This window comes from Segatella sinensis, from assembly GCF_040095255.1.
Classification (GTDB): Bacteria; Bacteroidota; Bacteroidia; order Bacteroidales; family Bacteroidaceae; genus Prevotella; species Prevotella sinensis.
Window position 1 is genome coordinate 1 of sequence record NZ_JBBNGE010000024.1, and the last position, 51,990, is coordinate 51,990.

General features: G+C 46.2%; 42 protein-coding genes, 3 tRNA genes and 1 pseudogene. 21 read left to right on the forward strand and 25 right to left on the reverse strand.

Annotated features, from left to right (window positions below; genetic code table 11):
* The first annotated feature begins 137 nt into the window (after positions 1–137).
* From AAAT87_RS08160 to AAAT87_RS08180, 5 genes are all read left to right on the forward strand, one after another.
* Positions 138–782, forward strand: coding sequence for a carboxypeptidase-like regulatory domain-containing protein (locus AAAT87_RS08160; protein WP_349226164.1), 645 nt, complete (start codon positions 138–140; stop codon positions 780–782).
* Positions 783–790: 8 nt separating this feature from the next.
* The gene (locus AAAT87_RS08165) at positions 791–1,966 is read left to right on the forward strand and encodes a TonB-dependent receptor plug domain-containing protein (protein ID WP_349226165.1); all 1,176 of its coding nucleotides are present in this window, start codon (positions 791–793) and stop codon (positions 1,964–1,966) included.
* A 99-nt stretch (positions 1,967–2,065) separates the two neighbouring features.
* Positions 2,066–2,881 carry a TonB-dependent receptor gene (locus AAAT87_RS08170; protein WP_349226166.1) on the forward strand — a complete coding sequence of 272 codons (816 nt, stop codon included), beginning with the start codon at positions 2,066–2,068 and terminating at the stop codon, positions 2,879–2,881.
* A gap of 57 nt (positions 2,882–2,938) precedes the next feature.
* Positions 2,939–3,940 (forward strand): DUF4249 domain-containing protein, encoded by a 1,002-nt coding sequence (locus AAAT87_RS08175; RefSeq protein WP_298531886.1) that lies wholly within the window; start codon positions 2,939–2,941, stop codon positions 3,938–3,940.
* 35 nt (positions 3,941–3,975) lie between these two features.
* A complete protein-coding gene (locus tag AAAT87_RS08180; RefSeq protein ID WP_349226167.1) occupies positions 3,976–4,818 on the forward strand; it encodes a FecR family protein in 843 nt (280 codons plus the stop codon).
* Positions 4,819–4,881: 63 nt separating this feature from the next.
* On the opposite strand, the gene AAAT87_RS08185 is transcribed toward AAAT87_RS08180, so the two are convergent.
* Positions 4,882–5,157, reverse strand: a complete 276-nt coding sequence (locus tag AAAT87_RS08185) for an HU family DNA-binding protein (RefSeq protein WP_254950854.1) — start codon at positions 5,155–5,157, stop codon at positions 4,882–4,884.
* A gap of 227 nt (positions 5,158–5,384) precedes the next feature.
* On the opposite strand from AAAT87_RS08185, the gene AAAT87_RS08190 reads away from it, so the two are divergent.
* From AAAT87_RS08190 to secDF, 3 genes are all read left to right on the forward strand, one after another.
* Positions 5,385–6,359 (forward strand): rhomboid family intramembrane serine protease, encoded by a 975-nt coding sequence (locus AAAT87_RS08190; RefSeq protein ID WP_089545317.1) that lies wholly within the window; start codon positions 5,385–5,387, stop codon positions 6,357–6,359.
* 4 nt (positions 6,360–6,363) lie between these two features.
* Positions 6,364–7,461 (forward strand): endonuclease/exonuclease/phosphatase family protein, encoded by a 1,098-nt coding sequence (locus AAAT87_RS08195; RefSeq protein WP_349226168.1) that lies wholly within the window; start codon positions 6,364–6,366, stop codon positions 7,459–7,461.
* Positions 7,462–7,571: 110 nt separating this feature from the next.
* Positions 7,572–10,595, forward strand: coding sequence for a protein translocase subunit SecDF (gene secDF / locus AAAT87_RS08200; protein WP_349226169.1), 3,024 nt, complete (start codon positions 7,572–7,574; stop codon positions 10,593–10,595).
* Between the two features lie 129 nt (positions 10,596–10,724).
* On the opposite strand, the gene AAAT87_RS08205 is transcribed toward secDF, so the two are convergent.
* Positions 10,725–10,796 (reverse strand) — tRNA-Arg (locus AAAT87_RS08205).
* 56 nt (positions 10,797–10,852) lie between these two features.
* Between AAAT87_RS08205 and AAAT87_RS08210 the strand changes: the two genes are divergently transcribed.
* From AAAT87_RS08210 to AAAT87_RS08230, 5 genes are all read left to right on the forward strand, one after another.
* Positions 10,853–11,809, forward strand: coding sequence for an endonuclease/exonuclease/phosphatase family protein (locus tag AAAT87_RS08210; RefSeq protein ID WP_427866238.1), 957 nt, complete (start codon positions 10,853–10,855; stop codon positions 11,807–11,809).
* Between the two features lie 129 nt (positions 11,810–11,938).
* Positions 11,939–12,796, forward strand: coding sequence for an enoyl-ACP reductase FabI (locus tag AAAT87_RS08215; protein ID WP_089545314.1), 858 nt, complete (start codon positions 11,939–11,941; stop codon positions 12,794–12,796).
* A gap of 319 nt (positions 12,797–13,115) precedes the next feature.
* Positions 13,116–13,628 (forward strand): hypothetical protein, encoded by a 513-nt coding sequence (locus tag AAAT87_RS08220; protein WP_349226170.1) that lies wholly within the window; start codon positions 13,116–13,118, stop codon positions 13,626–13,628.
* A gap of 709 nt (positions 13,629–14,337) precedes the next feature.
* Positions 14,338–15,630 carry an ATP-binding protein gene (locus AAAT87_RS08225; RefSeq protein ID WP_349226171.1) on the forward strand — a complete coding sequence of 431 codons (1,293 nt, stop codon included), beginning with the start codon at positions 14,338–14,340 and terminating at the stop codon, positions 15,628–15,630.
* Between the two features lie 382 nt (positions 15,631–16,012).
* Complete coding sequence (locus AAAT87_RS08230) at positions 16,013–16,744, forward strand: porin family protein (protein ID WP_349226172.1); 732 nt, start codon at positions 16,013–16,015, stop codon at positions 16,742–16,744.
* Between the two features lie 85 nt (positions 16,745–16,829).
* Here the strand turns inward: AAAT87_RS08230 and metG are convergent, their stop codons facing one another.
* The 12 genes from metG to prmC all read right to left on the reverse strand — a co-directional run bounded on the left by metG (position 16,830) and on the right by prmC (position 28,397).
* A complete protein-coding gene (gene metG / locus AAAT87_RS08235) occupies positions 16,830–18,896 on the reverse strand; it encodes a methionine--tRNA ligase (protein WP_295025157.1) in 2,067 nt (688 codons plus the stop codon).
* 669 nt (positions 18,897–19,565) lie between these two features.
* Positions 19,566–21,116 carry a YifB family Mg chelatase-like AAA ATPase gene (locus tag AAAT87_RS08240; protein WP_295025156.1) on the reverse strand — a complete coding sequence of 517 codons (1,551 nt, stop codon included), beginning with the start codon at positions 21,114–21,116 and terminating at the stop codon, positions 19,566–19,568.
* 33 nt (positions 21,117–21,149) lie between these two features.
* Positions 21,150–22,157, reverse strand: coding sequence for a DUF4369 domain-containing protein (locus AAAT87_RS08245; RefSeq protein WP_349226173.1), 1,008 nt, complete (start codon positions 22,155–22,157; stop codon positions 21,150–21,152).
* Positions 22,158–22,179: 22 nt separating this feature from the next.
* Positions 22,180–22,265, reverse strand: a tRNA-Leu gene (locus AAAT87_RS08250).
* Positions 22,266–22,282: 17 nt separating this feature from the next.
* Positions 22,283–22,358, reverse strand: a tRNA-Gly gene (locus tag AAAT87_RS08255).
* A gap of 119 nt (positions 22,359–22,477) precedes the next feature.
* Positions 22,478–23,092, reverse strand: a complete 615-nt coding sequence (locus AAAT87_RS08260) for a hypothetical protein (RefSeq protein WP_295025154.1) — start codon at positions 23,090–23,092, stop codon at positions 22,478–22,480.
* A gap of 144 nt (positions 23,093–23,236) precedes the next feature.
* Positions 23,237–24,574, reverse strand: a complete 1,338-nt coding sequence (gene argH / locus AAAT87_RS08265) for an argininosuccinate lyase (protein ID WP_349226174.1) — start codon at positions 24,572–24,574, stop codon at positions 23,237–23,239.
* A gap of 13 nt (positions 24,575–24,587) precedes the next feature.
* Entirely contained in the window at positions 24,588–25,049 is a 462-nt protein-coding gene (locus tag AAAT87_RS08270; RefSeq protein ID WP_089543321.1) for a polyketide cyclase, read from the reverse strand.
* 17 nt (positions 25,050–25,066) lie between these two features.
* The gene (gene pyrE / locus AAAT87_RS08275; protein WP_349226175.1) at positions 25,067–25,699 is read right to left on the reverse strand and encodes an orotate phosphoribosyltransferase; all 633 of its coding nucleotides are present in this window, start codon (positions 25,697–25,699) and stop codon (positions 25,067–25,069) included.
* Between the two features lie 184 nt (positions 25,700–25,883).
* Entirely contained in the window at positions 25,884–26,612 is a 729-nt protein-coding gene (locus tag AAAT87_RS08280; protein WP_349226176.1) for a ComF family protein, read from the reverse strand.
* Between the two features lie 129 nt (positions 26,613–26,741).
* Positions 26,742–27,272, reverse strand: a complete 531-nt coding sequence (locus AAAT87_RS08285; RefSeq protein WP_153091638.1) for a regulatory protein RecX — start codon at positions 27,270–27,272, stop codon at positions 26,742–26,744.
* Positions 27,273–27,413: 141 nt separating this feature from the next.
* A complete protein-coding gene (prmC, locus tag AAAT87_RS08290) occupies positions 27,414–28,397 on the reverse strand; it encodes a peptide chain release factor N(5)-glutamine methyltransferase (RefSeq protein ID WP_349226177.1) in 984 nt (327 codons plus the stop codon).
* Positions 28,398–28,484: 87 nt separating this feature from the next.
* On the opposite strand from prmC, the gene ribD reads away from it, so the two are divergent.
* Both ribD and AAAT87_RS08300 read left to right on the forward strand, forming a co-directional pair.
* Positions 28,485–29,522 (forward strand): bifunctional diaminohydroxyphosphoribosylaminopyrimidine deaminase/5-amino-6-(5-phosphoribosylamino)uracil reductase RibD, encoded by a 1,038-nt coding sequence (gene ribD, locus AAAT87_RS08295; RefSeq protein WP_349226178.1) that lies wholly within the window; start codon positions 28,485–28,487, stop codon positions 29,520–29,522.
* A 66-nt stretch (positions 29,523–29,588) separates the two neighbouring features.
* Positions 29,589–29,747 carry a hypothetical protein gene (locus AAAT87_RS08300; protein WP_187360455.1) on the forward strand — a complete coding sequence of 53 codons (159 nt, stop codon included), beginning with the start codon at positions 29,589–29,591 and terminating at the stop codon, positions 29,745–29,747.
* A gap of 96 nt (positions 29,748–29,843) precedes the next feature.
* Here AAAT87_RS08300 and AAAT87_RS08305 read toward each other — a convergent pair whose 3' ends face one another.
* The 7 genes from AAAT87_RS08305 to AAAT87_RS08335 form a co-directional block, all read right to left on the reverse strand.
* Positions 29,844–33,137, reverse strand: coding sequence for a glycoside hydrolase family 2 TIM barrel-domain containing protein (locus AAAT87_RS08305; protein WP_349226179.1), 3,294 nt, complete (start codon positions 33,135–33,137; stop codon positions 29,844–29,846).
* A 733-nt stretch (positions 33,138–33,870) separates the two neighbouring features.
* Entirely contained in the window at positions 33,871–34,344 is a 474-nt protein-coding gene (locus AAAT87_RS08310; RefSeq protein WP_349226180.1) for an RNase H family protein, read from the reverse strand.
* Between the two features lie 234 nt (positions 34,345–34,578).
* The gene (argS, locus tag AAAT87_RS08315; RefSeq protein ID WP_349226181.1) at positions 34,579–36,399 is read right to left on the reverse strand and encodes an arginine--tRNA ligase; all 1,821 of its coding nucleotides are present in this window, start codon (positions 36,397–36,399) and stop codon (positions 34,579–34,581) included.
* A gap of 192 nt (positions 36,400–36,591) precedes the next feature.
* Entirely contained in the window at positions 36,592–36,783 is a 192-nt protein-coding gene (locus tag AAAT87_RS08320; RefSeq protein WP_349226182.1) for a hypothetical protein, read from the reverse strand.
* Positions 36,784–37,011: 228 nt separating this feature from the next.
* Positions 37,012–37,896 carry an alpha/beta hydrolase family protein gene (locus tag AAAT87_RS08325; protein ID WP_295025323.1) on the reverse strand — a complete coding sequence of 295 codons (885 nt, stop codon included), beginning with the start codon at positions 37,894–37,896 and terminating at the stop codon, positions 37,012–37,014.
* 99 nt (positions 37,897–37,995) lie between these two features.
* Positions 37,996–38,883, reverse strand: a complete 888-nt coding sequence (locus AAAT87_RS08330; protein WP_288232498.1) for a sensor histidine kinase — start codon at positions 38,881–38,883, stop codon at positions 37,996–37,998.
* Between the two features lie 38 nt (positions 38,884–38,921).
* The gene (locus AAAT87_RS08335; RefSeq protein WP_349226183.1) at positions 38,922–39,440 is read right to left on the reverse strand and encodes a response regulator; all 519 of its coding nucleotides are present in this window, start codon (positions 39,438–39,440) and stop codon (positions 38,922–38,924) included.
* A gap of 240 nt (positions 39,441–39,680) precedes the next feature.
* Here AAAT87_RS08335 and AAAT87_RS08340 point away from each other — a divergent pair, with 240 nt between their 5' ends.
* From AAAT87_RS08340 to AAAT87_RS08365, 6 genes are all read left to right on the forward strand, one after another.
* Positions 39,681–42,023, forward strand: coding sequence for an ABC transporter permease (locus tag AAAT87_RS08340; protein WP_349226184.1), 2,343 nt, complete (start codon positions 39,681–39,683; stop codon positions 42,021–42,023).
* A 31-nt stretch (positions 42,024–42,054) separates the two neighbouring features.
* Entirely contained in the window at positions 42,055–42,735 is a 681-nt protein-coding gene (locus tag AAAT87_RS08345; RefSeq protein ID WP_118311189.1) for an ABC transporter ATP-binding protein, read from the forward strand.
* A 175-nt stretch (positions 42,736–42,910) separates the two neighbouring features.
* Positions 42,911–44,332, forward strand: coding sequence for a TolC family protein (locus tag AAAT87_RS08350; protein ID WP_349226185.1), 1,422 nt, complete (start codon positions 42,911–42,913; stop codon positions 44,330–44,332).
* Between the two features lie 3 nt (positions 44,333–44,335).
* A complete protein-coding gene (locus AAAT87_RS08355) occupies positions 44,336–45,589 on the forward strand; it encodes an efflux RND transporter periplasmic adaptor subunit (protein ID WP_316210721.1) in 1,254 nt (417 codons plus the stop codon).
* A gap of 49 nt (positions 45,590–45,638) precedes the next feature.
* Positions 45,639–48,020 carry an ABC transporter permease gene (locus tag AAAT87_RS08360; protein ID WP_349226186.1) on the forward strand — a complete coding sequence of 794 codons (2,382 nt, stop codon included), beginning with the start codon at positions 45,639–45,641 and terminating at the stop codon, positions 48,018–48,020.
* 78 nt (positions 48,021–48,098) lie between these two features.
* The gene (locus AAAT87_RS08365) at positions 48,099–48,773 is read left to right on the forward strand and encodes an ABC transporter ATP-binding protein (protein WP_349226187.1); all 675 of its coding nucleotides are present in this window, start codon (positions 48,099–48,101) and stop codon (positions 48,771–48,773) included.
* Here AAAT87_RS08365 and AAAT87_RS08370 read toward each other — a convergent pair whose 3' ends face one another.
* The 4 genes and pseudogenes from AAAT87_RS08370 to AAAT87_RS08385 form a co-directional block, all read right to left on the reverse strand.
* Complete coding sequence (locus AAAT87_RS08370) at positions 48,774–49,163, reverse strand: HEPN domain-containing protein (protein ID WP_089543306.1); 390 nt, start codon at positions 49,161–49,163, stop codon at positions 48,774–48,776.
* A 5-nt stretch (positions 49,164–49,168) separates the two neighbouring features.
* Positions 49,169–49,489 (reverse strand): nucleotidyltransferase domain-containing protein, encoded by a 321-nt coding sequence (locus AAAT87_RS08375; RefSeq protein WP_022111204.1) that lies wholly within the window; start codon positions 49,487–49,489, stop codon positions 49,169–49,171.
* 78 nt (positions 49,490–49,567) lie between these two features.
* The gene (locus AAAT87_RS08380) at positions 49,568–50,890 is read right to left on the reverse strand and encodes a sensor histidine kinase (RefSeq protein ID WP_349226188.1); all 1,323 of its coding nucleotides are present in this window, start codon (positions 50,888–50,890) and stop codon (positions 49,568–49,570) included.
* A pseudogene (locus AAAT87_RS08385) lies at positions 50,880–51,767 on the reverse strand (sigma-54 interaction domain-containing protein); the annotation flags it as partial. The pseudogene AAAT87_RS08385 and the gene AAAT87_RS08380, both read right to left, overlap by 11 nt.
* Positions 51,768–51,990 lie beyond the last annotated feature (223 nt).

Sequence of the window (51,990 nt, forward strand, 5' to 3'; positions counted from 1 at the left end):
GAAATATGTACAATAAAATGAATTTTGTCGCTTTGCAAGCAAAATCCCACTAAACCCTATAGGTTGCGGATTTGAGGTATATTTTACCTTTCATCCATGGGGGTATTCTGTAATTCTTGCGTTATAGCAATAAAAGAATGAATAAAAGTACAGTTATGAAAGGTAAAGAGATTATTTTTGCGCTCTCGATTCTAACCTTGCCAGCTCCAACGTTGGCAGGCACGCCGAAGATGATGGTGGAGGCTCAGACTTCTACCACCATCCGTCAGCAGATGGATTGGCTGCACCGCATCAGGAAAATCAACTTCGTCTATGATTCATTGCTTGATGGGGAATTGAACATCAAGTATCATGGACCAGATATCCAGCATCTTTCGGTGAAAAAGGCACTGAAGGCACTTTTCGAGAAAACTCATATTCTATATAATATCAATGCGAACTATGTGATATTGAAGCGAAAACCCGTACAACAAATATCAACATCTTACACGAATATCAATCACAAAGTTCAGCAGGTTCAGCGTCGCCATACTCTCAGCGGATACGTCCGTGACGAGAGTGGCGAATCGCTGATTAATGCCACCATCTATGATCTGACGGATGGCATCGGTACAACCACCAATGAATATGGTTTCTTTTCGCTTACCCTGCCCGAAGGCGAGCATCAGCTTCGCTTTTCGTATGTGGGCTATGCCGACAAGGTGGAGAAGCTGAATCTCTCGAAAGATATGCATCATAATATGGCACTCCGTGTTGATGGTAAATTGCCTGAGGTGGTGTAGCTGGCGATTTGAACTCTCCGCTTCTTACTACGCAAACCGGCAAGCGCTCCTTTTCGAACAAGGATATCAAGACCGAGTTTGCCCTGATGTCTTCACCTGATGTGGTGAAGATCCTGCAGCGTGTGAGTGGAGTGGCAGAAGGACAGGAGTTGGCAAGCGGACTCTATGTGCATGGCGGCAATGGCGATGAGAACCTTTATCTGATAGATGGTACTCCGCTTTATGATACGAATCATGCGCTGGGGCTTTTCTCCAGTTTCAATGCCGATGTGGTGAAGAATGTGGATTTCTACAAGAGCGGCTTTCCTGCACGATATGGTGGAAGATTGTCGTCGGTGGTGGATGTGCGTACTGCCGATGGAAACATGAATCAGTTTCATGGTGCCTATCGCATCGGACTGCTCGATGCCAGTGTACAGTTTGAGGGACCTATCCAGAAAGGCAAGACCTCTTATAATATAGGTATGCGCCGTTCCTGGCAGGATCTGCTGTCCCGTCCCTTGACCAAGGCTTTCTCTGAGCCAGACGAGAAACTTTCGATAGGTTATTACTTCATGGACCTGAATGCCAAGGTAACCCATCGGTTCAGCGACCGTTCGAAGATAGACTTGAGCCTCTATCATGGAAAAGACAGTTGGGACGTGAAGGATGATTTGGACGAAAGCAAGGGAGATTGGTATCATGAAGGCGATTCATATAATAAGGAATTAACGAAGGCGCAGCTCAATTGGGGAAACTTCAATGCAGCTTTGAACTGGAATTATCTGTTCTCGCCGAAGCTCTTTGCTAACTTCACGGCTGTATATTCCCATAACCGTTCCAAACTCTATTCCCTGGATGATGACAGGGAAATCTATCCACAAACCAAGAAAGAATGGGTGTGGAGTCATTTGGAGCATGGCTATACTTCTACTATCTATGATGCCGGATATCGCACGGCATTCGATTATCGTCCGAATCCACGTCATCATATCCGTTTCGGTCATGACTACACGATGCATCTCTTCCGTCCACAGACAGTGATGCAGCTTGACTATATGGGAAGTGGAAGTGGTGCTGAGATGGATACCATCCGTGTGAATAGTACCAATAGACATGTGTCTCATGAATGGTCGGCGTATGCGGAGGATGAAATCTATTTCAGTGATAAATGGAGCCTGGATGCTGGTTTCCATCTGGGATAGTTTCATATCAGCGATAAGAATTTCTTCAATATCGACCCTCGCTTCGCCCTGAAATACCAGTGGAGTCATGCGGTATCGCTGAAGGCTTCTTTCACGCAGATGACTCAGTATGTGCATAAGATATCCAACAGTTATCTGGATTTGCCTACAGATTATTGGGTGCCAACCACCAAGGATTTGAAACCGATGCGTTCTTATCAGATAGCGGCTGGCATCTATGCGCAGCCGAATCGCCACTGGATCTTATCGCTCGAAGGCTATTACAAGCTCTCAAAGCATCTTCTGCAATACAGCAGTTGGCTGGGAATCGAACCTCCGGCAGAGAATTGGGATAGTCAGGTGATGGATGGCAAGGGATTGTTCTATGGTTTGGAGGCAGATGCCACATATTGTACCAATCACCTGACCTTGAGCGGTTCCTATACGCTTTCCTGGAACAAGCGGAAGTATGATGAGTTCTATCAGGACTGGTATTACGACAAGTATGACAATCGCCATAAGTTGAATCTTTCCTTGAGATATGATTTCAACAGGAAGGTGAGCTGCTATGCGGTGTGGAGTTATCATTCCGGCAATCATGCCACCGTGCCAACTCAGATGGCGGCACTGCCTGGCTTGCCGGATGGCGGCAATCAATATCCTGGCGGTTGGTGGGATTCGGTATCTTTTGTCTATGCCATCCCCAACAACCTGACCTTGCCGGCTTATCATCGTCTGGACTTGGACTTTGATTTCCATCATGTTACCAAGCATGGACATGAGCGCATCTGGAACTTGAGCATCTACAATGCATATTGTCACCTGAACTCGATGTATGTCAAGGTGGATTACGATGAGGAAACAAAGCAGTTTACGGCAAAGAACAGGGGATTTGACCCAATCATTCCTTCGTTCAGCTATACCATCAAGTTCTAATGAATAGCATGGCGAATAATAGATGTAGATTTTATGTAAAGATAAAAAGAAATAAAAATGAAGACAATGATATATAGGGCATTTAGCCTCATGCTTTTTTGCCTGGCATTGGTTTCCTGCAAAGATGATTTTGATATTCAAAAGCTGCAGGATCATTCCCGGCTGGTGGTGTATTGCTTTCCTACCGAAGGTGATACTACGCTCGTCAGTGTAGCTAAGAGTCTGCCTGTTGCATCAGTGAAGGGGAATGTTGACATCTTATCCCGCGAAAAGGTAGATGCACATATTATATATAAGGTGAATGGGGTGGAGCAAACGGTGAAACGCATCGCAAACGAGGAAGAGGCTCAACTTTTTACCAGAAGCACAAACTCCGATGTTCTTTCACAACTGGTAGGCCAGTATTATGTGGTAGGCAAGCAGAAGGCTGGAGATAAAATCAGTCTCCAGGTTTCTGCCCAGGATTTCTCATCTGTTTCAGCATCTACTTATATCCCAGAGAAGGTAGGAGTGGAGTTGGGCGATGTTAAATTGGAAATGAAATCATCGGATGGTTATAATACGATAACCATTGATAGGGTAGAAGCCATTTTCCATGATAATCCTTCTTCGGAAGATTATTATTCGGTGAAGCTCAGATTACTGAATCGAGAAATGGACCGTGATCTGGGGCTGCTGACAGACAATGAACCCTTGTTGAACAAGAAGTCGAAGCTGGATGATGATTTCGGTATGGATGATTATGAGTATTTTGGTAATGCCTATATCTTCAATGACCGTACGATAAATGGCAAGACCTATACACTTCATCTGGATACCTACTCTTATTCATATCGTCAGTCATTTTATAGTTTTTCTTATCTAGTAGATTTATACAAGGTAACTCCTGAATATTATCGGTTTCTCAAGAGTATCAACGATGCACAGAGCAACAGTTGGGCAGATGTGGGCTTGATGCAGGTTACCCCTACCTATTCGAATGTAAAAGGAGGCTTCGGAGTGGTGGCTGGCTACAATATAAGTTCTGTTTCGAAGTTCTTCTGCTCTTCCGATTCCTAAGATAATGGAGAAATTTAAAGGAAGAAAGGAATTCTATGATGAAGATCAACAAGAACGAACAGGATTTTGTGCTGAAGTATTTTCAGCCGGGCAAGCTGGATACCTGGAAGGCCTTGCAGAAGGTGAAGGCTCGGGTTGGCATTGCTGATGAAGAAGTTTCGCATGCTGCAACTGCATCTTTACGCATGCGTCGCATCCGCTGGATAGCTGTGGCTGCATCTATTCTGGTGCTCTTCACCATAGGCGCCTATACGCTTTTGCAGCCAAAGACGGTGACGCTTTCTGCTGAATCGGAAGTAGTGGCGTATTATCTGCCTGATGGAACGAAGGTATCGTTGATGCCTCATTCTTCTTTTTCCTATCAGGAAGATGATTGCAGAAAGGTGGAGATGAAGGGCTGCATCTATTATCAGGTGAAGCACGATGAACAGCATCCTTTCGATGTGATGGGAGAGCATGGACATGTAAGGGTGCTCGGTACCCAGTTTATGGTGGATGAAAGAATGGATGCTCCCGAAGTGATGGTAACCGGCGGAAAGGTGCTTTTTACGGCTCGTAGCTCTGAAGAGGGTGTCTTCCTGACCAAGGGCAAGCGAGCCCGTTTGCTGAAAGGGGCTGCCCAGCCTGAGTTGTTGGCTGATTACGACATCAACGATGTGGCATGGGCTACGCATCGTTTGCATTTCAACAATACACCGCTATCAGAAGTATTGGAGAAATTGACAGAACTGTCAGGTGTCAAATATACAGCTTCTGATGAAAGTAAGCGTCTGACGGGTGATTTTGAAACAGATTCCATTCCGCAGGTCATCCAAGTAATAGAAGAAACATTGGGTGTTCAGATAAGACTGGCTTACATTGGCAAGCAGCCAAAATAATATCATACAATAAAAGGGCATTCCGAGAGGAAAGCCCTTTTATGTCGAAAATAATCTTAACAATTATTTATTGAGTGCATCAGCGAGCTCAGCACCAGCCTTAAACTTAGCCACCTTCTTAGCTGCAATCTGGATCTTCTCCTTGGTTGCTGGGTTGATACCCTCGCGAGCAGGACGCTCGTTTACGCTGAAGGTACCGAAGCCTACCAACTGGATTTTGTCACCTGCGATGAGAGCCTCCTTCAATGCATTAGTAGTTGCGTCGAGAGCAGCCTTAGCCTGTGCCTTTGAGATCTCTGCACCTGCTGCAATCTTGTCGATCAATTCTGTCTTGTTCATAATTATACGTTATTAAATGATTAGTAATTTTATTCTATTATCGATTTTGCTTACAAATATAGTCTTTTCCTTTGAAAGTTCAAATAAAAAAAGCAGAAAAGTGATGAAAATAGTGAAATTTTATTGTAATCTACTCATTTTTTGGTGATTTCACGGATATTTTTAGTAATTTTGCCACCAAATTTCAAATTTTAATAAGATCATTAATAGTTAAGGCAAAAATTGTTATGCGCAATATTCCAATAGTTACAAAGAATCTGCTGATAGTGAATGTGGTGGCCTTTCTGGCCTGCCTGGTCATGGGAAAGAACGGAACCGATGGGTATGTTCTCAATGATATCTTGGGACTTCATTTCTTCATGGCTTCCGATTTTCATATTTATCAGTTGTTTACGTATATGTTCATGCATGGTGGTTTCGAGCATATTCTCTTCAATATGTTCGCCCTTTGGATGTTCGGATGTGTAGTAGAAAGAGTCTGGGGACCGAAGAAGTTCCTTTTTTATTACATAGCCTGCGGCGTAGGTGCCGGCCTCTTTCAGGAAGCAGCTCAGTATGTTACCTATATCGTCAAGGATATGTCTGCCTATGAGTTTGTAGTAAGTGGTGAGGGCGCCCGTATGGCTATGGGCGATTATCTCAACATGTGGACAACCGTAGGTGCATCGGGTGCCATCTATGCCATCCTGCTTGCATTCGGAATGATTTATCCTAATGAGCGAATATTCATCTTCCCGTTGCCTGTACCTATCAAGGCGAAGTATTTCGTGATTGGATATGCAGCCATCGAGCTCTTCTCTGCCTTGGCAACCCGTGGCGATGGTGTGGCACATATTGCCCATCTGGGAGGTATGGTATTCGGTTTCTTCATGATCCGTTACTGGCGTAAGCAGATGGATGGTGGTTATCATAACTCTTCTGCTGCCGATTCTTTCGATAAGTTACGTAATATGTTTGGGGGTAGAAACAAGAAGACCAAGCAACGTTTCGATTATACCCGCAATGAGAACTATACCCGCAACGATAATTATAGCCGTAATGATACCTATACCACAGATTTCCAGCGTACAGATGAAGCCGAAGAGCGCAAGAAGGCTGCACAGAAGGAGATTGACCGTATCTTGGATAAGATACGCAAGAGTGGTTATGACAGTCTGACCCGAGAAGAGAAACAGACTCTTTTTGACCAGAGTAACAGATAGCGTCATGTTGAATGGATTAAGGGATTTTACGGTCAAGATGGTGGCAGGAGCCAATGTGGCTACTGTTGCCTTTATGTTATTGGTGGGATATTCTGATCTGCTGAATCCGGAACGTTTTCCCGCATTCTGCAATGCAGGACTGCTCTTTCCGGTCTTTCTTTCCCTCAATCTTGGCTTTCTGATATTCTGGGTCGTCTTCCGTGCCAGGTATGTTCTCATTCCTTTGTTGGGCTTTCTGGTCAACTTCGTACCTGTCCGGCAGTATATGCCGGTCAATATGAAGGGAGATGCTCCGAAGGGAAGCATCAAGGTTCTGTCGTACAATACCTGGGGATTCGGAAATCAAACGGAAGATGAGGATGGACTGAATATCTGCCTGTCTTATCTGTTGGAACAGAATGCCGATATCGTCTGCCTGCAGGAAGCGCAGCCTACCGGCAGGAATGCAGAGCAGATAGACAGTATGCTGAAGCCGATTTATGCTTATCAGGACGTTACGGTTCATCCCCATGGCGGAAACGCCTTGATGCTGCTGAGTAAATATCCTATCCTTTCCAAGGAACTGATTCCCTATGAATCACAGGGGAATATGAGTGTGGCTTACCGTTTGAAAATCAACGATAAGCCAGTTCTGCTTATCAATAATCATCTGGAGACAACGGGTTTGAGCCAGGAAGACCGTCAGCAGTTCAAGAAACTGGTTGTAGGCAAACTGCAGGTAGATACTGCCGAGCAGACCTCCAAGCTTCTGGTGGTGAAGTTGGCAGAGGCAACGAAGAAGCGTGCGCCCCAAGCCGAAGCGGTGGCGAGATACATCAGGGAGCATCGGGGGATGAGTACAATCCTTTGCGGTGACTTCAATGACGGACCGATCTCTTACGTACATCGCACGATAGCTAAGAAACTGGTAGATTGCTATGTAGAAAGTGGAAACGGACCGGGAATCAGCTATCATCGTGGTGGATTTTTCGTACGGATAGACAATATCATGTGTTCTGAGGATTGGGAGCCTTATGAGTGCAAAGTAGATGATAAAATAGCGGTTTCAGATCATTATCCTATCATCTGTAAGCTAAAAAAGCGCCCAAAAAAGCAAAAATAAGGCAATTTATTCTTATATAAGAAAAAAAATGCGTATTTTTGCACGTCATTATATATGTAATGATGAATTATAAAGCTGAAAATAAATAAATTAATAACAATAAAATAGAAATGCAAAACAAAGGAATTGTAATTTGTGTAGCCGTCTTACTGACTCTCGCAAGTATCTTCTATTTGTCATTCTCGTTTGCCACACGTTACTATGACAGCGAGGCTGCAAAGATCAAAGACCCTATTGCTCAGCAGGATTATAAGGATTCTGTAAAGTACCTGGGTGTTTATTCTTACCAGAACTGCTTGGAGACCCAGATTGGTCTTGGACTTGACCTGAAGGGCGGTATGAACGTAATTCTTGAGATTTCTGTACCTGATGTAATTGAAAACCTTGCCGATCACAAGACCGACGCTGGTTTTACCAATGCCATGAAGGAAGCCAGAGCTCAGGAAGAAGCTAACGGTGGTGACTTCGTGTCACTTTTCATTAACGCTTATCACAAGAGCGCACCTGGTCATAAACTCGCAGAGGTATTTGCTACCCAGCAGTTGCAGGGCAAGGTTTCTCCTCAGAGCAGCGATGCAGAGGTAGAGAAGGCTATCCGCGCTTCTGTACAGGAGGCTATCGACAACTCTTTCAACGTTGTCCGCACCCGTATCGATAAGTTCGGTGTTGTTCAGCCTAACATCCAGAAGTTGGAAGGTCAGCAGGGCCGTATCATGGTAGAAATGCCTGGTATCAGCCAGCCAGAGCGTATGCGTAAGATGCTTCAGGGTAGTGCTAACCTTGAGTTCTGGGAGACATATAACTCAGAGGAAATCGCTCCTTATCTCCAGCAGCTCGATACTCATATCGCTAACGGTGACAATGGTGAGGAGAAGAATGATACTGTAGCTGCAGATTCTGCTGCCGCTAAGAAGAAAGTAGCTAAGGCCGAGCCTAAGAAGGCAGAAGCTAAGTTCTCTATCAAGAAGAAGGACGATGCTGCTGCCAAGGTAGGCGCGGATGCTCAGAATGCTGCTGCTATCAAGGCTCACCCACTGTTGGCTCGTTTGCAGCTTGGTGGTGGTTTGAGTACTGTTGGTTACGCCAGCGTTCGCGATACAGCTGCTATCAACAAGATTATCTATTCTGCAGTGGCTAAGCGCCTGTTGCCTTCAGACTTGCGTTTGCTCTGGAGTGCTCAGCCTGCTGACAATATCAAGATGAAGAACATCTATGAGCTTCACGCTTTGAAGGTGACAACTACTACAGGTCGTGCTCCATTGGAGGGTGATGTCATCACAGACGCTAAGGATGAGTTCGACCAGATGGGTTCTCCTGTTGTAAGCATGAAGATGAATACAGAGGGTGCCCGCAAGTGGGCTCAGATGACCAAGGCTAACGTGGGCAAGGCTATCGCTATCGTTCTGGATGGTGTAGTTTACTCTGCTCCTCGTGTAAACGGTGAGATTGATGGTGGTAACTCACAGATTTCCGGTAACTTCACTATCGAAATGACCAAGGACTTGGCTAATACATTGAAGTCTGGTCGTATGCCAGCTCCTGCACGTATCGTTCAGGAGGAGGTTGTTGGTCCTACTCTCGGTGCACAGTCTATCCAGATGGGTATCATCTCATTCGTTGTAGCTTTCGTACTCCTGATGGTTTACATGGTGATGATGTACAACATCATTCCTGGTATGATGGCTAACCTGGCATTGCTTGTCAATGTATTCTTCACACTCGGTATTCTGACGTCATTCCAGGCAGCCTTGACATTGCCGGGTCTTGCCGGTATGGTCTTGTCTCTGGGTACTGCCGTGGATGCCAACGTGCTTATCTATGAGCGTATCAAGGAGGAGCTTCGTTCTGGCAAGGGTATGAAGCAGGCTGTAGCTGCCGGTTATGGCAATGCTTTCTCAGCTATCTTCGACTCTAACTTGACTTCATTGATTACAGGTGTCATCCTGTTGACTACCGGTACAGGTCCTATCCGTGGTTTCGCTACTACTTGGATCATCGGTATCATCGTTTCGTTCTTCACAGCTGTATTCTTGACTCGTCTGGTTTACGACTATAAGTTGAATCACGACAAGTGGATGCACTGCAAGTTTGATACTCCTGTTTCTCACAACCTGATGCAGGGCAAGAAGTACAAGTTCATGTCTATGTACAAGACTACCTTCACCGTAGCTATCGTTGCTGCTGTGGTATTCATCGGTAGCTTCTTTGTTCGTGGCTTGAGCAAGAGTATCGACTTCACTGGTGGTCGTAACTATGTAGTACAGTTCGAGAACCCAGTAGAGCCTGAGCAAATCCGTACCGTTCTTGGCGGTGCTTTCGTCAATGCAGATGGTACTAAGGCTACTACAAGTGCTATCGCTATCGGTACAGATGGTAAGACAATCCGTGTATCTACCAACTATATGATTGAGAGCAACAGTCCAACTGTTGACGATGAGGCTGAGACTATCCTCTACAACGCCTTGAAGAAGGCTAACCTGGTATCTCAGAAGAGTGTTGAGGCATTCAAGAACCCAGACGTTCGTCAGGGTGGTTCTATCATCAGTAGTACTAAGGTAGGTCCTTCAGTAGCTAAGGATATCACTATGGGTGCTATCTATAGTGTGCTCTTCGCTCTGATTGCCATCTTCCTCTACATCCTGGTACGTTTCCGCAACGTGGCCTTCTCTGTAGGTTCTACTATTGCGTTGGCATTCGATGCCTTGACAGTAATCGGTTTCTACTCACTCCTGTGGGGGCTCGTTCCATTCTCATTGGAGATCGACCAGACCTTCATCGGTGCTATCCTGACCGTGGTAGGTTACTCTATCAATGATAAGGTGGTAGTATTCGACCGTATCCGTGAGAACTTGAAGTTGCATCCAAAGGGAGATCGTCAGCAGATCTTCAATGCATCTATCAATGAGACATTGGCTCGTACCATCAATACATCTACATCTACATTGATTGTGTTGCTCTGTATCTTCATCCTCGGTGGTGACAGTATCCGCAGCTTCTCATTCGCAATGATTCTGGGTGTTGTATTCGGTACATTATCTTCTATCTTCATCGCTTCTCCTATGGCTTACATCGTTCTTGGTCGCAAGATCAAGGAGGAGCCTGCTGAAGAGGCTGCTGTTGCAGAGGTTAAGTAAAACGTAAACAATAAGAGATTCTTCTGTTTCTGTCCGGTGAATGCCGGATGGAAATAGGGAATCATCAAGACTATAAAACGATAAAAGGTCGCTTCCTGGTTAAATAGGAGCGACCTTTTATCGTTTACGTGGTCCCACCGAGAATCGAACTCGGATCAAAGGTTTAGGAAACCTCCGTTCTATCCGTTAAACTATGGGACCTTCGAAAACTGACTGCAAAGATACATTAAAACATTGACAATACAAAATAAATGACTATGTTTTTAACACTCATCCTATCAAGTTTGCTCACTTTTGTGGAATTAAACTGCGAAAATCTCTTTGATACACGGCATGATTCGCTTAAGAATGATGTCGAGTTCCTGCCTGAAGGTAGTTATCACTGGACTCCCTACCGCTATTGGCATAAGGTGAACCATCTGGGGCAGGTGATTGTGGGGCTGGGGTATGAGGAGGCTTCCGGAGATGTGCAGCTTCCCGACCTGGTGGCTCTCTGTGAGGTGGAAAACGACAGTGTATTGTTTGACCTGACCAAGCGTTCAGTCATCCGTACGGCTGGTTATGAGTATGTGATGACCCATTCGCCCGATGAGCGAGGCATCGATGTAGCCTTGATGTATCAGCCGTTTTCCTTTTCATTGATACATTCCTGGTCTATCCGGGTGAAGCGTCTGCCGGATACCCGTCCTACGAGAGACATTCTCTATGTTTCGGGACGTGTCATCACGGGCGATACGCTGCATGTGTTTGTGGTGCATGCACCTAGTAGAAGAGGAGGAGAGCGTGAATCCCGTCCTTACCGCCTGCAGGTGGCGAGCCAGTTGGCAGAAGCTGTGGATTCCATTTATGCGCTTCAAAGTAGGGCAAAGATCATTGTGGCAGGAGACTTCAATGATTATCACGACTCTCCCGCGCTGGAATATCTCTATCAGCACCACCTTATTAATATATCTGCCGGAGCACGGGGTAGCCATGGGGCAAAGGCCACTTACCGGTGGCATGGAGAATGGCGCAGTCTTGACCAGATACTGCTGAGCGAATCGATGCAACATCAGGAAAATGCCTGCAGAATAGGAGATTTGCCTTTCCTGCTCGAAGATGATGAGAAATATGGCGGTAAAAAACCATATCGCACCTACCTGGGGCCGAGGTATTTGGGAGGTTACAGCGATCATCTCCCATTGGTGGCCCGCATCCGGATAGATGATAAATAAGGCACGATTTACTTGACTTTTCGCAAAAAAGGTGGTGTAAACAGCACTTTTTTGCGAAAAAGCTTGCATATATTGCACAAATTTCGTAATTTTGCGCACGATTTATAAACATATAGTATTAAGATAACAATGACTCACAATTTGTTAAAAGGCAAGCGTGGCATCATCTTCGGTGCACTCAATGAGGAATCAATCGCTTGGAAAGTAGCCGTTAAGGCTGCTGAAGAGGGTGCTACCATCGCACTCAGTAACACAGCTATGGCTTTGCGTATGGGTACGCTGGATAAGCTCGCTGAACAGATCAACGCTCCTATCATCGCAGCGGATGCGACCAGCGTTGAGGATTTGGAAAAGGTTTTCACTGAGGCTCAGGAGAAGCTCGGTGGCAAGATTGACTTCGTGCTCCACTCTGTTGCTATGAGCCCTAATGTTCGTAAGCATCGTACATACGATGATCTCGACTACAATTTCTTGAACAAGACTTTGGATATTTCTGCTATCTCTTTCCACAAGATGTTGCAGGTAGCCAAGAAGTTGGATGCTATCAATGAGTGGGGTTCTGTAGTAGCTCTCACTTACGTAGCTTCTCAGCGTACTTTCTTCGGTTACAACGATATGGCTGATGCCAAGAGCATGCTCGAGAGCATCGCACGCAGCTTCGGTTACATCTATGGTCGTGAGAAGCACGTCCGCATCAATACCATCTCTCAGAGCCCTACAGCAACAACTGCAGGTAAGGGTATCAAGGATATCGCGAATATGATGGACTTTGCTGACAAGATGTCTCCACTCGGAAATGCGGTAGCAGAGGATTGCGCTAACTATTGCGTAATGATGTTCTCTGACTTCACCCGCAAGGTAACTATGCAGAACCTCTTCCACGATGGTGGTTTCTCATCTATGGGTATGAGCCTCCGCGCCATGAACCAGTATGCTAAGGATATGACTCCTTACGAGGATGAGAATGGTAAGGTTATCTACGGATAATAGAAAAACAAGGAAAGGATGATACTCTATATATCATCACATCTATTCATAATAGGCAATATACGCTCATTCCTGCAGGGAAAGAGGTGTATTGCCTATTTGTTTTGCGACTCACACCGAACGAAGTAAGCACGTGCGTCGAACGACGCACGCTCTCACATCGAACGATGCACGTGCTTACTTCGAACGATGCACGGCGCATAATACATAGACTTTACACTATATAAATAGTTATCTTACGCTGTTGGGATATACGACTTTGATACTCATAAAGCAAGTAATTAGAAATTTAAGCAAGTAAACATAAGATAGGAAGCGTATGGATTCATTGTTTTTACTTCAGTTTGCCTGTTTCATCTTCATGTTCATCAATGCCTTCATCGTGGCACTCTCCTGTCTGCATGTAAGATGGAAGAACAAACGATACGAACGTTCAAGATGGATGATAGCAGCAGCCATCACAGGTCTGGCGATACAATATGTGATACAGATGAAGTTCGGATTCCGTGCCATAGACGATGATCTGGGGGCGGTGATCAACATTCTCGTCTATACCCCTTGCTTCTCGCTCATCTGCATGGGCATCTATAATCTGGAGACCACCCGTGCCAACCGCAGGAAGATGCTGGAAACGATGGCGGCTACGGATATGCTGCCCTACGTGAGATATTCACGAGCCAGCATATTCATCCTCTGTCTCCCGGTCCTTATCTTGCCGGTAGCCATGTTCTCCACCACCTTAATTATATATACTAGCTCTTGTGGGGCTGATGGCACTGCTGTTCTTCAACCTTACATTCATAGTCCTTGGCAGCAATTATATTCCTACTGAAGAGCTCCTGGACAAGGAAGCGGAAAACAACCCTCCATCTGAAACTGGAAATGGGGGAGATTGTCTGAAAACCCATAGCAGCCAAAATGTCTCCTAATATTTCTTATTGTTAACACTTTATCTTTGGTTTTCCCGAACATTCGCCGCAAATTAGGATTCTTTATGCAAAATCAGCTAGGTAATTGGCTGAAAACTGCCAAAATCTAGGATTTCGTTAGGAATCTTTAAGTTTTTCATCAAAGACTGCTGCAATGTGGGCTAAATTTCTTGGGTATTCATTCAGAAGAGTCATATTGCGGCAGTAGCATTCACTGATTGTGAAGTTAAAGATATAGTATAAAACTCCTAAGCTGGGCAGGAGTATAAGGTGCCCAGCAAACATAGTCACCCGCACTTCACGGGAAACGACAAGGGTCTATATGCCACGATGATAGGTGGGCGTATAGACCCTTCATCGTGTCTTGATACCTGTTGGGTGGATGATATGGCAGTGTGGTGGTTTCGTGCTACCTGTTTTCATGGTTTGAAGTACCTATTGTATTAAAATATCTTAATATCTCACTTTATGCTCAATGTTTATTTGGTCGTATGTGTAAAAAAGTGTAGTTTTGCATTGATATTACGTGTCAGAAAGTGTAAACTTTCGATATTATCATGTGTCGAAAAGTGTAATAATCTGATTGTTTTATGTGTCTAAAAGTGTAAAGATATGAAGAGAAAGATATATGCTAAGCTTGTAGAATGGAAAAATCAAGAGTGTCATAAGCCGTTGATATTAAACGGGGTAAGACAATGTGGCAAGACTTATATTCTTAAAGAATTCGGTCGTGCAGAGTTTGATAATCTTGCTTATGTAAGTTGCGATAGGAATGATAACCTGCAAGCCATATATGAAGGCGACTTCGATACGGCGAGAATCATTCGAGGATTAAGTGCTTTGACTGGTGTGGATATAATTCCTGGTAAAACCCTTATATTCTTGGATGAGGTGCAAGCATTCCCACAGGCGTTGGAAGCTTTGAAGTATTTCTGCGAAGATGCTCCAGAGTATCATATTGTGGTGGCAGGTTCGCTGTTGGGGGTTGCCCTGCATGCAGGTGTGTCATTTCCCGTAGGCAAGGTTCAGACAATGCGTCTGTTCCCTATGGATTTTGAAGAATTTCTTATGGCTATGGGAGAGGACCAGCTGCTCAAGCTGATGCACAGCAAGGATTATGCGTTAATGAATGCGTTCCACGAAAAACTGAAAGATTATTTGCGTCAATACTATTACGTGGGCGGAATGCCTGAAGTTGTGAAGATGTATATGGAAAACAAATTGCTCGGGCAAGTGCGCACTATTCAGAACGAAATTCTCTCCAATTATGCAAGCGACTTCTCCAAGTATGCTCCTGCACAGGAGGTGCCTCGCATAGATATGGTATGGCAGTCCATACTCGGTCAGCTTTCGAAAGAGAATAAGAAGTTTGTCTATGGGGTATTGAAGAAGGGTGGCAAAGCCAAGGAATTTGAGTTAGCCATACAGTGGTTAGTGGATGTCGGTTTGGTTTATAAAATAACTAAGGTGACAAAGCCTGAGTTGCCGTTGAAGTTTTATGAAGACTTGTCAGCATTCAAGTTGTATCTGTGCGATTGTGGACTGATGGGGGCTATGGCTGATACCGCTGCAAAAGATGTGTTACTTGGCGATAACGTATTCACGGAGAACAAAGGAGCGTTCACAGAACAGTATGTCCTTCAGCAGTTGCTTGCATCGGGTATTACCCACATCTATTATTACAGTTCTGATACTTCTCGTATGGAAATGGATTTCCTCGTTCAGCGTGAAGGGGCATTATTGCCTATAGAAGTAAAAGGCGGTACAAGCATCAAAGCCACCTCATTGCATAACTATCTTAAGGAGCACCCTGACATATCTGCCATACGTTATTCTATGTTGCCTTATCGTCAACAAGAGAATATCTCCAACATGCCGCTTTATGGAGTCTTTCTGCGTACTTAATGTGTCTATATGCCACGATGAACAGGTGGCGTATAGACCCTTGATTATATGGTAATATTCGTAATCTACATGGCATCAAACCAAAGTTGTCATTTTCAAAAAATCTCGCAGATGAATGTGCTTAATGCCATCAATATTGCTTTGACTGTAAAGCTTATCCATAGAAATCACGTATTTGGGTCAATGCCTGGTTCATGTCTGTAGGCTCTGTGTAGATTGGAACACAGACTGCATTAGGATCTTTTTCTACAGAGAAGGTGGCTTGATTTTATTGAATCCTTATTCAGTATGGATGCAATATTCTTCGTGTTTTTGAGTTTATCTATATATAGAATTGAATTTATCTCTCTATATATAATAAGGTGTAATTCAAAAAATGAATATGATGAAAAAGAATATTGCTATCGTGATGATGCTGTTGCTTTCTGCTATGGGGGCAATGGCGCAAGGTGAGGAGAATCCTGTAGGTAAATTCTCGGTGATACCCCGAGTAGGTGTGGCTATTGCCAATCTGAGTGATAATTCCATCTATCTGCCAAAGGAAAACAACAGGGAGGTGAAATCCAAGAGTCAGGCGGGATTCCTGGGTGGACTCGATGTGGAGTATCGTGCCACAGATTACCTGGGTGTTTCTCTGGGTGCTTATTATGCCCGTCAGGGTGCCCGCTGGGGTGATTATGAGATGGCTGTACAGGGGGATGCTGGTAATAATGGAATCAAGAAATATACGGGTGTGAAGGATCATCGCCTGAATCTTGACTATGTTCAGGTGCCTTTGATGCTGAAGGCATACGTGGCTCCTCAGTTTGCCATTATGGCTGGTGCACAGGTGGGGTTCTTGTGTGGAGATGGCAAGAGGCTGTCGGAAGAAACTGATTTGGAGAAGGATAATAAGACGGGTTCAACTCTTTACAAGGAAAGCCGGGATGTGGAAAGCATATACCCTGCCAAGAAGGTGAATGTGTCTATTCCTGTAGGTTTATCGTATGAGTATATGAATGTGATTCTGGATGCTCGCTATCATATCGGCTTGACCAAGGTGAATAAGACTGATGCCGGCGATTCCAAGAACAAGGTATTTACCTTTACGGTAGGCTATCGCTTTGCGCTTTAGTTGATGATACCACTTTTACTCCTTTAGCTGAAAAGAAAAGCTCTATATCCTCAGTATTGAAGATATAGAGCTTTTTTCGAAACGATTATCCTACCTGGCTTCCTGGCTTTACCTGACCCAAGAGAGAGGTAACATTGAGTGAACCATCGAAGTTAACGGCAGAGAGAATCATACCCTGACTCTCAATACCCATCATCTTGCGAGGAGCAAAGTTGGCAACGAAGAGTACATCCTTGCCGATCAGCTGCTCTGGCTCATAGTATGCAGCGATACCTGAACAGATAGTACGCTCTACGCCTGAGCCATCATCGATGGTGAACTTCAGGAGCTTCTTAGACTTCTTCACCTTCTCGCAGTTCAGGATGTGACCTACGCGGATGTCGAGCTTTTCGAAATCATCGAAGCTAACCTCTGGCTTGATAGGGGCGGCCTTGTAAGAAGCTTCCTCGTTAGCCTTCTTGGTGTCAGCGAGCTTCTGGAGCTGCTTCTCTATCACCTCATCCTCAATCTTTTCGAAGAGCAATTCTGGCTCACCAAGCTGGGTGCCAGGCTTGAGGAGCTCTGTACTGCCAAGCTGAGTCCACTCGAAGGTTGGCATATTGATCATCTTGCGGAGCTTCTCTGATGAGAATGGCAGGAATGGCTCAAAGGCGATGGCAAGGTTGGCAACCAGCTGGAGGGAGATGTTCAAGATGGTCTCCACACGCTTAGGATCGGTCTTCCAAACCTTCCAAGGCTCGCACTCTGTGATGTACTTGTTACCGATACGTGCCAGATTCATAGCCTCCTTCTGAGCCTCACGGAACTTGAATACGTCGAGATACTGCTCAACCTTCTCCTTCACATCCTTGAACTCAGCGATAGCCTTCTGGTCAACCTCCTGCAATTCGCCGCAGGCAGGAACCACGCCGCCCCAGTACTTCTTGGTGAGCTGGAGAGCACGGTTTACGAAGTTACCATAAACGGCAACCAACTCGGAGTTGTTGCGCTCCTGGAAATCCTTCCAGGTAAAGTTGTTGTCCTTGGTCTCTGGAGCGTTGGCTGTCAATACATAGCGCAAGACATCCTGCTTGCCTGGCAAATCTACAAGATACTCGTGCAACCAAACTGCCCAGTTGCGAGAGGTAGAAATCTTATCATCCTCAAGATTCAGGAACTCATTGGCTGGTACGTTGTCCGGCAGGATATAGTCGCCGTGAGCCTTCAGCATGGTAGGGAAGATGATGCAGTGGAACACGATGTTGTCCTTACCGATGAAGTGAACGAGACGTGTCTCTGGATCCTGCCACCACTTCTGCCATGTACCCCATTTCTCTGGCTGTGCATCGCAAAGCTCCTTGGTATTGGAGATGTAGCCGATTGGAGCATCAAACCAGACATAGAGAACCTTGCCTTCTGCTCCCTCTACAGGAACAGGAATACCCCAATCCAGGTCGCGGGTCATCGCACGAGGCTGCAGATCCATATCCAACCAGCTCTTGCACTGTCCGTAAACATTGGAACGCCACTCCTTGTGACCTTCCAGGATCCACTGCTTCAACCAGTCCTGATACTTGCCCAGTGGGAGATACCAGTTCTTGGTAGGCTTCTTGACGAGGCCATGACCAGGGTTGTTCTTATTGGTAGGGTTAATCAACTCGTCTGGAGAGAGGGTTGCACCACATTTCTCGCACTGGTCGCCGTATGCACCTTCTGCACCGCAGCGAGGGCAGGTACCCACGATGTTACGGTCGGTAAGGAACTCGCCGGTAACCTCATCGCAGAACTGCTCTTCTACTTTCTCTTCCAAAACGCCCTTATCGTAAAGAGTACGGAAGAAATCAGAAGCAAACTTATTGTGAACCTTAGAAGTTGTGCGGCTGTAAACATCAAAGGAGATGCCGAAATCCTCGAAGCTCTTCTTGATGAGGTTGTGATAGCGATCCACTACTTCCTGTACGGTAATGCCTTCCTTCTTGGCACGGATAGTAACAGGTACACCATGCTCGTCGCTACCGCCTATGAAAACAACGTCTTGCTTTTTAAGGCGAAGATAGCGTACATAGATATCGGCTGGCACATAAACACCTGCCAGGTGCCCGATATGCACACCACCATTAGCGTAAGGCAATGCTGCCGTAACAGTGGTACGTTTGAAATTCTTTTGTTCCATATTAGCTAATATATTTTTGTTATTTGGGTGCAAAATTACAAAAAAATGTTGGAAATGCGGAATAATTAGGTGTCCTTTTTCTCCTTTATATATATAATTAAGGTGTAATTTCTAAAATTCAGATACTAAAAAAGGCTCTAGCTTTCCAGCCCGAGCCTTTTTTGTGCTTGCCCTTCAGGTCTTTCTGATAAGGGTAGCACAATCATTATCATTTACTATTGTCTTGAGTCTTGCTGTTTTAATAATCAATCTTCTTACCTTAATAAGTAGAAAACTTCCTCCTTTATATATCTTACTTTATATATTATAACGTGTCTTATTTTTCTTTATCGGGTGATGATTACATCACGTTCAAGTAAGCGATAACAGCCAACTCTGCGATAAGAATCGCGAAACCTACTTTCTTGATAACTTCTGTAATTCTAAAAATACTATCCATAGTCTTGAAATTTTAAAAGTTTATTTTTTGTTGTGTTATACCTACGTTGTGATAACGTCTGTTTTACGATTGCAAAGGTACGTGTTTCTCTGCTTGTAAGGGGGTAAAAATTATCTTATCGGGGTGCATTTTGTTTTTAAAATGGGGATATTTGATAGAAAATACCCCCTGTGCAATAAAAATACCCCTTCTTTAGGCGATTTTCTTATATGTTTTGGCTGATAATTATCTTAGAAGTGTCCTCTTTCTGCCCAATCTCCCCTATCTAGTGTCCGATATCCGATAGCTTCTGCCAGGTGTTGAGGTTCTACCTGCTGACTTCCGGCAAGGTCGGCAATGGTGCGGGCAACTTTCAAGATACGGTTGTAGGCACGTGCAGAAAGGGATAGTTTCTCCATTGCCATTCTGAGGAGATTGATTCCTTCCTCTGTTGGTTCCGCAAATTGATGAATCATACGTTCCGTCATCTGGGCATTACAGTGTATTCCCTTGAAATCCTTGAATCTTTCTGCCTGAATCTCTCGGGCTCTGATTACTCTTTCCCTGATTCTGGCACTTGGTTCTCCTGGGGCTGCCTTGGAGATGTCCTTGAAAGGTACAGGACTGATTTCGCACTGGATATCGATGCGGTCGAGTAACGGACCGGAAATCTTGTTCATGTAGCGTTGTATCTGTCCCGGGGTACAGACACAATGATGCGTAGGGTCACCATAGTAGCCGCAAGGACATGGGTTCATGCTTGCTACAAACATGAACGAGCAAGGGTAATCAATGGCGTATTTGGCTCTGCTGATGTTGATGTGGCGGTCTTCCAGAGGTTGGCGCAAAACTTCCAGGGTGGTTTTGTTGAACTCTGGCAATTCGTCGCAGAAAAGCACGCCATTATGGGCAAGAGATATTTCGCCGGGTTGTGGAGAAGTTCCTCCACCTACCAGTGCTACTTGCGAGATGGTATGGTGAGGCGCTCTGAAAGGGCGCTGGGCAATGAGGGATACGTTTTTGCCTAATTTGCCAGCTATGGAATGTATCTGGGTAGTTTCCAGACTTTCTGAGAGAGTAAGGGGTGGAAGAATGGAGGGGAGACGCTTTGCCATCATAGATTTTCCCGATCCGGGAGGACCTACCATGATGAGATTGTGACCGCCGGCAGCGGCTACTTCCAAGGCACGCTTCACGTTTTCCTGGCCCTTTACGTCTGCGTAATCGTAGTCGCAATGAACCTGGTTCTCGTAAAACTCCTTGCGAGTATCTACAATGGTTGGGGTGGGGGATGATTTGTCGCCAAGAAACTGTATGACATCAAAGAGGTTTTTCATTCCATAAACCTCCAGATTGTTCACAACGGCAGCTTCCCGGGCGTTTTGTTCTGGTACAATCAGACCTTTGTAGTGTTCAGACCTTGCCTTGATGGCGATAGGCAGAGCTCCCTTGATAGGTTGCAATGTGCCGTCAAGGCTCAATTCGCCCACCATCATGTATTCTTTGAGATGATCGTCGGGGATATTGCCATTGGCACCTAAAATGCCGATGGCTAAAGGAAGGTCGAAACTGCTGCCCTCCTTGCGCAGGTTGGCGGGTGCCAGGTTGATGGTAATGTCGGCTATTGGAAATTTATAGCCGCTATACTGCATGGCTGCTGCGATACGGTTACGGCTTTCCCTGACCGCTTCGTCGCCTAGGCCCGTAAGGTGATACATTACGCCTGTGTTGAGGCTGACTTCTACAGTTACAGTCGTGACTTCCAGTCCGTTGACTGCTGCACAATAGGTTTTTACTAACATAAGCTCTTTTTTAGAAGGTTAGAGCTCGCGGTATTATTTCAGCAGTTGGTCTAGTTTGTTGTATAGATCTTGCTTGTTAAGGCCTCGGGCTGTTATTTTTCCATTTTGAAGTATGATGTTGTCGGGCATTGAAGTGAGTCCCAACTTCTTCAAAGTCTTGTCTTCCAGCATTTCTCCATTGCATACTACAGCCCAGTTGATAGAGTCGCGCTTCATATTCTCCTGGCAGCTGCTCTTGCTTGCATCCAGGCAGAAGCCCATCAGCTTGAGTTTGCCTTGTGATGAGCGTTGACGCTTCTTCAACTCTCTCTGTATGTCCTGACTGTCATAATTGAATGTAGCCCAGGTATAGATGACTGCAACAGGTGAACTGGTCAGTTCTGTGCTGGAGATGAGCTTTCCTTTTGTGTCGTATGACGTGAAAGTTGGTAATTTGGTGCCAATTCCTGCGTCTTTCATTGCAGAAATCTGCTGCTTCAGTTTACCTACCTGAATATTCTTAGGCTGTTCTTTCTCCAACAGAGTAAGGAGAGAGAACGCTTTCTTGTAATCTGGTTGAGGGGTGGCAATGAAGTATTTCTTGATGAGAAAGAGGCTTACTACCGACTTTGCGTTATCTTCGATGAAGAGTTCTGCCTGTTTCTTTTCCTGTGGCGGAGTATTGCCAAGAATTGATTTGCGGAATTTGGTCATCAACTCATTGTTCTTGGTGCCCTTTACCTCCATTTCCTTCAAGTGGGAAGCATCGCCTTTCAGCTCCACAGATTCTCCTGATTCTGCGAAGATAGGTTGCTCAGAGAAATTTGGGAAAACGATCATCAGCGTACAATCGTCATGGCAGGGCATCTCGTATGTGAATCTACCGCCTACAACTTTGATGGTATCTACGCCTTCCATGCCGCCATCTGTGCTATAAACATAAAATTCACCTTGATTCATATTTAAAAATTTGCCATCAAGTTTAAAGTGACCACTACTGACACCACATGATGTTAGTAAAATCGATGAAATAAGAAATATGATGTATGCAAATTTTTTCATAAGAAAAATTTTAAGGGAGGAGTGCCGCGAGCGGGACTCGAACCCGCACAGCCATTACTGGCCAAGGGATTTTAAGTCCCTCGTGTCTACCAATTCCACCATTGCGGCATGGTAAACGTTAGAGTTGGAGCGGAAAACGGGACTCGGACCCGCGACCCCAACCTTGGCAAGGTTGTGCTCTACCAACTGAGCTATTTCCGCGTTACTTAATTTCGAGTGCAAAGGTAATATAATTTCCCGGTTCCACCAAATGGATTTACAACTTTTAAGAAAAAATACCCCATTTTTCTTCAAAAACGTGCATTTTTTCTCGTAGAACCCTAATTTCCTACGGTCAGCACGCTGCCAATACCTGTGTAGGTTACCCGATATTGCATCAGCATCTTATCTTCTTTTCCCTGTCCACCGCTTGTGATGGTGCCATTTTCAAGGCTATATACTCTTTTGCACTTGTTGCAGATGACCGATTGTCTGTTGCCTGTCCACTCCAGTGGATAGTTGGTACCGCCATATTGCAGGATGCAGTTCAGGCATTGCCTGTCCCATGCTACATAGCCATTGAAGTTGGTTGTGCCTAGGATGAAACCATTCTTGGTGGCATCCTTCAGGTCGTTTCCTGCTCCTAGATGGCTATAGTTGGCATAGTTTTCCTTGGCTGTAGAGAGGACGATGGTTTCAGTATGGTTCTTGCCATCGTTGAGGGTGGAATAGATATTCCAGGCACCATTTACCTTTTTGGCACTAATCATAGTGTAGGTGCCGGCTCCTTTGAGAGCAGTCTCAATGCTGCTTCCTGGATGGTAGATGGTTCGGAAGATAAACTGGCATGGGTATCGGGTGCTGATGCTGTTGTCTGCATCGCAGGATGCCAGAAGTGAGGAGGAAAGAATGAGACAGATACACAAAAAGGTGAAGAGCACAGCTTTTGCTGCCATTCTCTTCACCTTATTATATATATACACCTTATTATATATATGATTATATATAGATGTTTTTTCCTTCATTGAGTTCAAAAAGATTCTAATGTATTAAGAGATTTCTTTGATTTCAAGATTCTCTTTGATTTCAAGGGATATCCTTTATTTCAAGAGATTCTTTTCTGCATTCTCCATACGCTCGAAATGGAACTCAGAGAGAGTCTGCTCCATAAGTGACTGGATCTTGTCGTTGCAGAGATTGCCGATGCTTCCCTCATGGGTATGATGGATATCCTTGTTAGGCTTGAATTCTCCAGCTTCGATTTCCAATCCCACAGTCTTGTAGGCGTCACGGAAAGGCATTCCGTTGGCAGCAAGCTGGTTCACTTCCTCTACAGAGAACATTGGGTCGTAGCGAGAATCATCAAGAATATGCTCGTTGACCTCCATCTTGTTGATGATGTAGGCAGCCATCTGCAGACAGTCTTTCAACTCGTCGAAAGCTGGGAGGAATACTTCCTTGATAATCTGAAGATCACGGAAATAACCCACAGGCAGGTTGTTCATGATGAGCATAATCTGCTGTGGCAAGCTCTGGAGCTTGTTGCTCTTGGCACGAATCAGCTCGAATACGTCTGGGTTCTTCTTGTGAGGCATGATGCTTGAACCGGTGGTACACTCCTTAGGCAACTTCACGAAGCCGAAGTTCTGACAGTTGAACATGCAGGCATCGAAAGCCATCTTTGCCAGGGTTCCTGCCACGCTAGCCATCGCAAAAGCTACGTTGCGCTCCATCTTTCCTCTACCCATCTGGGCATAGACTACATTATAGTCCATGCTGTCGAAACCGAGCAGTTCGGTTGTCATGGTGCGGTTCAGAGGGAAAGAGCTGCCGTAGCCTGCTGCGCTACCCAGAGGATTGCGGTTGGTCATGCGGTAGGCTGCCTGAAGGAAGAGCATATCGTCAGCAAGTCCTTCTGCATAAGCGCCAAACCAGAGTCCGAAAGATGAAGGCATAGCCACCTGGAGGTGGGTATAGCCCGGCATCAATACGTTCTTATATTGGTTGCTCTTCTGGATCAGCTCGTCGAAGAGAATCTTGACCGCATCAACAATCTCCTTCAACTCGTGACGGGTGAAGAGCTTGAGATCTACCAAAACCTGATCATTGCGTGAGCGTCCTGAATGAATCTTTTTGCCCATATCGCCCAGTTTCTGGGTGAGCATCAATTCTACTTGGGAATGAACATCCTCCACGCCGTCTTCGATGACAAATTCGCCTTTCTCGGCGATGGCGTAGATATTCTTCAATTCTGCTAGGAGCTGGGTAAGCTCATCCTTTTCCAAAAGTCCGATGCTTTCGAGCATGGTGATGTGTGCCATACTGCCAAGCACATCGTATTTGGCGAGATAGAGATCGAGCTCACGGTCTCGACCTACGGTGAATCGTTCGATTTCCTTGTTTACTTCAAAGTTCTTTTCCCAAAGTTTATGTGCCATAATTTCTTTATTTTTAATCCTGGTAAGGAATCATCGCCAGTGCATCAGCAATCTTCTCGATGCCTTCCTGCAATGGCTTCTTCACCATACCCTTGATAAACATATTGAGCTCAGCCTTGATGGTGAGTTTCATCTTGCAAGAAAATTCTCCTGTAGGGAGCAGCTGAATCCAGAAATTGAATGGGATAGGGCTGTTCTCTGTTTCAAACTTGATGGTTTTTGGAAAATCTCTGTCGATGATGCGCATCTTGAGGTCGCCCACCATAGGAGCGTTGATAGTGATGCTGTCGCTGTCGAATCTCAGGTCCTTGAGTTTCTCCATTTCCTTTCTCTTGTCTTCAGGAATCTGGTCTTTCACCTGCTCGAAGCGATCTTTGAGCACCTGCAGGTTGTTGAGGTCGCTCAAAGTATTAAAAACAGATTCCTGCTTGTGAGGAATCTGTTTGATATTACTTTCGAATGTACTTGTACTCATTATTGATGGGTAAAAATTTACTTCTTCCAGTTAGCAGGATCCTTGCGCCACTCGTGGAGCAACTCTACGTCTTCCTGCTTGATGTAACCAGTCTCGAGAGCCTCTTCTACCACGTGCTCGTAGTCTGTAAGAGTAACCAGCTTCACGTTAGCATCAGCGAAAGCCTTCTCCGCAATAGGGAAACCGTAAGTGTAGCTAGCTACCATACCTACAATTTCGTTGCCGTTCTTGCGAAGAGCCTCTACAGCCTTGAGTGAGCTGCCGCCTGTAGAAATCAAATCCTCTACAACAACAACCTTAGCCTTAGGATTGAGCTCACCTTCGATGAGGTTCTGCATACCATGATCCTTTGGTTTAGAACGAACGTAAACGAAAGGCAAGTTCAATTCGTCTGCCACCAATGCACCCTGTGCAATAGCGCCAGTAGCTACACCTGCAACAGCGTCAGCCTCTGGGAACTGCTCCAGAATGGCGTGTACGAGTTCGAGTTTCACATAGTTGCGGAGTTCTGGGAAAGAGAGGGTCTTGCGGTTGTCACAATAGAAAGGAGACTTCCAACCAGAAGCCCAAGTGAAAGGATCGTTAGGCTGCAATTTGATAGCCTTAACCTTCAATAACTTAGATGCGAATTCTTTCTTTAGCTTGTCCATAATCATATAAGGATTAAATTATTATTATTTCTTTGCAAAGGTACTACAAAAAAACGAGTTATCCATATAAATAGGCCATTTATTATAGATTTTTTATACCTTGTGCTTGATATTGGCTTGCAAAGTGGGGGCTGGGCGGGGCTGAAGGGAAACTTTGCTGGGAAGTTGGCTAGAAATTTGGTGCTTATTCTGCAGCCCATCCTATGGTAGCGATGCTGAATTTCATCTTGCCTGCCTTCTGCAGCTCTTCGCAGCAGGAGATGAGGGTGGCGCCTGTGGTGCAGACGTCATCGACGATAAGCAGATGCTTGCCGGCAAGATCGGTGATGGGATGTTTGCCGTCTTTGTCGTGATAGGTATCTGATAGCTGGAATACATGCTTTACGTTTTCCAGTCGTTGCCATCTGTCCTTTTGGGTTTGACTTTCGGTGAAGGTTACTCGTCGGATGGCATCTGTGATAATGGGGAGATGGGTTCTTTCCTGTATTCCCCTGGCTATTTCCTCGCTCTGATTATAGCCGCGGGTCTTCCTTCTTGACTTCGTGATGGGGATAGGGATGATGGCATCTATATCCTTGAAGAAGTCTGATTCGATACCTTTGCTGGCGATGAGTCTTCCCAGATAGTTTCCGGTATCTGGACGATGATGGTATTTCAGTTTGTAGATGATGTAACTTGGATTGGAGTGGCTGTGATAATAGAAGAGGGCGACGCTTTTTTCGATAGGAATGCGCCCCCAGAACATCTTAGCCATATTGTTCTCATAGGGGGCTTCCCAGGTTGGGGTAATCGGGAGGTCCTGGAGACAGGTGGCGCATAGCATCTCCTCTGTGCCCAACAGTCGCTCATCGCAGATGGCACAGTAACGGGGAAAGAGAAAATCTATGATATTTCCTAACAGGCTGAACTTCATATTATTACATTGGACTTTGAACTTTGAACATTATGATTAGATTCTTATGTTTACATAGAACTTTAGTGAGCGTCTCCTATGCGGCTATTCTAGCCGTATGTATTCTTCTTCTCGCTAAACTTCAATACTTTAGAAGTCGTCTTCGAAATCGATGTCTCCCAGATCTTCTTCTTTCATTTTGTCGATGCATTTGTGAATCACATCCATACCATAGCCTCTGCCGAGGGCGAAGCGGATGAGTTTCATCGAGCGTTCGTAGTCGTTTTTGGCTTTGATGTTTTTGTATTTGTTTTTTAGGAGAGGAAGGAGGGTTTCCAAATACATGTCGTCCTCGATTTCTTCGAAGATTGGGTCGGAGATTTCCTTCGGGATGTGCTTCATCCAGAGAGCCTGTTCCACTTTCCTTCGGCCCCATTTATTGTATTTTATCTTGTCGTTGATAAAGAAGCGGGTGAATCGCTCGTCATCGATGAATTTCTTCTGGGTCAGGAATTCCATATTTCGGGCGATGGCATCCTCTGGGAGTTCCCACTTCTTCATCTTATCGAGCATTTCCTGCGAGCAATGTTCGGCTTGTGTGCAGAGAGTGGTGAGCTTCAGGAGTGCCTGCTGCTCTGTCATCGGCTTCTTGGGGCGCTTGGAGTTGTTATAATATTCCATAATGCATTTATGTTTTATTGGGAGGATTACAAATCCTCTGGTTTTGATAGGTCGAACCTTTTTTTACTGCGGATTGCAAATCCGCAGGGACGCCTGGCGGTGGACTTTCTGGGTAGATTTGCAATCCGCTTATCTAATAGACTATTTTATAGCTCGCATCATTCTCTTCTTTCCGAAAGCATCTTCCTTGGTTTCTATATCCTTGAAATCAAGTTTTAGCAGCATTTCCCGGGTCTCCTTTTCGTAGATAGGATTAATCTCGAAGTATAATGCTCTTCCGGATTTGAGTGCTGAAGATGCATATTCGGCGATGGCTCTGTAGAATTTCAGCGGGTCTTCATCGGGAACGAAGAGGGCGAGGCTCGGTTCGTGCTCCAGCACATTCTTTTCCATATCCGCTTTCTCCTTTTCGCAGATATAAGGAGGATTGCTCACGATGAGGTCCCATTTTGGGGTGGAAGGAGTCTTTGCTTTACCCTTGGGCTTCACAACCTCTTTATCATCGTTGCCCTTCATTTTTTCGTTATCAGTCTCTGCTGCTTTTGGCAAAGCCAATGCATCCTGATGTTCTATTCTGACATTTCCGGCTTTCATCATTTCCACATTTCCTTGTGCTATTCGGAGGGCATCTTCCGAAATATCCCATCCTGTAACCTCTGAATTAGGAATGTTGAGTCCTAATGTGATGGCAATGCAGCCGGATCCTGTGCAAATATCAAGAATCAGACTGGCGTCGTCTGTCGCCTGAGGAGAATTTCCCGAAGAATCTTCTGGAGAATCTTCCGAAGAAACGATTGATTTTTCGATCATATCCTTCTCTATCCATTGGCAGAGTTCTGCGGTTTCCGGTCTTGGAATCAGCACGCCTGGCTCCACGTGAAAGGTCCTGCCGGCAAAGTCGGCTTTGCCCAAAACATACTGCACCGGTTCGCCATTTTGCAGTCTTGTGATAATTTCTTCCAGATTTCTTCCCTCGTCTGAAGATAATTCATTAACTTTGCCGCAGATTATGTCGGTCAGAGTCATTCCGTACTTCACATCAAGCACGGTGCGGACGATAGCCTGTGCTTCGCCAGCATCATAAAGTGGGGTGAGGGATTGCCAAAGTTGCTGATACGTTTTCATCTTGATATTGCTTGTTGCGATTTGATTTGAGAGCAAAGGTACGACAATTTATCGAAAATGAGTAAGAAAAACGAAGAAAAATAGAATATGGAACGAAATAAAGTATCTTTTCTGAATCCGCTGACGGGCGAACCGCTTAGTCTGCAGGAGATAGACGAAATGTTCATGCGCCGCTGCCTGCAGTTGGCTAAGAACGGTAGGCAGAATGCGAAGCCTAATCCGATGGTGGGCGCCGTCATCGTGAGCGAAGAGGGCAGAATAATCGGCGAGGGCTATCATGTAAGATGTGGTGAGGGGCACGCTGAAGTCAATGCCTTTGCGTCTGTGAAGCCCGAAGATGAGCTTCTGCTGAAGGAAGCCACCATCTACGTGAGTCTCGAACCGTGTTCTCATTATGGCAAGACGCCTCCTTGTGCCGACCTTATCGTAAGAAAAGGTGTAAGGAGATGTGTCTGTGGCTGCGTGGATCCTTTCGCCAAGGTGCAGGGTCGTGGGATCCGGAAGATTCGTGAGGCAGGCATCGAGGTAACGGTGGGTGTTCTAGAGGCGGAATGCCTAGAACTGAACAAGCGCTTCATCACCTTCAATACCCATCAGCGACCATACATCATCCTGAAATGGGCGCAGACTGCGAATGGTTTTCTGGATAATAATTATCAGGAAATGGCGATTTCGTCGCCATTTACCAAGATGCTTTCGCATAAGCTTCGTGCCGAGAACGATGCCATCCTGGTGGGTAGAATCACCGATGAACGTGACCATAGCCAGCTCAACGTGAGAGACTGGAGCGGCAAGGATCCGATGCGACTGGTTATCGACCGCCATCATCCTTGTTTCGAGGGTTTGGATTTCTCCAAGGGTAAGGAAGAGGTATTGAAGCAGATGATGCAGTACCTATATAATAATAAGGTGCAATCGCTGATAGTAGAAGGTGGAGCCATCACCCATCAGGCTTTCCTCGATGCCGGATTATGGGATGAAATCAGGGTAGAAACATCTTTATCCACAGATGTGGAAAACGTGGTAACTGCCGGAACTGCAGCGCCAAAGCTTCCTCATAATATACGGTTAGTGAGCCATGAGGCGTATGATGGAAACGTCATCAATATCTATGAACGCCAATAGTTTCATAGAAGCCCCAAAGCTAATCATAAAGTTCAAAGTTCAACATTCAAAGTTCAAAGTAAAGAAATGAGCAATAGATTTACATCGCGCCTGAGCGATAACGACGATTTCAAGCGAGACGAGTTGATTCGCAAGATAGAGCACGCCGTGGAGCACATGACGCTCGCTGAACTGGAAGCCCTGTCGTATGACATGTTTACCAAGGGCTACATCCAGGATTACTAAACATTCAAACATAAGAATAAGACAAGATATAAAAAAAGGTGGGTGCTACAACAATTTGTGTAGCACCCACCTTTTTTTATATCTTATTCTATTTCCTTATTTCGCCATCGGAGTGAAGCGCAAGGTGAACTCATGAGCTCCTGTTGGAGTCATGTACTGTGGCAGACAAGAATCACCACCACAGCTGCGGTTACCAATGCCACGCTGCCAGAAATCGAAGTGAGCGAAAATCTGGTTAGAGCGTACCAGGTCGTAAGGATGCTTGCCACCATAGAATACGTCGTAGTTGAACTGGGCATCATCGAAGTGAGACAACGAGAAGGCTACCATGCCCTCGGTGGTAATCTGCAACTTCGTGCTGTTGTTGTCCAATGTCAACTGGCGGAGGCCCTGGCGGTCGCCCATGGTCTGAGGAGCACTCTGCTCTTCGAACATGCCATCCACGGTGGTCTTGTACAAACCTAACAGCGAACCTCTCTGGCGGTCGATGTAGTTGCTCCAAGGACCCTTGGCATAATACTCCACGTTCTCGAAACCAGGAGCAAACTGCATGGCAATACCAATTTTTCGGGTTTCCTCAGAAGAATTGTTGGTTGTTACCTTCATATCCACGGTTCCGTTAGGATAGATGATGTAAGCAATCTGGTGAGTATCCTTACCGTTGGTAACGGCAGTTTCCACAACCACGTTCTTGCCCTGCTTCTTAGGAGCCTTCACCATCATCTTCTTGCCGGTGAGTGCACCCTCTTCCTTATTCTCGTTCTCGGCAACACCACCTGTAGCACCCAGGTTCACGTTATCGTTGGCAATGCGGCGGAAACCGTTGAAGTCAGGACCTGCGTTAGGCTGAACGAGCTGGGTATTGCGATAAGTCCAGTTGGCGAGGGTTCCATCCTCTGCGAATGTGATGCTGAAGTCGTTGCCGGTGATGGTGTTATCCTTCACCTTCAGCTTGCCCTTCTCCTCGATAGCTGGCAATTTGCCATGGTCTTTCTGCACGAAGGTAGGGTCGGCTACAGATGTGCCTGCTACATTCTCTGCAGAAAGCTTGAACTGCTGCTGAGCCATCTCATAACCCTGCTTGCTCCAGGAAGTTGACTTCTTCAGAACGAGGCTGAAGGTGATGACATACTCCGCCTTATCATCTACAGCGGTGGTGTATGGGATGTTGATGTCGCAGGTCTTGCCTGGCAATACAGATGGGATAGCCACCTGGTTTTTCTCTACAGAAACGCCATTGCGGAGCACCTCGTAGCTGAGATCATAGACATCAGCCAGATTGGTGAATGCGCACTTGTTCTTCAAGGTGAGTACGCGGCTGTAGAAAGATTCGAAGTTCACATCTCTATAAACATACTTCACCTCGGTGAGCTTAGCTGTCCACTCTCTTCCTGGAGTAATGATACCGTTGCTCATGAAGTCGCCCTGGAATCCTCTGTAACCGTTGTTCATCTTGGTGTAGTCGTAACCGGATGTGTAGTAGTGGAGTCCGGTCTTAGGATCCTTCAAAGGAAGTCCCTTGCGGATGCGGCGTGTATCGTAGATTCCCTGGTCAACCCAGTCCCAGATGCAGCCACCGGTAATACCTGTACTTGCCTCGATGAGATCCCAGTATTCCTGCAGGTTACCTACAGCCTGACCCATGGCATGAGCATACTCACAGATGAAGTAAGGCTTGTCGTTGAGGCCGTTCATCTGCTTCTTCACTACCTCGATTCTTGGATACATGTCTGAACCGAAGTCTGAGTACTTGGCACCGTGATTGTAACCCTCGTAGTGAACCCAAGCATCGCGACCAGGCAGGAGTTCCTTCACCTTATCGTAGGTAGCCTGGAAGTTGTCGCCACCGCCCGACTCGTTACCGAGCGACCAGAATACCACGCTAGGATGGTTGCGGTCTCTCAACACCATGCGTTCTGTGCGATCAACGTAGGCTGCGCGCCAGGTAGGGTTGTTTGAGAGAGATTGGTTGTTGTGGCACTCTACGTCAGCCTCATCCATACAGTATAATCCGTAGTAGTCGAACATGGCATACATCTTAGCCTGACGAGGATAGTGGCTGGTACGAACGGTGTTCACATTGGCCTGTTTCATCAGAATCACGTCGCGAAGCATGGTTTTCACGTCGATGGCGTGACCATAGAGTGGATGAATATCCTGGGTGTTGACACCCTTGAAGAATACTCGCTTGCCGTTTACATAAACCAGTTTATCCTTGATGGTCACCTCTCTGAAACCGTATTTGGTAGAGAATACCATCTCTTCCTGGTCGCCTGCCTTCTGGCGAACGATAACGGTATAGAGATTAGGCTGCTCTGAGGTCCAGGCCTTCAGACCGGTGAGGTTGTCGATGCTAAGGCGACAGTTCTTCTGAGCATCCTTGGCAGTCATGGCAACCTGAGCAGACTGCTTGGCAACAGACTTGCCCTGTGGGTCGAGGAGTTCAATCTCCAGCGTCTTCTCAGATTTCTCCTTGGCTGCATTATCGATGGTCAGGTCAACATTCAGGTTGCCTGATGTGTAATCCTTGTTCAGGGCAGATGTGATGTAATGGTCTGCTACGAAGGTCTTTGGAGTAGCTACGAGATAAACATCGCGGTGAATACCACCGAGGTGCCACATATCCTGTCCCTCCAGGTAAGAGCCGTCGCTCCAGCGGTAAACGCGTACAGATACGTTGTTGTCGCCCTTGCGGACGAGGTTGGTCACATCGAAGTCAGCATCGGTATTGGCTCCCTGTGAATAGCCGGCATACTTACCGTTTACCCAAACCACGATGGCGCTGCAGGCACCGTCGAAGTGCAGGAACACACGCTTGCCAGTTTCCCAACCCTCAGGCAGGTTGAAGTTACGGCGATAAGAACCTACCGGATTCTTGTCGAAGTTATCCTTGAAGGCTGTGATGAATGGCGGTTTGTTCTCGAAAGGATAGCCCACATTATTATATACAGGCACATCATATCCCGCCATCTCCCAGTTGAGAGGTACCTGGAGCTCCTTCCAGGAAGAAACGTCTGCGTTGTCAGCCCAGAAATCATCCTTTTCTGGCTTGCCCTGCTTCCAGTCGGCTGTGTAGTGAAATTTCCACTTTCCGTTGAGCAGAAGGTAGTTGGCGTGCTTAGGAGTGAGCCATGGGAATTTGAAGTAATCGTCCTTCTGCATGGTGGCAGTAGAGGAATAAGGCACGAAAGTAGCGTGCGCCTTTTCCTTGCGATCCTCAAACTTAGTTTCGTCTTCTACCCATTTGTCGGTAAATGGACAGACGTCAACTTTGGTTTCCACCACCTTCTTCACCTTTTTCTTGGTGTGTCTAGGTTGTGCAATAGCTGATGCGCTGAAGAGGAAGGTCAATGCAACCGCAGCTCCCCAAAATAAATGTTTTTGTTTCATTGTCTGGTTGAATTATTAATAATTACAAGTTAGCTAGTTATGAATCTGTTTAGATTTGGTGCAAATTTACGATTAATTCCTGAAACCTCCAAATTATTTTTGTATTTTCGTATCCTGGAGGATAAAATAACAGTCCTAGTCCTTTTGGGGGCTTCATTGATGACCGGCGTCTGCCATCATTTAAGCCTCCGGCGGGTCTTAATAGACGACCGTCTTTTAGACACAGATGACTTCTCTTTCGATAGCCGGTGCAGAGAAACAAAATTTTTGAGCCGAATGCAAGCCACTTTCAAAAATACTCTTCACTCTTCACTGGAATGGCATAAATATCTGTAGCTTAGAAACTTGCACGGGTGAAGAGTGGTGCGCCACTCTTCACCTCTCTTCACCCACTCTTCACCCGGAAAATCTGCGAAATCTGCGAAATCTGCGTGACTTTCTTCAAAGACCGAGCAGGTCGATTTTTCATTTAATTTTCGTGCGTAATCCGAAGATAAAGGGGTGAAGAGTGGTGAAGAGTGATGCGCCACTCTTCACCTCTCGCAACCCCAGTGTTTATCGGGGTTTCAGCCGATTTGGTGAAGAGTGAAGAGTAAAAAAGAGAGTGGTTGTTTTACCAGCTCCCGACGTATCGTTTTGTGCCTGGCAATGGCAGTTTATTGCCCTGGTAAGGGGCAATGTTGTGCCATAGTGAGGCAATAATCGATACAAACCGCTTTATGCATCGTCAGTATTAGCCTTTTCTTCCGAAATCGGCTGGAATCTCGCCCCATTTCTTCGTTTCCCATTTAAAGATAGGGACGGTGATGGGGTGGGTGCGGAGCCAGTTTTCGGCACGGGCGATGACCTGATAGAGCTGCTCGGTTTGAGGAGTGCGCTCCAGTTTGGTCTTGCATTGTTTCTTGTTTACCCAGAGCTGGGCATTTACGCTGTCGCTGTAGATTACCTTGTCGGTAATGCCTTTCTGGTCCATCAGGGCGAGGGCGTGGACGATGGCGAGGAACTCGCCGATGTTGTTGGTGCCGTGGATAGGACCATAGTGGAAAACCTGTGCACCAGTCTGAAGATCAATGCATTGGTATTCCATGGGACCGGGATTTCCGGAGCAGGCTGCATCCACAGCCCAGGCGTTCGCCTTCACCTCATTGGGCAAAGGCAAGACTGTATCGTTTCTCCATGAAGGAGGATTTACTGGCATTTTACTCATTTGCGTTTCTTTTATTTGATAGATGATTTGTGTTTTACAGAGCCGCATACGAGAGTTCTGTATTGGTATTACTGACCTATATAAAAAAGAAATGAGCAAGCCCCAAAGTCTGGCTCTGGGGATGCTCATTATTTGTCAATAGTCAATATTCAATTTTTAAATTGTAGGTTAATTATATCTTGAGAAGTTTTTCAGGAGTGCTATACTCCTGATAACTTCTAATTACCTAAAATTTTACATTCTTTCAGGAACCTCGATGCCGAGCAGAGCCATACCATTTTTCAGAATCTTGGCAACATTGGCTGCGAGAACCAGGCGGGTAATCTTCTCTGCCTCGCTCTCAGCATTCAGAATGCTGTAGTCGTGATAGAACTGGTTGAACTCCTTGGTCAGCTCGTAGCAGTAGTTGGCAATGCCACCAGGGTTGTAGTTGTTGCCGGCATCGGCTACGGCTGCAGCGAAGTCGTTCATCTTCTGGATGAGGTCGATCTCCTTCTCGTTGATAGGAGCATCAGCGCCCAACTCTGCAGGAATCTCAATGCCCTCGGCAGCAGCCTTACGCATGATGCTGCGGATACGAGCGTAGGTGTACTGGATGAAAGGACCTGTGTTACCGTTGAAGTCGATACTCTCCTCTGGGTTGAAGAGCATGTTCTTGCGGGCATCTACCTTGAGGATGAAGTACTTCAACGCTCCGAGACCCACGATACGTGAAATCTCCTGGCGCTCTTCCTCGCTCATGTCCTTGAACTTGCCAAGCTCATCGCTTGTCTGGCGAGCATCCTTGATCATCTCTGCCATCAGGTCATCTGCATCTACTACGGTTCCCTCGCGGCTCTTCATCTTACCGTTAGGCAGCTCTACCATTCCGTAAGAGAAGTGAACCAAGTCCTTACCCCACTTGAAGCCGAGGCGGTCGAGCAGGATAGAGAGCACCTGGAAGTGGTAGTTCTGCTCGTTACCTACTACGTAGATCATCTTGTCGATAGGGAAGTCCTTGAAGCGGAGGTCGGCAGTACCGATGTCCTGAGTCATATAAACAGAAGTACCGTCAGAACGGAGCAGGAGCTTCTGGTCGAGGCCCTCGTTGGTGAGGTCAGCCCAAACAGAGTTGTCGTCCTTGCGGAAGAAGAGACCCTTCTCCAATCCTTCCTCTACCTTCTTCTTACCCTCGAGGTAAGTATTTGACTCATAATATATCTTGTCGAAACTTACACCCATCATCTTGTAAGTTTCATCGAAGCCAGCGTAAACCCAGCTGTTCATCTTCTGCCAGAGAGCGCGAACCTCAGGGTCGTTGTTTTCCCACTTCACGAGCATTTCGTGAGCCTCCTTGATCAATGGAGCCTCTGCCTTTGCTTTCTCTGTGGCAGCTTCTTCTTCCATGCCCTCCTTCATGTACTGAGCCTTGAGCTCTGCGATTTCCTCACGATAGTGCTTGTCGAAGGCTACATAGTAGTCGCCGATGAGGTGGTCGCCCTTCTTGCCGGAAGTCTCAGGAGTTTCGCCATTGCCCCACTTGAGCCAGGCGAGCATAGATTTACAGATGTGGATACCACGGTCGTTAACGATGTTTGTCTTGATAACCTTGTTGCCGTTGGCCTTCATAATCTGGGCCAATGACCAGCCGAGGAGGTTGTTGCGCACGTGACCGAGGTGGAGAGGCTTGTTGGTGTTAGGAGAAGAGTACTCGATCATGACGAGCGGGCTATTCTCAGTAACAGGCTTCTCGCCGAACTTAGGGTCAGCGTTGATGGTGTTCAAGAGTCCTACCCAAGCGGCAGGAGCGATAGAAAGGTTGAGGAAACCCTTAACCACGTTGAAGTCTGCGATAACGTTAGCGCAGTTCTCCTTCAGGTAGTCACCAATCTCGAGTGCAGTTCTCTCAGGAGTCTTCTTCGACATTTTGAGGAATGGGAATACGACGAGGGTAAGGTTACCTTCGAAATTACTCTTGGTCTTCTGCAGGGCTACCATCTTTTCAGGTACGTCCTGACCATAAAGCTCCTTCACCGCCGCGATGACAGAGCTGATGATTTCGTTTTCTATCTTCATTATCTTTATATCTTTTTTACCGGTAAAAAATCTATTTATTTATAGCTTGTCGATGGGGGAAAAATAGTTACCCTTATCGCTTAATCGGCTGCAAATTTACAAATAATAATTGAATTGTGCAAAGAAAACGACTTGTTTCTTTGCACAATACATAAAAATATCTCATCTGCGTAGGCTCTTGCTTGGTATCTCTTAACCTTCGAGGATGATGTCTGCCACGTCCTGAGGTGTATTCCAGAGGATACCATCTTGCAGCTCATCGTCGGTAAATCCATTGAGAGCCTCGGTAGCTTCCTTCTCGCTGAGCGCAGGAGTACCGTCTTCGTTCTTAGCATCGAGCAGTGCCTGTAAGATAGCAGCTCTGTATTCTTCTATTGTCATCATTCGTTTTGTTGTAAAGTTTAATGTGTTATTTTATATTTTCTGTTATAACTTACTTAATGCTGTTTTACAATTTATCTAATAATACTTTTGTCATAATGACAATGCAAAAATAAACAATTATCCACAAATAGCCATAATTATTTTGCTAAAAAAATAAAAAGCCCTCAACATATAGTGGATTGTACTATATGTTGAGGACTTTTATGCTATTGCTGGTAAATGGATGTTTTACTTCAAAACTTTAGCCAAGAAATCGCTGGCGATATGAGCGGCTTGCTCTTCCTGACCGCCGAATCCGTGGTCGGCATCGGTCATCAAGTGCCATTCGCTCTTCTTGTTCAGATAGTGGAAACGCTGACCATAGGTGTAAGGCACTACTCGGTCGGCATCGCCATGCAGGATGCACTCGGCTCCGTGGTAGTTCTTGGCCGTCTCGTAGATAGGCAGAGTGGTGGCTGTGCGGATATAGTTGCCACCCAGGGCCTTGCCGTCCCACATCTCTATCTTGGCTGGAGGATTCTTGGGGTCGTACATCTTGCCGAATGTATTGCCACGCAGGGCATCGTCACGGAGCACGGCGGCAGGGGCAAGGAGCACCACGGCTTGTATCTTCTTGATATCCTTGTCAGCTTGTGCGACTAGCTGTCCGCTGGTCATGGCTGTAACCACGCCACCTTGTGAGTGGCCGCCCATCGCAATCTTGTTCACCCAAGGCAGCGAGGAGGCATAGCGCAAGATGCACTTGGCATCTTCTATCTCATTCAGTACGGTCATATCCTCAAATTTTCCCTCGCTCTTGCCATGGCCATTGAAGTCGAATCTGATCACGGCAATGCCTTTCTTGTTGAGGCTGTCTACGAGGCAGTCGAAGAGTTTTCCCTCCTTATTGCCGCCAAATCCATGGCAGAGCACGAGGAGCGGAGTCTTCTTGCCTGCCTTCGTTTTGGCCTTTGCTTGGCTTCCGTTGCCATTGGCTGCATCATTGTCTGGACGCTGGATGACTACATCGAGTTTGCCATGGTCGCCCTGCACGGTGGTATGCTCGGTTGAGGCTACTGCGCCGAGTGAGAACAGGGCGCAAGCGGTAAAGATAATTGTTTTTAGATTCTTCATATTGTATGTTATTATTTTATTTGTAAGTTTCGCTTGCAAAAGTACATAAAAGCCTTGAAACCACCAAAAGTTTTTGTTTCATCTTCTTTATTATATATTTCATTCCATCCGGAATGTTACATGATAGCCTGCCACATTGTGCTCGGCAAGGGAGAGATTGATGGATTGCATCATCAGCATCTGGCGGGAGATGGAGAGGCCGATGCCCGAACCTGATGGCTTGGTGGAGAAGAAGGGGATGAACATCTCCTTTGCCACATCGGCAGGGATGGGGTCGCCATTGTTGCTGAAATAGATGCCTGAGAATTGTGAACTCTCGATGCTCTCTGGATGTTTGTGGAAGCATCGAATGTCGATGGCTGAGGCGTGAGCCTCGATGGCATTCTTGGTCAGATTGATAAATACCTGGCGCAGCATGTTCTTGTCGGCAGACCAGGTGGCATCTTCGGGGATATGGATGTGCCATTCTATCTGAGGATAGAGCGGCTTGATGCCTTCCACGAAATCCTTGAGTGGAATGTTCTCGATGACAGGATTTTGTAGCTGGGTGAGCTTGCGATAGCTGTCCACAAAACTGGTGAGCGATTTGCTGGTATCTCGAATGGCTCGGATGCCTTCCTCATAGGACGAACCTTGGATGTCGGGATTGCTAAGATAGGCTTGGCAGATGCTGGAGATGGGGGCGGTGGCATTCATAATCTCATGGGTGAGCACACGGGTTAGCCTTTGCCAAGATTCCACCTCATGCTGCGCCACCAGTCTGCCGATGTCGTTCTCCATGTCGTTGAGGGCTTGCTGCAAGGCTCGTTCTCCAAAGAGTAATCCCTTGGTGGATAGGCGGAAGGAGTAATCGCCATTGCGAATAGCCTCTTGCATCAAGAAGGCACGGCTCTTCAGGTTGCGCTGGTGACGCAAGAAGAGATAGATGATACCTCCTATGACGAGGAGTATGATACCTATTATATATATGTGGAAAATGGTGTTCATATCAGATGCTTATAATCATGAATGATTGTGATAAAGAATTATCGCTTGAGCTTGGCATAAAGCGTTTGGCGAGTGATGCCGAGCATTTCGGCTGCACGCGAGATGTTGCCGTGGCATTTATCCACTACCTTCCGGATGTAATCGTTCTCGAAATTCTCCAAAGTTGCCACTTCCGTATTGTTGTCGATGGCATCCTTGAGCACCCTTATCAGTTCGTCATTATCCCAGGGTTTGGTGACGAAATCGGCGGCTCCGCTTTTCAATCCCTTGATGGCTAGCTGCACGTCGGCAAAGGCGGTGATGAGTACCACGGGGATGTGGGCGTGGAGCCGGCGGAAGGTGCGGAGCCAGAGCAAGCCGTCCTGACCGCTGTTTACGCCAAGTGAGAAGTTCATGTCGAGCAGGATGAGATCTACCTGCTCCTGTTGCAGCAACATGGGGGCTGTATCGGGGCGGGGCAGGGTGAGAATCCGTTCGAACGTATAGCTCAGACAGATCTTCAGCGCCGTGAGTATCGACGGATTATCGTCGATGACAAGAAGGGTTCCGTATTTCATATCTTTTATTTTTTTGTTTGCAAAAGTACGCTTTTTTCCCGAAACGACAAACAAAAACGGGGCTGTTGTGTGATAATCATACAATAGAGTGTATGAAATTCATACAATCCACCTTCCGGGCTGCCGGAAATCTTGGCTGAAAACGGGAGAAGCCGTAACTTTGCAGCAGCTAACGAAAAGAGGGAGATGGTATTCTTCCTTTATCGTTTGATTTAAGTGAAACAAAAAATAAATGAGTATATGATGAAAAGTTATGTGAAATTCTTATCACGCAACAAGCTTTATGCCACCATAGAGGCCTTGGGCCTCTCGGTGGCACTGGCTTTTGTGCTGATTCTCGTTTCCTACGCTACTGCAGAGTATCGTGTGGGAACGAATCAGAAGCAGGCGAAGGAACTCTATGTTGCAGGTTCCGGCGATTATCTCGGAATGACCTGGGGCACAGCCAAGGAATTCTTTCCTTCCATCCCGGAAATCAAGGGATGGACAAGATTTGGTGAATATTATGCTCCGCAGGGAGCCATGATAGATGGCCAGTATTATGAGGCAAAATATCTGGCTATCGACCCGAATTTTTGCCAATTCATGGATTATCAATGCCGTGGTTGTGCGCCGGATCATCTCCTTTCGGATGCTCATCAGGCAATGGTTTCGGAATCTTTTGCCAAGAAAGCCTTCGGCAACGCCAATCCTATCGGCCGTACCATCCAATGCGGTAAGCTGCAACTCAAGGTGGTGGGAATCATGGAGGATTTCGACCGTGAGGACCTTCTTAACCCATACGATATTTTCGTGTCGATGAAACTGATAGAAGCTAAGGCTCAGGCGATGGATCAATTTGGCTCCTGCACTACGGTGGCGCGACTGGCAAAGGAAGCCGACCCCGAAAAGGTGAGACAGACCTTGCTCGGCAAATACATAAACTACTGGAAGGAGTGGAAAAAGGAATCAGGTGGATCCGACTTCATGTGGGGCTGCCAGTTTGTGAGATGGGACCAGATTCATTTTACGGATGATGATGTCGATATTTTCAAGCATGGAAATCGTACTCTCGTGAATATCCTCCTGGTTGTGGCGCTGGTTCTGCTGCTTTCTGCCTTGTTCAACTACATCAATCTTACGGTGGCTCAGATTGGCAACCGTGCGAAGGAGATGGCTACCCGAAGACTGCTGGGCGAATCGGTAGAGGGCGTGATGCTGCGCTATCTTAAAGAGTCGGCGCTCTTCACGGCAGTCTGCTTCCTGCTGGGCTTGTTGATTTCCTGGGCATTCATCCCGTTGTTCAATTCTATGTTGGATACGAAAATCGACCTGTTCCATTCCTTCGACCTTCTGTGGTTCCTGCCGTTGGCTTACGTCATCATTTCCATCTTTGCGGGAATCCTTCCTGCCATCGTGGTTTCCCGTTTCAATCCGATAGATGTGGTGAAGGGAACCATCCGCATGCGCAGCAAGATGTGGTTCAGCAAGATATTTATCGTAGCCCAGAACGTCATCAGTATCACGCTGGTAGTCATGGCGATAACGATGATGCTCCAGATGAAGCATCTTGCCGATTTGCCGTTGGGTTATCAGACGAAGGATATTGTTTCCATCATTTCTTCCTTGGATGGTTCGCCGGAGAAGATGTCTATTCTCAAAAACCGTCTGAAAGCGCTTCCTGAGGTGGAAGAGGCAACTTACGGCAACGCCAATCCTATCAGAAGCTGGGGAAATGGCGTGCATGATGACAATGAAAAACTGATAGGAATGCTCCGTATGTTCATGGTAGATTCCACGGCGATGAAGATGCTGGGAGTCAGGGTGATTGAACAGTATTGCGAGCCAGCCTATGGCAAGATTTGGGTAACGGAAGAGGCGAAGCGTGCCTATGGCGTTTCTGCCCACAAGCCTTGGTTCGGAATGAGAATGAAGGATGGTAAACATGAATATGAGGTGTGCGGCGTGATTGCCGATTATCATAGTGGAGATGCGCTGAGCGAGAATGAGAAAACGGAGCATAATGCCATTGGAGTCATTACCCCGCAGCAGGGTGGATGGGCTGTTCTGGTGAAAACCCGTGGCGATCATGCCCAGGCGCTGCAGGCAATCAGGAATACCTGCAAGCAGGTGGCTAAGGAACTGATGGGTGTTCCTGCGGAAATGGAGGCGGAATATATGGATGATACTTTGAAGAATAACCTCAAGGACAAGCATAATATGATGGTGCTCATCATCACCTTTATGAGCATTTCTATCCTGATTTCTGCCCTGGGTCTCTTCGGAATGTCGGTTTATTACGGCAACCAGCAGAAGCGCCAGATTGCCCTGCGCAAGGTGATGGGCGCTTCGATTGGGGATGCGGCTTGGCAACTGGCTAAGAGATTCCTCGTCAGTTCGCTGGTGGCTGTGGTCATCGCCATTCCTATCTGCGTGAAGCTGATGCAGACTTATCTTATGGATTTCGTCCATCGCATCTCCTTCCCTTGGTGGGTGTTGCTGGCTGGTGCCATCTTTACTTTATTGATAGCCTTTGTTTCGGTTATCGGCTGCACCCTGCGTACGGCAATGTCGAATCCGATAGACAGCATCAAGGCTGAATAATGAGTCATAAACTTTAAAAAGATTTCTAACGATGATACGAACAGAGAATTTAACTAGAATATTCCGCACGGAAGAGGTGGAAACCATCGCCCTGAACGGCGTAAACATAGAGGTAGAAGATGGTGAGTTTATCGCCATCATGGGTCCTTCGGGATGCGGCAAGTCAACCTTGCTGAACATCCTGGGCTTGCTGGATAGTCCTACGGAGGGCAAGTATTGGTTGAATAACGAGGAAGTGGGCCATCTGAAGGAGCGTGAGCGCACCGCCTATCGCAAGGGTCGCATCGGCTTCGTGTTCCAGAACTTCAATCTTATCGATGAACTTACCGTTGAGGAAAATGTGGATTTGCAGCTGAAATACCTCGGAGTGGGGAAGGCGGAGCGCAAGGAGCGTGTGCTCGAAATTCTGAGAAAGGTGAAGCTGAGCCATCGTGCCAAGCATTATCCTCATCAGCTTTCGGGCGGTCAGCAGCAGAGGGTTGCCATCGCCCGTGCCGTGGTGGGCAAGCCTAGCATCATCCTTGCCGATGAGCCTACGGGTAACCTCGATTCCAAGAATGGTATGGAGGTGATGCAGTTGCTTAGCGAGCTGAACGAGGAGGGAACCACCATCGTGATGGTGACGCACTCCAAGCACGATGCTACCTACGCCAGTCGCATCATCAATCTGTTTGATGGACAAGTGGTGGATGCGATGAATGATCAGCTTTGATCTTTGGTTTCGAATGATTAGCTTTGAGCTGCGGTTTTCTGTCCAACAATTAGACGGTGGTGTCTAATTGTTGGACAGTTTGTTTAATGAGGGTTTTTATTTAATGGCTTGATTATCAGGAGAAATGCTGTTTTGGCACGGCTCTTGTCCTAATCATGCCAAAATGAAGAAGATTATGAAAAGAATAGGAATATTGATAGGATGGTTGGTCTGGGCGGCTGGTGCCTCGGCACAGAGCTGGAGCCTTGACGACTGCATGAAATACGCCGTGGAGCACGCCACGGAGGTGAAGCGGGAGGTGGTGAATGCCCGCCAGCGCAAGCAGGATTACCAGCATGCTGTGGCAGGATTCCTGCCTACCGTTACGGGTGGCGTGCAGGGACAGTATGCCTGGGGACGAAACATCGACCCGGAAACCAATACTTATAATAATGTAACGACATTCAACAACTATTATCAGCTTTATGCCGAACTGAATGTCTTCGATGGTTTCGCCACCATCAATGCCTTGAAGCAGGCTAAGCTGAGCCGGGATTATTCAGCCACGGCGATGCAGAAGATTCAGGACGACCGAGCCATCGACGTGATGCAGAAATATGTGGATGCTGCCTATGCTGAGGCAAGCATTCGGATAGCAAGCGAGAAACTGAACGAAAGCAAGCGGATGCTGGCTAAGATGAAGCGACTGTATGAACTGGGCGAGAAAGGCCGACCGGATGTGGTGCAGATGGAATCGCAGGTGGCAGAAGATGAATACAATCTTACGCATCAGGAGAATGTGGCAAAACAGAGTCTGCTCGCCTTGAAATCCGCGATGAATTTTCCGGTGGATGAAGAGCTGAAATTGGCGGCTCTGACGAAGACTCAGAAGAAAAGCCTGGAATCAGGAATGCTGAAAGAAAGCGAGAAAGAAGCTGGTAGTCAGAGCGTAGAACCAAATGGGGTAGAGAATCTGGGGACTGACAAAATAGAAACGTCAATCTTACCTGTAAACTACGAAACCGTTTACCAGGGCTTTCAGAATATTTCTCCCGATTTGAAGTCGGCAGAATACGAAGTGGAGCGGGCACGGTATGATTACAAGCTAGCAAAAGGCAGATTGCTGCCATCACTCTCTCTCGGTGGCGGCATTTCTACCAACTATTACAAGAATCTCTCTCAGAAAGGGCAATACGATGGGTTTGCCTCGCAGTTTCGCAACAACCAGGGCGAATACCTCGCATTGACCCTTTCCATACCTATTTATAATAGCGACCGCTGGCACAGCGTGAAGAAGGCACGCAACGACTGGCAACTGGCGCAGGTGAACCTGGAGGAAACCCGTCGCAAGCTTCACGACCAGATAGCCCAGGCGGTAATGGATGCAGAGGGTTACGCCAAGGAGTTGCATCAGATGCAGAAGAAGGTTGCCTCCGATTCGCTCGCCTATCACATGTCGAGCCGGAAGTTTGAAGAAGGAATGCTTTCCACTTTCGATCTTCATACCGCAGCCCAGACGCTTCTGGAAAGCAGAATCAAGGAACTCCAGATGCAGTTGCTGCTCATTATCAAACAGAGATTGGTTGCTTATTATCAGGGAGAAAATTTAATAAGATAAATTATGGATATAAAGATAGAAAAGAAAAAATATCTCGTGCCTCGCAAGTATTGGGCATGGATTGGCGGAGGAGCGGTTTTGATCGCAGTCCTCATTTGGTTGGGATTGGGCAATTTCTCTTCCACCCTGAAGGTGGATAGAAAGGGATTGAGCATCGGAACCGTAGAGAAGGCGCAGTTCAACGATTATGTTTCGGTGGATGGACAGGTGGTTCCCATCTCCGTGGTACAGATCAGTTCCGAGGAAGGCGGTATTGTTCTGGAGAAAGTGGTGGATGAAGGTGCCCACGTGAACAAGGGCGATGTGATCGTGAAACTGAGCAATTCGAATCTCGACCTGGAGATTCTGAATGCCGAAAGCGAACTTGCCGAAAAGCAGGACATGCTTCGCAACACCCAGATTTCGATGGAGCAGGACCGTCTGAACAACAGCAACGAGGAACTGTCGCTTTCGCAGGATGTCATTACCAAGCGCCGTTCCTATCAGCATCAGGCGGCGTTGCACAAGGAAGAACTCAATTCGCGCGAGGAGTATCTCAAGGCAAAGGAAGATTACGACCTTGCCGTCAAGAAGCATGCGCTCATCAGCAAGCGATTGAAGAAGGATGCCCAGCTCCGCCGTTCGCAGATGGATCAGATGGGCGATAATCTGGAAGCCATGCAGAAGAATGTGCAGCTGGTTCGCCAGCGCAAGGAGAAACTGAACATCCGCAGCACTATTTCGGGCGAAATCGGTTTGCTCGATGTGGAGTTGGGACAGAGCATTTCTGCCGGACAGAAGATTGGAGTCATCAACGACCTCAGCGATTTCAAGGTGCAGGCGCAGGTGGATGAGCATTACATCGACCGGGTAAAACCGGGACTTACAGCCACTTTCGACCAGAACGGCAAGCATTATCTCCTGCAGGTTCGCAAGGTTTATCCCGAGGTAAGAGACGGCAGGTTCCGCATCGACTTCATCTTCAAAGGTGTTCGCCCTGGCAATATCCGAACCGGTCAGACTTATTATGTAGATTTGCAGCTCGGCCAGTCGAAGCAGGCAATAATCATCCCTAAAGGCACGTTTTATAGTGTAACGGGCGGTCAATGGATCTTTGTATTAGACAAGAGTGGCAAGAAGGCTTATCGCCGAAAGATTACCATCGGTCGCCAGAATCCTCAGTATTATGAGGTGATTGAAGGCTTGGAGCCGGGCGAACAAGTCATCGTTAGCGGCTACGAAGCCTATAAGGATAATGATGTATTAGTTTTTAATTAGTAGTGATTAGTGATAAATTGGGCTAACGCCCTAGAAACAGGATATTGATATGAATCATATTATTAACGCATTCAAGAATCTGCCTCGAAGGGGCCAGCACAATTTTGTGAAGATCTTGTGTCTGGCGCTCGGCTTGGCAATCAGTTCGGTAATTATTGCCGAGATTTATTTCGAGCAGACTTACGATACTTATTTCCCAGGATGGGAGAGGACGTATCAGATTATGGAAGTGGGGCATAATAAAGGAGAAAAACTTTATTTTGATCAAACTTCGGGAGCTACGGCTCATGGAATAGCCCAATATGCGCCTATCGTAGAGGCTGCAACCCGAGTAAACTGGTTGAAAAGCAACGCACAATGTAAGTTGGAAAACCAACAGGTTTTCTCTGCTGATATGGTATTGGCAGATAGTTGCTTCTTCGATGTCTTTCCCCAAAGAATATTCATGGGTAATGCCAAGGAAACTTTGTCTCGTCCTAAATATTGTCTGGTTAGTTCAAGGGTTGCTGAAAGGATAGGAGGTAATGTTGTAGGTAAGCATTTTTCTGTGCCGAATTATCCTGGTATCATATTTACGATAGGTGGTGTATTCGATGCTTTTCCATGGAATTCTACTTTTACATCCTATGGAGTGGTTATGTCCATGTCAACGATGCCGCAGGTTCGTACTTTTGATGCGAGAAATGACTGGATTGGTTCTGATATATTCAATTCTTATATTCGTATAGCAAAAGGACATGGTGTAGGCGAATTGAAACCCTATGTTGACAAGATGCGCCAGGATCATTTTCCTATGAAAGAGTTGAAACAGGCAGGAATGGAATTGAATTATGATTTTGTGGTACTTAGTGAGGTCTATACTCAAAATTCTTACATCAAGATGATGGGGTGGATTCTAGGAATCATAGCCTTTGTGCTCCTTTTTACTTCGGTAATGAATTATCTGCTGATTATTATCGGTAATTTGATGACACGTTCTCGGGAGATGGCCGTCAGAAAGTGTTATGGTGCAGCACCGAAGAATATTCATTCTATCATATTTTCAGAGGCATTGGTACATGTTGGATTAGCGGTATTGCTTGCGACTTTATTCATCTTCCTTTGTAAAGGAACAATTAGAAACTTCCTTTCTGCGCCAATTGAAGCTTTGATGTTCTGTAGGGGAAGTTGGATATTGGTAGCCATTTGTCTTTTCGTGTTATTGGTGGGAGGATTGGTTCCTGGTTGGTTATACAGTAGAATTCCTGTTGCCGTAGCCTTTCGTGGTTATCAGGAAAATCGGAATCGCTGGAAGCTTGCTTTGCTTGGTTTTCAGTTTGTTATATCAGGTCTTCTGTTCAGTTTGCTTTATGTTGTGAGTGCTCAGTATCACTTGATGGTGAATCAGAATCCTGGCTATAGTTATGAAAATGTTGCCATATTGAAAGTTGACGCCTTGGATAGGGAACGTCGTGTTCAATGCCTGGAAGAAATCAGGCGAATGCCCGATGTAAGCATGGTCTCATCTACTTATACCATCCCTTTGGATGATTGGGGAATAGATGGTAATACGATAGCTTTGCCTGGTGACGAAACTGCTCAATTCAATGCTCAGGATATTGGAGGCGTGGATGATAATTTCTTCAAGATGTTGGAGATTCCAATCATACAAGGATCTTTCTTTACCGAACGTAATGATAGCTGCAGCCAAATCATGATAGAAGAAAAAATGGTTGGAAAATTACAGAAGGTTTTTCATTGGAAAGATGGTGTTATCGGTAAGCGTATAGAATATTCGGGTGATGGAAAGGTTTACTCTATTTGTGGTGTATTCCGGAATATACAGATAGGTAGTCTTACCGGTCAAGATTCGGACCTCAAGTCTTTGCCTGCTTTAGTTTTCTATGAAGATAAGGTTGCGCCGTATATGTTGGTTAAGTTTAAGGAAATGACGGATGATACATTAGAAAAACTCCAAAAGAAGGTGCAAACTATGTATCCGAATAATTTGGTGAATGTATATTCTTATCAGTCGGAACTGGAATTACAGTATGCTTCTCAGCTCCATTTCCGCAACGGAATCCTGGTTGCCGGTATCATCACGATGATCATCGCCCTCTTCGGATTGGTGGGTTATACGAGTGATGAGGTGAACCGCCGCCGCAAGGAGATTGCGATAAGAAAGGTGAACGGAGCGAAGGTGAAGGATATTCTTCGCATCTTCCTGAAGGACATTATGAAGATTGCCTTGCCTTGCATCATCGTGGGCGATTTGGGGGCTTGGCTGATAGCCAGACAATGGCTCATGTCGTTCAGCGAGAAGATTACGATGACGCCTTTGTTGTTTATCGGCGTTACCATCATCTTGCTCGTCATCATCGGGCTTTCCGTCGTCATCAACTGCTACAAGGTGGCTAACAGTAATCCGGTGAAATATCTCAAGGATGAATAAGTCTCCCACAGATTTCACAGATTTAAGGGCGTATGCCCTAATTTAACATTCAACATTTAACACTTAACATTGAACAAAATGATAAAAGTAGAGAATCTTTGCAAGTCATTCCGCACAGAAGATGTGGAGACGATTGCTTTAAATAATGTATCTTTCACAGTAGAAGACGGCGAGTTTGTTGCCATTATGGGACCATCCGGTTGCGGCAAATCTACCTTGCTCAACATTCTCGGTTTGCTCGACAACCCAACTTCGGGAAAATATTTCCTGGGTAATCACGAGGTGGCAAACCTGAAGGAAAAGGAGCGTACGGATGTGAGAAAGGGAGAAATCGGTTTTGTGTTCCAGAGCTTCAACCTGATAGATGAATTGAATGTAGAGGAGAACATCGAACTTCCTCTTACCTACCTCAATATTCCGAAGGCAGAGCGCAAGGCAAAGGTGCAGGCGATTATGAAACGAATGGCCATCAGCCATCGTGCCAAGCACTTCCCTCACCAGCTATCAGGTGGTCAGCAACAGCGAGTAGCCATCGCCCGTGCCGTGGTCTTCAGTCCGAAGCTCATCCTAGCCGATGAGCCTACGGGTAACCTCGATTCCAAGAATGGAGCCGAGGTGATGCATCTGCTTACTGAGCTGAACCACGAGGGCACCACCATCGTCATGGTGACGCATAATGAGCATGATGCCAAGATAGCCCATCGCACCATCCGCCTGTTTGATGGACAGATTGTGGAGGAGGGCAATCAGTAATTATTTGACTAAGTTTAATATGGCTTTTATAAAATCGTGTGATAAGCCAATAATTTCCAGGATGTCATTTTCGGAAATTTCGTAGGCGCAGTTGTAATCGGCTTTTTGCCTTAATTGGAACATACGGGCGAGGAAACTGCCATAAGAGATATCTACGATACCAGTCTTTACGAAGTGTAAGCTGAATTGGGTGTTAATGCCAGCATGAGTGTGGGCATTAACACCTTTTGCTATGAATAGAGCTTGTACGGCATGGAAGCAGGCATAATAATAGCGATTGGCTGCTAAATCCCAATGCTTTAGTTCAACCATTTCATCTGCTTGAGTTAAAAAGCGCTTGGCTTTTTCTACTTGCAGACTGATTAATGTGTCTTTGTTTACTTGATCCATAACTTTTATATTAAACTAATGCCGTCTCGATTTACATTCTCGTAAAAAGGGGTGAAGTTATACGATTCCCATTCTTTCTTTGTGTAAAGAATGGGATTGATTTCTGTGCCGAGGTCGCAACCTAACAAGACAAACGGGTAACTTACTTTGTCATAGTCTGTTTGTTCCAGCTTGTCTTTATCTAAAAGGATAAGAATGTCCCAGTCTGAATCGTTGCGAGCATCACCTCTCGCTCTTGATCCATACAATATAGCCTTGCTTCCTGAAGGAATAGCAGATTTAGCTATATCTTTTATCTTTAATATGGTCTTATCGTCTGTTGACATAAGCTTAATCTTTTATAATGGCAAAGATATGGTAAAAAAGCGAAAGTGCCAAACTTTCCTCCCCAAAATTATACTTTTTTATGGGATGATGATGCGGAAGGTGGTGATTCCCTGTGCCTTGTCCTGATGGAGCGAGAGGCTGCCGCCGCTTACTCGCATGATCTGGCGGGAGAGGGAGAGACCGATTCCGCTTCCTTCCGGCTTCGTGGTGAAGAACGGGATGAAAATGTGGGAGGCTACATCTTCGGGGATGAGACCGGCGTTGTTGCTCACGTCGATGATGATGGATTCCTGGGCGTTGGCGTAGGCATGGAGACGGATAAATGCCTTCTTGCTTGCCGCGGATTGCAAATCCGCGGAGCGGCATTCCTGCTTGTTCCTACCCTGCTCATTTCCATCTTGCTTGTTTCTTTCTGCAGATAACTTCCCCTTTTCCCTGAAAGCTTCTACGGCATTCTTCAGAAGATTCGTTACTACGTGAGAGAGGAGGCTCTCGTCGGCGTAAACCAGCAAATCCTTTGGAGAAACTTCTATTTCTACTTTGTGGTTGCAGAGCAGAGCCATCCTTTCCAGGAATGGTTCCACATAGAAGAGAGCAGGCTGAGGCTGGGGAACATGGGTGAAACGGCGATAGTTGTTGACGAAAGCCAACAGTTCGGTTCCTGTTTTGTAGATGGTTTCCAGGCCTTGCTTCAGCTTTGCTTGCTCAGCAGATTGCAGCTTCTCAGAAACCTTCATCAATTTGTCTAGAGAATGTAAATCATCAGATTCGTTATCTGCAATCAGCAGCTCCTTGCTGCCCAATTCTTTCAGTAGAGTTTCGCTCAGCGAAGTAACCGGCGTGATGGTATTCATGATTTCATGGGTCAGCACACGAATCAGCTTGATCCAGGAATCCACCTCCTGATTGCTCAGCTCGTAGCTCACGTCGCTCAGGGCGATGATACGCACGTGCTTGTCTTTCAGCATGGCTTGCGTCTCATGTTTTGCCAGGTGTTCATCCTTCAGTTTCTCTTTTACCTGGTTCATGTGGGTAAGCACATCCGTATCGAGCAACCGGAGGGCTGCCTGGTTGTGCTGCAGGATGTTGTCGTGACTATCCACCACCAGGATGCCCGTATCCACTGTATTCAGAATCTGCTCGTAATATTTCTCCCGATCCATCTGCTCCTCTCTCGTATGTTGCAGGAAGAGCTTGATTCGGTTGAGGGATTGATGCAGAATATTATCTTCCTTAAACCTCTTCTCCGTAGGAAAGCTGAAGGAGAAATCCCCATTATCTATCGCATCAAAAAGGAAGGTTACCTTCTTGATGTTGCGGCGATAGTGGCGGTAGAGGCGAATGTAACCCACTACAGCCACGAGCAAAAGCACGATAATTATAATTAGTTTATAATCCATATCGCTTAATCTTATTATAAAGCGTCTGGCGGGAAATGCCCAGTCTTGCGGCTACCACCGACAGGTTTCCTTCACATTCCCTGATGGTTTTCTCTATCATTCGGCTCTCCATCTCGTCGAGCGTCTGAACCTCTTCCAGGGGCTTCTCTCTTCTCTGCTGGTTTCCGCCGTCAATATCTTCGGCAGAAATCATTCCGCCATCAGATAGAATCACGGCTTTCTCGATGGCGTGCTGGAGTTCACGGATGTTGCCGTACCATGGCAAACTGGTAAGTTTTTTCTCAGCTTCTTCCGAAAGACGGAGATTCACCTTATTATATAAATCGCCATATTGACGGAGGAATCTTTCTGCCAATGGAACGATGTCTGATTTTCTCTGTCTCAGGGCAGGCAATTCCAGATGGATGGTGTTGATGCGATAGAGCAGATCCTCTCTGAATTCGCCATCGTTTACCATCTGCTGCAGATTGCGGTTGGTGGCGCAAACCAGTCGTACGTTGATGGGAATCTGCGTACTTCCGCCCACTCTTACGATGCTTCTGCGTTGCAGGGCGGTAAGGAGTTTTGCCTGAAGACCATAGGATAGGTTTCCTATCTCATCCAGGAAGATGGTACTGCCGTCGGCAAGCTCAAACTTGCCCGGTTTATCCACCTTGGCATCAGTAAAAGCACCCTTCACATGACCGAAGAGTTCGCTCTCGAAAAGGGTTTCCGTAATGGCTCCCATATCCACAGGCAGCATCTTTTTCCCACATCTTGTGGATAAACGGTGTATTTCGTTGGCTAACACCTCTTTACCTGTTCCGTTTTCGCCCGTAATGAGGATGTTTGCATCGGTTGCGGCAACTTTTTCCACAATGCTTCTTAAATTGTTCATCCTTAATTCCGCAACACTATAGTTTAACATTATTTATAAGTGCCTGAGCAACAAAAAGTTGCCCAGGATTTTGCCATGTCAGAATTTTCACTTACCTTAGTGTTGCGAAAAGAAGACAAGCAAAACTCTAATATGACATGGCAAAGATACAAATAAAATCTGAGAAACTCACTCCTTTTGGAGGAATTTTTTCTATTATGGAGCAATTTGATGCTCTTTTAGC

Bases quoted from the DNA above. Each gene is read 5' to 3' on its own strand.
- AAAT87_RS08350 (WP_349226185.1), top strand. From the start codon at position 42,911: ATGAAAAGAATAGGAATATTGATAGGATGGTTGGTCTGGGCGGCTGGT.
- AAAT87_RS08370 (WP_089543306.1), bottom strand. From the start codon at position 49,163: ATGGATCAAGTAAACAAAGACACATTAATCAGTCTGCAAGTAGAAAAA.
- AAAT87_RS08175 (WP_298531886.1), top strand. From the start codon at position 2,939: ATGAAGACAATGATATATAGGGCATTTAGCCTCATGCTTTTTTGCCTG.
- argH (WP_349226174.1), bottom strand. From the start codon at position 24,574: ATGGCACATAAACTTTGGGAAAAGAACTTTGAAGTAAACAAGGAAATC.
- AAAT87_RS08160 (WP_349226164.1), top strand. From the start codon at position 138: ATGAATAAAAGTACAGTTATGAAAGGTAAAGAGATTATTTTTGCGCTC.
- AAAT87_RS08270 (WP_089543321.1), bottom strand. From the start codon at position 25,049: ATGAGTACAAGTACATTCGAAAGTAATATCAAACAGATTCCTCACAAG.
- AAAT87_RS08185 (WP_254950854.1), bottom strand. From the start codon at position 5,157: ATGAACAAGACAGAATTGATCGACAAGATTGCAGCAGGTGCAGAGATC.
- AAAT87_RS08215 (WP_089545314.1), top strand. From the start codon at position 11,939: ATGACTCACAATTTGTTAAAAGGCAAGCGTGGCATCATCTTCGGTGCA.
- AAAT87_RS08225 (WP_349226171.1), top strand. From the start codon at position 14,338: ATGAAGAGAAAGATATATGCTAAGCTTGTAGAATGGAAAAATCAAGAG.
- AAAT87_RS08280 (WP_349226176.1), bottom strand. From the start codon at position 26,612: ATGAAGTTCAGCCTGTTAGGAAATATCATAGATTTTCTCTTTCCCCGT.
- AAAT87_RS08220 (WP_349226170.1), top strand. From the start codon at position 13,116: ATGGATTCATTGTTTTTACTTCAGTTTGCCTGTTTCATCTTCATGTTC.
- AAAT87_RS08245 (WP_349226173.1), bottom strand. From the start codon at position 22,157: ATGAAAAAATTTGCATACATCATATTTCTTATTTCATCGATTTTACTA.
- AAAT87_RS08365 (WP_349226187.1), top strand. From the start codon at position 48,099: ATGATAAAAGTAGAGAATCTTTGCAAGTCATTCCGCACAGAAGATGTG.
- AAAT87_RS08340 (WP_349226184.1), top strand. From the start codon at position 39,681: ATGATGAAAAGTTATGTGAAATTCTTATCACGCAACAAGCTTTATGCC.
- metG (WP_295025157.1), bottom strand. From the start codon at position 18,896: ATGGAACAAAAGAATTTCAAACGTACCACTGTTACGGCAGCATTGCCT.
- AAAT87_RS08380 (WP_349226188.1), bottom strand. From the start codon at position 50,890: ATGGATTATAAACTAATTATAATTATCGTGCTTTTGCTCGTGGCTGTA.
- AAAT87_RS08180 (WP_349226167.1), top strand. From the start codon at position 3,976: ATGATGAAGATCAACAAGAACGAACAGGATTTTGTGCTGAAGTATTTT.
- AAAT87_RS08330 (WP_288232498.1), bottom strand. From the start codon at position 38,883: ATGAACACCATTTTCCACATATATATAATAGGTATCATACTCCTCGTC.
- AAAT87_RS08285 (WP_153091638.1), bottom strand. From the start codon at position 27,272: ATGGAATATTATAACAACTCCAAGCGCCCCAAGAAGCCGATGACAGAG.
- AAAT87_RS08360 (WP_349226186.1), top strand. From the start codon at position 45,639: ATGAATCATATTATTAACGCATTCAAGAATCTGCCTCGAAGGGGCCAG.
- AAAT87_RS08305 (WP_349226179.1), bottom strand. From the start codon at position 33,137: ATGAAACAAAAACATTTATTTTGGGGAGCTGCGGTTGCATTGACCTTC.
- AAAT87_RS08320 (WP_349226182.1), bottom strand. From the start codon at position 36,783: ATGATGACAATAGAAGAATACAGAGCTGCTATCTTACAGGCACTGCTC.
- prmC (WP_349226177.1), bottom strand. From the start codon at position 28,397: ATGAAAACGTATCAGCAACTTTGGCAATCCCTCACCCCACTTTATGAT.
- argS (WP_349226181.1), bottom strand. From the start codon at position 36,399: ATGAAGATAGAAAACGAAATCATCAGCTCTGTCATCGCGGCGGTGAAG.
- AAAT87_RS08195 (WP_349226168.1), top strand. From the start codon at position 6,364: ATGTTGAATGGATTAAGGGATTTTACGGTCAAGATGGTGGCAGGAGCC.
- pyrE (WP_349226175.1), bottom strand. From the start codon at position 25,699: ATGGACAAGCTAAAGAAAGAATTCGCATCTAAGTTATTGAAGGTTAAG.
- AAAT87_RS08170 (WP_349226166.1), top strand. From the start codon at position 2,066: ATGACTCAGTATGTGCATAAGATATCCAACAGTTATCTGGATTTGCCT.
- AAAT87_RS08300 (WP_187360455.1), top strand. From the start codon at position 29,589: ATGAGCAATAGATTTACATCGCGCCTGAGCGATAACGACGATTTCAAG.
- AAAT87_RS08230 (WP_349226172.1), top strand. From the start codon at position 16,013: ATGATGAAAAAGAATATTGCTATCGTGATGATGCTGTTGCTTTCTGCT.
- AAAT87_RS08190 (WP_089545317.1), top strand. From the start codon at position 5,385: ATGCGCAATATTCCAATAGTTACAAAGAATCTGCTGATAGTGAATGTG.
- AAAT87_RS08240 (WP_295025156.1), bottom strand. From the start codon at position 21,116: ATGTTAGTAAAAACCTATTGTGCAGCAGTCAACGGACTGGAAGTCACG.
- AAAT87_RS08210 (WP_427866238.1), top strand. From the start codon at position 10,853: ATGTTTTTAACACTCATCCTATCAAGTTTGCTCACTTTTGTGGAATTA.
- AAAT87_RS08335 (WP_349226183.1), bottom strand. From the start codon at position 39,440: ATGAAATACGGAACCCTTCTTGTCATCGACGATAATCCGTCGATACTC.
- ribD (WP_349226178.1), top strand. From the start codon at position 28,485: ATGGAACGAAATAAAGTATCTTTTCTGAATCCGCTGACGGGCGAACCG.
- AAAT87_RS08345 (WP_118311189.1), top strand. From the start codon at position 42,055: ATGATACGAACAGAGAATTTAACTAGAATATTCCGCACGGAAGAGGTG.
- AAAT87_RS08375 (WP_022111204.1), bottom strand. From the start codon at position 49,489: ATGTCAACAGACGATAAGACCATATTAAAGATAAAAGATATAGCTAAA.
- AAAT87_RS08310 (WP_349226180.1), bottom strand. From the start codon at position 34,344: ATGAGTAAAATGCCAGTAAATCCTCCTTCATGGAGAAACGATACAGTC.
- AAAT87_RS08355 (WP_316210721.1), top strand. From the start codon at position 44,336: ATGGATATAAAGATAGAAAAGAAAAAATATCTCGTGCCTCGCAAGTAT.
- AAAT87_RS08325 (WP_295025323.1), bottom strand. From the start codon at position 37,896: ATGAAGAATCTAAAAACAATTATCTTTACCGCTTGCGCCCTGTTCTCA.
- AAAT87_RS08260 (WP_295025154.1), bottom strand. From the start codon at position 23,092: ATGGCAGCAAAAGCTGTGCTCTTCACCTTTTTGTGTATCTGTCTCATT.
- secDF (WP_349226169.1), top strand. From the start codon at position 7,572: ATGCAAAACAAAGGAATTGTAATTTGTGTAGCCGTCTTACTGACTCTC.